The following is a 51,494-nucleotide window of genomic DNA, read 5'->3' on the forward strand; positions in this document are numbered from 1 at the left end:
ATATTTTTCTGAAGCATGATTGACAGATATCTGTCCATTCTGGACTTGATCGATGATCAAAAGCTTTAAGTCGAAACCTACTTTTTTGTAGGAAGTTTTTCGGCAGGGTTGTTTTTTGTCTTTCATTAGGTATAGTGCTAAAAGGTTTAATTTTTAGTCAACCTATTTCAGGAAAGTACGATTTCTCAAATTACACACAACGGTCTCGGCTATGATTTCGTTGTGGAATCAGCCGCAGGATTATTCCGCTGTGAAATCAGCCATTGATTAATACTTATTTTTTGGTGTGGTACTAAACCACAATGAATTATAGCCATTGTTAGCCTTTCGTTTTTATTTATTCAATTCAGATTCAATAAGCTTTATCGTCTCTTCCATATCTCTTTTTATCGGTTCATAACAAAAGTAATTAGCACCTACTGATGTGTTTTGAAAAAAGAACAAGCCATTAAAAAACCTTAATGATGTAAAGAGTTCTTTATTGTTTCTTTTTTCAAAGATTGATTCCCAATTAAATTCCCATCCCATACTTGATAAGTACCGTTTCAGATTTCCCTGATTCCTAAAATGCTCCATTATTTCGAGCCTGGAAATATTTATTTCATTTTCTTGATGCCTAATTTCATCTAAAGAGCTTTCAAATGTGGAAAACTTTCTCTTTAATATCTCATTTTGTATTAATTTTAAATTGCCAGAACTAATAATTTCTGTATGTACTCCTTTGCTCGGTTTGTAGTTTACTTCATCTGAAAATGTATTAAAGAAATATTTCATTACAGTTTTTTCAGAAATTGTATCCAGAACATTTTGTTGAAATACTTCAATCAATTTATTTGAACTTGCGATTATTCGATAGTTTAGGTCAATAGTTTCGTTCAACTTAGTTAAATTGATTTCGTATTCTGCTTTGAGTGCTTTCAGATAAGTTCTTTCAATCGACCTTTCATGTTTATAGATATTTTGATTATTGATTTGCAGTGCAATTAATATTCCAATTACAACAAGAACGATTTCACCAACAGCATAAAGTAAATATTTACTGAATTTACTTTCAGATAGTAATTTTTGTCGAATTTTTCGAAAGAATTTTATCATTGGCTTTGCTTTGTTCTAATGAAGGCTAACTCGTTATATACTAACCAAATGTTGGTTTATCAGGGTGTATTTTCACGGATAAACAAATGTTTGCATTTGGTTTATTAAGGCTAATATAACATTTTTTGTAATTAAATTCGTATTTAAATATTTTATATGGTGATGGGTTTTGGTGGTGGGTTTTTGCATAAAAATGTATACATTTGCATCCAAATGCAGCATGGCCTAAAGTATTCTTAAATGGCTGTAAGGCGTTGTAAACACTGTGTATAAAGACAAAAGGGGATGTAGCTCAGTTGGCTAGAGCGCTTGACTGGCAGTCAAGAGGTCGTCGGTTCGAGCCCGATCTTCTCCACATAAAAAAGCTTTCCTTCAATAAATAATTGTAACGGAAAGCTTTTTTATTTGATTGTGTTACCTCAATTAAAAATAAAAGGCAGGAATTTATTACATCTTCATTAACCAGGAACGCACATCTACTTCTTTTTTGATAATCTCTCTTAAATCATCAATATTAACTCGCTCTTGCTCCATAGTATCTCTATAGCGAATAGTAACTGTATTATCTTGTAAAGTATCATGATCTACAGTTATACAGAATGGTGTACCATTAGCATCCTGTCTTCTGTAACGTCTACCCACCGCATCCTTTTCATCATAAATCACATTAAAATCCCATTTCAATTCATCAACTATCTTTCTGGCTATTTCAGGTAATCCATCCTTTTTTACCAATGGTAATATAGCTGCCTTGACCGGAGCCAATACACTTGGTAATTTTAACACCGTCCTTGTAGTACCATTTTCTAATGCTTCTTCTTGTAATGAATTAGAGAACACAGCCAAAAACATTCTATCTAAACCAATTGATGTCTCTAGTACATAAGGCACATAACTTTTGTTTTCTTCAGGATCAAAATATTGCAGCTTTTTACCTGAGTATTTTTCGTGCTGGCTTAAATCGAAATCGGTTCTGGAATGAATCCCTTCTAGTTCTTTAAAACCGAATGGAAATTTAAACTCGATATCGGCTGCCGCATCTGCATAATGTGCTAATTTTTCATGATCATGGAAACGGTATAAATCTTCACCCATGCCTAATGACAAATGCCATTTTAATCGGGTTTCTTTCCAGTGTTCATACCATTCTTTTTGAGTACCTGGTTTAATAAAAAACTGCATTTCCATTTGTTCAAACTCACGCATTCTAAATATAAATTGTCTTGCAACAATTTCATTTCTAAAAGCTTTACCTGTTTGGGCAATCCCGAAAGGTATTTTTAATCGGCTTGTTTTTTGAACGTTTAAGAAGTTAACAAAAATACCTTGAGCGGTTTCCGGCCGTAAGTACAAGTCCATAGCACTATCGGCCGAAGCACCTAGTTTGGTATCGAACATTAAGTTGAATTGCTTTACGTCTGTCCAGTTTTTAGAACCAGTTAATGGGTCTGCAATTTCTAATTCTTCAATAAGAGCTTTAACATCGGCTAAATCTTCGTTCTCTAATGATTTTCCCATACGCGATAAGGTCTCGTCAATTTTCTTTTGATACCCTAAAACGCGTCCGTTAGTTGATATAAATTCCTCTTTATTGAAAGCATCCCCAAAGCGTTTCTCTGCCTTAGCTACTTCTTTATCTATTTTAGCTTCTATTTTAGCACAATAGTCTTCAATTAAAACATCTGCTCTATAACGCTTCTTAGAATCTTTATTATCAATTAAAGGATCGTTAAAAGCATCTACATGTCCGGACGCCTTCCAAGTGGTTGGGTGCATAAAAATAGCAGCATCAATACCTACTATATTTTCATGCATTTGCACCATGGCTTTCCACCAATAGTCACGTATATTTTTCTTTAACTCTGCGCCATTTTGCGCATAGTCATAAACTGCACTTAAACCATCATAAATTTCGCTACTTTGAAACACATATCCGTATTCCTTTGCATGCGAAATAACCTTCTTGAATTTATCGTCTTGATTTGCCATAGGTGCAAAAATATAAAACCCCCTGAAACTAAAAGCTGTATGCTATAAAAATTAAATCAAAATTCATATATTTTCATCTAAGTTTACCTTATCTATAATATCAAATATGTTCAAACCCTTAATAAATCTATTTTTCCCAAAAGTATGCTATGCTTGTCTGAATTTATTAAATGACAATGAGGATACTATTTGCGTTAGTTGTAGACATGATTTACCAGTAACCAATTTTCATTTTGATAATGACCAGAGTATAATAAAAGTACTTTACGGACGTGCCAATATTGAACAAGGAACTGCTCTTTTTAGGTTTGAAAAGCAGGGGCTAGTACAAAAACTAATTCACGGTTTAAAATATAAGGGTTATGAGCATATAGGCTTTACTCTTGGAAACTGGCTTGGAGGTGAATTGAGAAACATTGCAACTTATCAAAATATTGATGTGGTTATTCCTGTGCCTCTACATAAAAATAAATTACGCAAGCGCGGGTACAATCAAGTGGCTAAATTTGGCAAACAAATTGCGTTAGCTTTAAATGCAGACTATCTAGATAACGTTTTGGTTAAAATTACTAACACCAAATCTCAAACAAAAAAAACAAGATTAGCACGTTGGAAAGAAAGCAATGAACTCTTTGCTCTAAAAAACCTAGATATAATAGAAAACAAACACATTTTATTGGTTGATGATATAATAACAACAGGCGCAACCATGGAGGCTTGTGCATTGGTGCTAAACCAAGCAAATAACATTAAAATAAGTGTTGCTACTATGGCAATAGTGCCTTAAATTGCTCGTTATATTTCTAAATTTATGTAGGTTTGTGCAAAACTAAAATTGGTAATGGCTAAAAAGCTTTCAAAATCTATTTCAATACTTTTTTTATGTCTTGCATTTATTAATTGTGCAAACAAAGGTACTCCTGAAGGTGGACCAAAAGATGAAGATCCACCAGAAATTGTTAAAGAATTTCCAGAGAATTATTCCACTAATTTTAATGCTAAAGAAATTGAGATAAATTTTAACGAGTTTATAAAAATAAAAGACCTTCAAAAGCAGCTCATTATTTCTCCTCCTATGGAATACCAACCCGAAGTAAAGCCTGTAAGCGGAGCCAGTAAAAAGATTACCATTAAAATCATAGATACACTCCAACCAAACACAACTTACGCCTTTAATTTTGGGAATAGTATTACAGATAATAACGAAGGAAACCCATACCCATATTACAGGTATGTGTTTTCTACTGGGAGTTACATAGATTCTTTAACCGTAAAAGGAAATATTATAGACGCATACAACAAAAAACCTGAAACCTTTGTTAACGTGGCTTTGTATGAAGTAGATTCTACTTTTACAGATTCTGTAGTTTATAAAAAAGTTCCAAAATATATCACCAATACACTGGACAGTTTAACAACGTTTTCTATTGAAAACATAAAAGCTGGCAAGTATATGCTTATGGCTTTAAAAGATAACAATGGAGACAATAAATTTCAGCAAAAAACCGATCAAATAGCTTTTCATAAAGCGTTTATTACTGTTCCAACAGATTCGCTCTATACCTTAAAATTATTCCGAGAAGAGTTAGATTTCAAAGCGGTTAAACCTAAAATGGAATCGGGCGAAAAAATAACTTTTGGTTATGAAGGTGATTATAAAAATATGAAAATAGATGTTCTATCTGAAGTACCCGAAGATTTCGCCTACCGAATTATAAAAAATGAAACTACTGATACATTATATTATTGGTACAAGCCGAAGTTGGAAGTTGATTCATTAATTTTCAAAATATCAAATATTGGTTACGAAAAAGAATATACGGCTCGCATTAGACCTCAAGAAAGAGATTCATTGACTTTTAAAGCTATTAATTCTGGAAATATTGGGCTTCTAGAGTCGTTTAAAATAACAGCATCCACCCCAATAGTTTCGTTAGATACATCAAAGGTTACCCTAATGGATAGAGATTCTGCCAATGTTGAATTTAAAACTAAATTTGATACCATAAACAACACTTATGTTTTCGACTTTAAAAAAAGCTATGAAAACAAGTATGATTTTAACATAAAACCTGAAGCTTTTACTGACTTTTATGAGACTGTAAATACAGACACCCTTCAGTATTCTGTGAGGACTAAAAAAGAAGCTGATTATGGTTTTGCGCGTTTAACCCTAGTTGGAGCCAAGTACCCAGTAATTATCCAGTTAACAGACAGTAAAGGAGCGGTTAAATATGAAAAATATTCTTCTCAGCCAGAACAAATAGATTTTCTAGATTTAACCCCTGGTAAGTATGATATTAGAGTAATTCATGACGCCAATGGTAATAAAAAGTATGATACTGGAAATTATCTAAAGAAAATACAGCCCGAAAACGTTAGCCATTTTATTTTTGATAATGACGAGCAAGTACGCGCTAATTGGGGACTTATTCAAACGCTTAACTTTCTTTCAGAGTAAACTCATCTTGGTCTTCTAAAAACTTTAAAGCACTGCGGTATTTTTTTATATGTTGCTTGTGTAATATCACTGTTTCTGTTTGCTGCTTGTTTGGTTTTATTGTAGATATTTCCTGCCCTAGAACATCATAGACTGCCGAATGTCCTGAATATTCTATGTCCATACCATCCATACCAACTCGGTTCACACCTATACAGTAACTCATGTTTTCAATGGCACGTGCTTTCAAGAGAGCATCCCAAGCAGATACCCTAGGTTTTGGCCAGTTGGCAACATAAAGTAAAATATCATAATTATCAGTGTTTCTAGCCCAAACAGGAAATCGCAAATCATAACAAACTAAAGGGCAAATCTTCCAGCCTTTATAATCAACAATAACCCTTTCTGTACCGCTAGCATACACTTTGTGTTCACCAGCTAATGTAAACGTATGCCTTTTATCATAGTAACTTATACTACCTGATGAATCTATAAAAAACAATCTATTATAAAAATTTTGGTTTTCAGAAATCACAATACTGCCAACAACTGCCGTTTTGTATTTGAAAGCTATTTGCTTCATCCATTCAACAGTATCACCTTGCATAGTTTCAGCAACATTTTTAGCATTCATAGTGAAACCAGTAGTGAACATTTCAGGAAGTACAATTAAATCGACATTTTCTGAAATTGATTCTATTTTTTCATCAAAATTGATTCTATTTTGTTTTGGGTTCTCCCAAACCAAATCAGATTGTATTAAGGTTACCTTTAATTGTTCTTTCATGTTTAAATAGCATTTAAAATATCTGCTGCCCGCTTTAAAGTGTCATCTTTTTTAGCAAAGCAAAAACGAAGCACTTTATCATTAAAACCATCAGCATTAAAAACTGATAAAGGTATGGAGGCTATTTGCTTTTCAATGGTCCATCGTTTTGCCAAATCCACATCGTATTCATCAGTGATTTCAGAATAATCCAACAACTGAAAATAGGTGCCTTTGGCTGGAGTAAATTTAAATCTAGACTCTTTGATTAAATCCAAAAAGTAATCTCGTCTTTCCTGATAGAATTTTGACAACCCCATATAATGCTCTGGATTTTGCATATAATCTGCTATCCCTTTTTGGGTAGGATGATGAATTCCAAACACACTATACTGATGCACCTTCACAAACTCATTCATAAGATATTTAGGTGCACAACAATAGCCAATTCGCCAACCTGTATTATGAAACGTTTTGCAAAATGAAGCTACAACAAATGTTCTTAATTTTAAGTCTGGAAACAAACAGGCGCTTTGATGCCCCAATTCATCAAAAATCATATGTTCATAAACCTCATCACTCAACACAATAATATTTGTTCCTTGTGTAAGTGCTTCTAAATTCTGCATATCTTCTTTTGAGAAAACTGAACCTGTAGGGTTGTGTGGTGAATTAATGATAATCATCTTAGTTTTATCATTAATTTTAATATCAACGTCATTCCAATTCACCTTAAAATTATTAGAAGCTTTTAGTTGAACAGGAATTACTTTACCTCCGTTGAGTTCAACCATGGGTTGGTAACTATCATAAGCCGGCTGAAAAATAATGACTTCATCTCCTCTATTTATAAATGTTGTAATAGTGGTAGATATGGCTTGAGTTGCTCCTGCGGTTATGGTAATTTCATTCTCAGGATGATAGGTGGTTCCATATAGAGTGTCAAATTTTTTGGCAATGGTATCTTTTAATTCTAAAAGACCTCGCATAGGCGCATAGTGATTGTAACCCGAATTCATTGCCTTAATTACAAGATTAATCAACTTTTTATCACTTTCAAAATCTGGAAACCCTTGGGATAAATTAACGGCATTATGCTCTTTGGCCAAAGCACTCATGACCGTGAAAATGGTAGTCCCTACATGAGGTAATTTAGAATTGTACTGCATTAAGTAAAGATAAGATTAATCTGAAACACCTAATACTTTTAATAAATTTTGCTTGTAATAAGTAAGCCTTTTTCCGTTATAAAAAAATCCCAAGCAGTCTTGCTTGGGATTTTATTCAAAATTCTAAAAATCTATCAACTCTAGATTTAATATCTATAATGTTCTGGTTTAAAAGGTCCTTCAACAGTAACGCCAATGTATTTTGCTTGATCATCTCGTAATTCTGTTAGTTCAACACCAATTTTTTCTAAATGTAATTTCGCTACTTTTTCATCAAGGTGTTTTGGCAACATATAAACATTGTTTTCGTAAGCTTCAGAATTATTCCAAAGCTCAATTTGCGCCAAGGTTTGGTTAGTAAATGAGTTGCTCATTACAAAACTTGGATGACCTGTAGCACAACCTAAGTTTACCAAACGTCCTTCGGCAAGTATGATAATATCTTTACCATCAATAGTATATTTATCAACTTGGGGTTTGATGGTATTTTTGGTATGACCATGATTTTTGTTTAACCAAGCCATATCAATCTCATTATCAAAATGCCCAATATTACAAACTATAGTTTTGTCTTTCATAGCTTGGAAATGCTCAGCACGTACAATGTCTTTATTTCCTGTTGTTGTAATTACAATATCTGAATTACCTACTACGGTTTCCAGTTTTTTAACCTCAAAACCATCCATAGCAGCTTGTAATGCGCAAATAGGATCTATTTCGGTAACAGTTACAATACTACCAGCACCTTTAAAAGAAGCAGCCGTTCCTTTGCCAACATCGCCATAACCACATACTACTACGCGTTTTCCAGCTAACATGATATCGGTTGCACGACGTACTGCATCAACAGCACTTTCCTTACAGCCGTATTTATTATCGAATTTAGATTTTGTTACAGAGTCGTTTACATTAATGGCAGGCATTGGCAATGTACCATTTTTTACGCGCTCATACAATCTGTGAACACCAGTTGTGGTTTCTTCACTCAACCCTTTGATACCAGAAACCAACTCAGGGTATTTGTCTAAAACCATGTTGGTTAAATCTCCGCCATCATCAAGAATCATATTCAATGGTTTTCTGTCTTCACCAAAAAACAGGGTTTGTTCAATACACCAATCAAATTCCTGCTCATTCATATCTTTCCATGCATAAACGGCAGTTCCAGCAGCAGCAATTGCAGCAGCAGCTTGGTCTTGCGTAGAGAAAATGTTACAAGAACTCCAAGTAACTTCTGCTCCTAAAGCCTGTAGGGTTTCAATTAAAACAGCAGTTTGTATGGTCATGTGTAAACATCCTGCAATACGTGCTCCTTTTAGTGGTTGAGAATCTTTGTATTCTTCGCGTAAGCTCATAAGCCCGGGCATTTCAGCTTCAGCTAATTCAATTTCTTTTCTTCCCCAAGCAGCTAAAGAAATATCTTTAACCTTATTAGGAATGTAAGCAACTGTTTTTGTACTCATATTGTTATATTTGTGGGTCTTAAATTTTAGACTGCAAAGATAACCAATAACTTTCAGAAAAGTAAATGCCTCTTTATAAAACCATTACACCAAATTCACAAACTTGTGTTAAAATCTGGAAGATTTCTGAATCTTATAAAGACTTAATGAAACCACTTGCCCTAACTAAAGCTAGTTTGGAACGTGTTGAGGACATGAAAAGTGAAATACACCAACGTGGGTTTTTAAGTGTACGCCATTTACTTAGAGAGTTTGGTTATCAAGACGCCGATTTATATTATGATGATTTTGGCAAACCACATTTAAAGGATGGGAAGCATATTTCTATTACACATTCTTTTAACTTTTCGGCTGTCATTGTAAGTGATTTAATTGTAGGAATTGATATTGAAAAACAACGAGACAAAATCAAAATAATAGCTTATAAGTTTATTGATTATGAGAATGATTACTTAGATGAAGGTGCAACAGACTACATAAGAAAACTAACCATTCTTTGGTGCATAAAAGAATCGTTATACAAACTTTTTGTAACACCAGGGTTAAGTTTTAAAAATCATTGTTTTGCCATTCCCTTCAATATTGAAGACCAAGAAACCATAGCTTGGATAGATTATAAAAGTAAAAAGTGCCGTTATATTATCAAATTCTTAGAGTTTGAAGGCTTTTCATGTGCTTACGCTATTGCTTAAATGGGTGTTTATCAAAATATACTAACATCAATTTTAAAAGGCGAAAACCTGTTGGCTGTTTTAATTGACCCAGATAAAGCCATGCTTAAAAATATTGCCGGTTTTATGCTAAAGATAAACCAATCTAAAACTACACATATTTTTGTGGGTGGTAGCACCGTTAATGGTAATGCTACGGATGTTTTGGTGAAAGAAGTAAAAAAGCACACCAATCTTCCTATTATTATATTTCCAGGGGATGTAAATCAAATAACTGATGAAGCCGATGCGCTTTTATTTTTATCACTCATTTCTGGTAGAAATCCAGAGTATTTAATAGGTAAGCATGTTGACTCTATTTCAAAATTAAGGGAAACACAACTTGAAGTAATTTCAACAGGATATATATTGATAAATGGTGGAAAACAAACCGCTGTAGAGCGTGAGACAAATACCAAGCCTTTGTCTGTAAACCATATTCAAGAGGTTATAGATACTGCAAAAGCTGGTGAGCTTTTAGGAATGAAGCTAATGTATTTAGAAGCGGGCAGTGGTGCTGTAAACTCAGCTTCAAACAATATAATAAAGGCAATAAAAAATGAGTTAAACATCCCGCTAATTGTAGGAGGAGGCATGCGAACTATGGAACAAATTAGCAACGCATATAAAAGTGGTGCTAATATGGTGGTTATAGGAACCGTACTAGAGGAAGATGAAGCGTTTTTGGATAGTTTGCATAAATAAATTGTTAGGCTGGATTTATCTCAAAATCAAAATACTTAAACAGTAGTAATATGAAAATATCAGTTGAATTGACGTTAACACCATTACAGAATGACTTCGAACCTGCAATCATTCATTTTATAAAAAAGTTGAGAGCATCTAACATAAAAGTTTTAGAAAATCCTTTAAGCACACAGGTATATGGTGATTATGATGAAGTGATGGATATTCTAAACTCAGAGATTAAAGAAGTTTTTCAACTTATAGACAAAGGCTTACTATATATGAAGATTGTAAAATCTGACAGACAGGATTATGAACCCCATTTTTGATTTTTTATTCGGACAATACACCAGTTATGAAACCGTAGATATTATTTTAGAAATCACCGCAATTATTTTTGGGTTTTTGTCGGTTTGGTATTCAAAACAAAACATGGTATTAGTGTTCCCTACGGGTATGATAAGTACCGTTATCTTTGTTTATCTTCTTTTTAAATGGGAGTTGTTAGGTGATATGATGATAAATGGATACTACTTTATTATGAGTGCTTACGGGTGGTATATTTGGACTAGAAAAGTTGACGACACTCATGTTACACCTATTTCTAGTACAACCCAAAAAGAAAAGTTTGTAAGTGTTTTTATCTTATTAGGAACACTAGTATTCGTTTTTTTAGTCTACAATACATTTGATAAATGGACAGGTTGGGTGGCTTATATCGATACTGTAACTACGGCAATATTCTTTGTTGGTATGTGGCTCATGGCAAGAAGAAAAATTGAAAATTGGATATACTGGATTATTGGTGATATTATTTCGGTTCCATTATATTTTTATAAAGGCTTTACATTTACGAGCCTTCAGTATTTGGGCTTTACAATTATAGCTATATTTGGATATTTAGCATGGAAAAAAACCTTAAACAACAACCTGCAAACTGTATAAAAGTAGTTTTGTTTGGTCCAGAATCTACTGGAAAAACAACATTATCTAGACAATTGGCTAGACATTACAATTCGGTTTGGGTGCCAGAATATGCTAGGGAGTATCTTCAAAACAAATGGAATAACCAACGTAAAACTTGTGAACCAGATGATTTACTACCAATTGCTGAAGGGCAAATGCATCTTGAAAATGAGTTAGCCCAAAAAACGGATACTGTTTTGATATGCGATACAGATTTGTTAGAAACCAAAGTATATTCGGAAACTTACTATGTGGGAAGTTGTGATCCAACTTTAGAAAAATATGCTATAGAAAATACTTACGATTTATATTTTTTAACCTATATTGACGTGCCTTGGAAAGCTGATGACTTAAGGGATAAACCAACCGAAAGAGAAATGATGTTTGAAGCCTTTAAAAATGAATTAATTAAACAAAAAAGGCCTTTTGTTTTGCTAAAAGGAAATAAAAAAGAACGCTTACAGAAAGCTGTAATACATATTGACGAGTTATTAAAAAGTAAAAAATAATGTTCTCGGAAAAAGACATTGATCAAATACACAACAAAGGTATTACTGTTGACCAAGTAAATTTGCAAGTTCAGCGTTTAAAAAACGGGGTTTCATATTCTAAATTATTGGCTGCAGCTACAATTGGTAAGGGTATAGAAAGATTTACCGAAAAAGAAATTGAAGATTATATTCAGTTTTATGAGGGTAAGCAAGATAGTTCGTCTATAGTAAAGTTTGTTCCAGCTTCAGGTGCTGCTACTAGAATGTTTAAATTCTTATTTCAGTTTTTAAAAAAGTTTAATCCAGAGAAAGAAACTATAAATCAGTTTACAGATAGACAAAGCAATGATTTGGTAAAAACTTTTTTTTCAAATTTAGAAGCATTTCCATTTTATTCAGAGGTTATTAGGGCATTACAAAAGCATGAGCCTAATTTTGATTATATGTCGCATGATGAGACCTGTAAGGTATTTGTAAAGGCCATGTTAGATGACAATGCTTTAAATTATAGTTTTTTCCCAAAGGGGCTGCTCCCATTTCATAAATATGATGATGAAGTGGTTTCTGCTTTTAGAGAGCATTTGTTAGAAGCTACCATATATGCTAGTTCTAAAAACACAGCAAACCTTCATTTTACAGTTTCGGGCAATCATCACAAATATTTTGAGTCTGAGTTTGAAAGTGTAAATAAAGGATTAACAGAAGAAACGGGAGTTCAATTTAAAGTATCTTATTCATATCAGAAAGAAGCAACTGAAACCGTTGCGCTTAACTCTGATAATACAATCTATAGAAAAGAAGATGGGTCCATTCTATTTAGGCCCGCAGGACATGGTGCGCTTTTAGAGAATTTAAACGATTTAGATCATGATTTAATCTTTATTAAAAATATAGATAATATAGCAGTTGCTCATAAAAATATTGCTATTTCTGAATATAAAAAACTCCTTGCGGGAGTGCTACTAAATATTCAAGAAAAGGTATTTGCATATTTGAATAAGCTAGATAAGAATGACTGTGATGATGAGGATTATAAGATAATGGCTCTGTTTTTAATTCATAGGCTTAATGTTGTTGTAACACCAGAATTTGATGATTTTAGTTCTGAAAAAAAAGCAGCCTATCTGAAGAAAATACTTAATAGACCTATTAGGGTTTGTGGGATGGTTAAAAACGAAGGACAACCTGGTGGTGGTCCATTTTGGGTGAAAGGAAAAGATGGTAATATTTCACTTCAAATAGTTGAGTTTGCTCAAATAAACTTCAGTAACAAAGAGCAACAAGGTATTGTTTATAAAGCTACCCACTTTAACCCAACAGATTTGGTTTGTGCTGTTAAGAATTATAAAGGTAAAAAGTTTAATCTTAAAAACTACGTGGATTATGATGCGGCCTTTATTACTACAAAAACTCAAAATGGGGTCAATATAAAGGCATTAGAACTGCCGGGTCTTTGGAATGGTAGTATGGCTGGTTGGATTTCGGTATTTGTAGAGGTGCCATTAGAAACTTTTAATCCAGTAAAAACAGTCAATGATTTACTGTTGCCTGCGCACCAAGTAGACTAATGTTTAACAAAGAAGCCTTATTAAACGAAGTATCTCTTAAAGCTATAAAAAGTTCTGGTAGCGGTGGTCAACACGTTAATAAAGTAGCCACAAAAGTTGAATTAAGTTTTAGTATAAATGAAACTTCAGTGCTTTCTGAAGAACAAAAGCAAAAACTTTTACAAAAGCTAAAAAAAAGACTAACAAAGGAAGGCGTGCTTATTCTTCAATGCGGTGAAACCAGAAGTCAACTTACAAACAAAACCTTAGTGATTAATCGTTTTTTAGAAATAATTAAAAACGCTTTAATAGTTAAGAAAAAACGTATACCTACCAAAACTCCTAAGGCTATCATAAGAAAGCGTTTAAAGGAAAAACAAAAACAAGCTAAAAAAAAGGCTAACAGGAGAAAACCAGATATAGATTAAAAAAATTGTAATTATTACGCTTAATTTATAATTCTAGTGTACATTTGCACTGTTCTCAAAAAGGGGTGCCTAAAAGTGGCTGAGATCATACCCATTGAACCTAGAACAGGTAATGCTGTTTAGGAAATCATAATACTGTAATGCTTAACGTATTTTAGCATCACATTATTTAAAATCAATTTATTAATTTAAAGAATAATTACCTCTTTTTATTCGATTATAACTTTTTAATCGACATGAAAAATTTATTTCTTTTTTTAACACTTTTAGTGTTATCAGTCAGTGCCAATGCGCAACAAAATCAAATCAAACAAGATTCAACTTCACGAGAAAAACTTGATGAAGTTTTGGTAAAAGCCGTTAGGGTTGATGCCGATTCACCAATTACACACTCTAATGTAGATAAGGAAGAGTTAGCAAAGCGTAATTTAGGTCAAGATATTCCTATTTTACTAAATTATTTACCATCTGTTGTAACAACTAGTGATGCTGGGGCAGGAATTGGTTACACAGGAATAAGAGTTAGAGGTATTAGTGGTGCATCAACCAACGTAACTATTAATGGAATTCCTTATAACGATGCCGAAAGTTTAGGTACGTTTTGGGTGAATTTACAAGACTTTTCATCGTCTGTAGAAAATTTACAAGTACAGCGAGGTGTTGGTTCAACTACTAATGGTGCTGGTGCTTTTGGTGCCAGCGTAAATATTTTAACCGATGCCGTTTCAAAAGAAAGTTCTGGAGAAACCTCTCATAGTTTTGGTAGTTTTAACACACGGCGTCATAACGTAAAGTTTAGTACGGGTTTATTAAATGACACGTTTGAATTAGCTGGTCGTCTATCTCAAATAAAATCAGATGGATATATTGACAGAGCTACCTCCAACTTAAAAAGTTACTTCGTTCAAGGAAGCTATGTAAACAATGGTACTCTCATTAAAGCTGTAGTTTTTGGGGGACATGAAATAACCTATCAATCTTGGTATGGTTTTAATCCTGTAGATGTAGCTGCTGTTGGAGCAAATCCTGATATAGATGAAAACAGAAGATTTAATATTAGTGGTATTCAACTTGATGATAATGGTAACTTTGAAGGGTTTTATGACAATCAAGTGGATGACTATAAACAAGATCATTACCAATTACATTGGAATCAAAGATGGGATAATAATTGGTCTACCAATCTTGGTTTAAATTATACTAATGGTCGCGGTTTTTTTGAAGAATATGTAGATAACTATTACTATTCTAATGTATTTTTTGCCTCTGATGCTAGTTTTGACTTTATAGGAAAAGAGCCTATTACAGTGAATGGAGCAACTGTAGATTCTCAGGATTACGTAAGAAGACGTTGGTTAGATAACGATTTTTATGTAGCAAACGCCAATGTTAATTATAAAAATGAGCGCGTAAATTTTATTTCTGGTATTTCTTATAGTTCTTACCATGGTGATCATTTTGGAGAATTAATTTGGGAACAATATGCTGCCAATAATAATTTTGGAGATCGCTATTATGAAGGAGATGGAGATAAGTACGATTTTAGCGCCTTCTCTAAAATCACGTATAGACTAAATGATAAATTAAGTCTTTATGGTGATGTACAATACCGAGGTATTAATTATGATACCAGCGGTATTAATTCAGATTTGGATCTTTTTGAAATAGATAAAAGTTACAGTTTCTTTAATCCTAAAGTTGGATTTAATTATAGTTTAAATACTAATAGTAACTTGTATTTCTCATATGCCAGAGCAAATAGAGAACCAAGTAGAGGAGATTTTGAAAATAACCCAGATGTAAGACCAGAAAAACTCAACGACTTTGAATTAGGTTGGCGTTATAAAAATAAAAACATTGGTTTTAATGCCAATGCATACTACATGGCTTATAATGAGCAGTTAGTAGCAACTGGAGAGTTAGATAATTCTGGAGCACAAATTAGAGATAACACTGGTGAAAGTTACAGGTTAGGTTTAGAATTAGAAGCAACACTAACCTTCAATAAGTTTACTGTTCAACCCAATTTTACGTTAAGCTCTAACAAAAATAAAGAAACATTCTTTAAGCGAGATGGTGTTTTACAAAACCTTGGAGAAACTAATATTGCATTTTCACCAGATTTTGTTGCAGGAAATGCTTTAACATTTAATGCGTCAACAAATTTTCAAATTACTTTATTAAGCAAATATGTTGGAGAACAATATATGGGTAATATCGATGCAGAAGGGTCTAAATTAGATAGCTATTTCGTAAACGATTTAAATTTTGTTTACGAAATTAAACCTAAAAACATTTTCAAATCTATAGTCTTTACAGCACTTATAAATAATATTCTTAGTGAAGACTATATTTCTAACGGCTTCTTTTTTACGTATGATGACGATTTTTCTAATCCAGGGACTATTAGCACAATTGAAGGTGCTGGGTTTTATCCACAGGCCACAAGAAACTTTTTAGTAGGAGCTACTTTTAAGTTTTAATTAAAAAAGTTAAATAGGTCTTTCAAAAGGTAGTGTATTACTTTTTGAAAGACCTCATTTAATTAAAGATGGTGAGATTATTACCATTTTTTTCAACACGATAAAACTTAAGGGAGCAGCGCAAAGACGAATTCTCAAGAGGCGCTCCAGTTATAAGGCTATATTTATTTTGATCTGGGCAACCACAAGTGGCTTCTACTCCTGAGGGTACTAAAGCAGAACACGTACTTGGTACATGGTTAGGATCACTAGCATCCCAAGCAAAAAAATCAAATCCAGTGCTAACAACAATAACCCCTGCGTTTCCCGCATTAGGTATATAAACCGAATTTGCAGGAAACTGTAACTGGCTATATTGTGGTAAACTTAAATTTATAGTTTCATTAACAGCCACATTTAATAAAAACTTACAGTTTTCATCTTCTTCAGAATTTCCACTGCAAGTACTCAATAAACACAAACAAATAATACAGTAAATAAATCTCATATAATTAAAAAACAACTGGCAATTTACAACAAAAAGTAAACCCACTTAAATATTTTGTATATTTGTGATACAATCTTATGAAACCAATATTTTATTTAGATGCTGAACATGTTCAGCATCTTTTTAATTAAATAAACCTCACTTAGTGAGTAAACGATGACGTTATGAGTAAAGTATCTTACTACACAGCAGAAGGATTAAAAAAATTAAGAGATGAGTTAAATCAACTAAAGGATGTTGAGCGTCCAAAAGCATCGCAAGCCATTGCAGAAGCCAGAGATAAAGGTGATTTAAGTGAAAATGCAGAGTATGATGCTGCCAAGGAGGCCCAAGGACTGTTAGAAATGAAAATTTCTAAATTAGAAGAAACCCTATCCAATGCAAGACTGATAGATGAATCCCAACTTGATACTTCAAAAGTATTGGTTTTGTCTACAGTTAAAATAAAGAACCAAACCAACGGTATGGAAATGAGTTATACATTAGTAGCCGAGAGTGAAGCCGATTTAAAAAGTGGGAAAATTTCAGTAAATTCACCTATAGGTAAGGGTTTGCTTGGAAAATCTGTTGGTGATGTAGCAGAAATACAAGTACCTAATGGTGTTATGAAGTTTGATATTATTGAAATAACTAGATAATAATATAGGTTGATGGCATCTATTTTTACAAAAATTATTAATGGCGATATTCCTTGTTATAAAATTGCTGAAACTGAGGATTTTTTTGCCTTTCTTGATATTAATCCTAATAGTAAAGGGCACACACTTTGTATTCCTAAAAAGGAAGTTGATAAAATTTTTGATTTAGATGAAACTACTTATATCGGTTTAATGAGTTTCTCTAGAACCATTGCGAAAGCTATTGAAAAAGCCATTCCTTGTAAACGCGTTGGTGTATCGGTTATTGGTTTAGAAGTACCACACGTACATGTTCATTTAATTCCTTTACATTCCATGGAAGATGCTAGATTTATTCAAAAAGCCAAAGTATCTTCAGATGAATTTGTAGAAATTGCAGATGCAATAAAATCATATTTATAAACTAGGGTAGATTGCCAAAAAAGTGATTATCACCATAAGAAGTATAAACAATAAAATGGCAACCCATGATGCTTTTTTTAAGTATTTTGAAGTCTTTTTAGGCTCTATTGTTTTTTGTTGATATTCAAAAACACGTTCTATATCATCAGTCCATTGTACAGGATATATAGTTGTATTACAAACAAGACATTTTAGAGAATGATTGACGTTTGAAGTAATAGACTTATAAAACTTAGTCTCTACTATTTTTTGATGAAAAGAAAGCTGTAACCCATTATTGTTGTAACATTCTGGGCAGTTATTCTTTAAAGAAACTTGCTTTAAAATGACAAACGACTCTTTCATAAATTAAGCAGTTTTCATACTGATTTGTATAGTTGTGCCTTTATCTTTTTCAGAATGAAGTATCTTTATTTTTCCATTATGAAAATCTTCTATAATACGCCTAGTCAGAGATAAACCTAGTCCCCAGCCTCTTTTTTTAGTGGTAAAACCTGGCTCAAAAATTTTATTAAAGTGTTTTTTAGAGATACCTTTACCTGTATCAGTTACTTTTACTTTTACATTGTCTTCTAATTGGGCTATTTCTATAGTTATTTTTCCACGCCCTTTCATAGCATCAATAGCATTTTTAACCAAATTTTCAATAGTCCAACTATAAAGCTGTTTGTTCATTTCTACTAGAATTGCATTATTTGGGGCAATAAGATTAAATTCTATTGAATTAGAGGCTCTAGCCTTTAAATAATCATATGAATTAATGGTTTCCTCAACAATATTAGCAATTTCTAAAGTAGGTATAGACCCTATTTTACTAAAGCGTTCAGTAATTATTTTCAACCTGTCAACGTCCTTTTCCATTTCGGCAATGTAATCGGGATTTACATTTTCACTTTTTAAAATTTCGGTCCATCCTATTAATGATGATAAAGGGGTACCAATTTGATGAGCTGTTTCCTTTGCCATACCAGACCACAATTTGTTTTGAGTAGCGTTTTTGTTGCTGCTATAAAAAAAGAATATAACAGCTCCAAAAAGTACTACAATAAGTATTAAGGCTAAGGGATAATATTTAAGTTTATTTAGTAAAGGAGAATTGCCATAGTAAATAGTACTATAAAGCTTTCCATCAAACCTAACCTCAATTGGTTTGTTTTCATTTTTAAACCTTACAATGAGATTATTTATATATGCTGTATCCTGAATCTTTTTAGGGTTTAAGTTATTGTGGTCTATAGAGCCATCTCTATTAACCATAATCATTGGGGTGGTTTTATTACTTGTAATAACCTGTAGAGGTAAATCCCCCATGTTTTCGTTTAGATTATTGGTTTTTACCAAGTCTGATTGAGCAAATGACCAATTTTCCATTTTAACCCTTTCTTCATGCTTAAAATGTTGAAAAAACTCATAGGTTTTCCATAAAATAACAGAAACAATAATAAAAGACACAACCACAATGGCCCAACGAAACGTGTTTTGATATTTAGTTAAAATCATTAAAACCTAATTTAACATGTAATATAATGCAAATCTGTTAATATTATTGTACCGGTTGTTAGTAAATTGGTTTTTAGTTGCCCTTGATATTGGTTACATTTGTTGAAACTAAAAGCGTTTCATGGCGTCATTTGAACCAAAAGAATTGACAACTGGTAAATTGCATAGTTATTTACTAAGTGCTATTGCACCCAGACCAATAGCTTTTGCAAGTACAGTTGATGAAAAAGGAGTCCCAAATTTATCGCCTTTTAGTTTTTTTAATGTTTTTAGCTCCAATCCTCCAGTGATGATTTTTTCACCGGCAAGACGGGTTAGAAACAACACTACAAAACACACTTTAGAGAATGTTAAGGCAACTAAAGAAGTGGTAATAAATGTGGTGAATTTTAACATAGTGCATCAAATGTCATTAAGTAGTTCAGAGTACCCAAAAGGTGTCAATGAATTTGATAAAGCAGGTTTAACCATGCTACCGTCTGATTTGGTAAAACCATTTAGAGTGGCAGAATCACCAGTTCAGTTTGAATGTAAAGTAAATAGTGTGGTGGCTTTGGCAGAAAAAGGAGGTGCAGGGAATTTGGTAATTTGTGAGGTGCTTAAGTTTCATATTGATGATGATGTTTTAAATGATGATGAAACTATTGATCAAATCAAATTAGATTTGGTGGCACGAGCAGGTGGAAATTTTTATAGCAGAGCAAAACAAGGTTTTTTTGAAATACCGAAACCCATATCTGCTTTAGGAATAGGTGTAGATAATATGCCAGAGCATATAAAAAACAGCATGGTTTTAACGGGAAATGATCTGGGTATGTTAGGCAATGTTGAGGTGTTACCTACCGATTTAGAGGTAGAAAAGTTTATGAACGAATTAACAAAAAATCATAATACTAAAAAAATAGCCTCACAAAGAGAAAAACACAAGTTAGCGCGTAATTATTTAAGCTTTGGTGATGTAGATAGCGCTTGGAAAATATTATTAAGTAAATAAGTGTAAATAGATATAAATAGAAATTAATGGAAGTTCAAGGAAGAATTAAAGTTATTGGAGAAACTCAAACCTTTGGGGGTAATGGGTTTAGAAAGCGTGAAATAGTTGTAACCACAGAGGAGCAATATCCGCAACATATTATGGTGGAATTTGTTCAAGACAAGACCGATTTATTGAACAACTATCAAGTAGGTCAACAAGTAAAAATTAACATCAATTTGCGAGGTAGAGAATGGGTGAATCCTCAAGGAGAAACTAAGTATTTTAATTCTATTCAAGGCTGGCGTATTGAAGCCTTACAACAGGAACCTGCCTCTGGCAATGTACCTCCTGTACCTCCTATGGATGCCTTTGAGCCTGCTGGAGAATTAAATGAAGATGAGCACGACGATTTACCGTTCTAAAAGCATCTTTTAAACGTCTCTTTTAAAAATAAAGATAACTTTTCGGTTTTAAAATTTAAAGCGTGAAGGATTAGTTAAACCTCAACAAAATTTTGTTGAGGTTTATTATTTTTGCACAATTATAAGTTTGATTTTTTTTTTGAAAAGTATCTAAAAGCAATCTTACAATGTATTTCCTAAAAGAGGATTTATGGTTTCCAAATGTAAATGAGGCAACTCCAGAGGGGCTACTGGCAGTAGGAGGAGATTTATCTGTAGAGCGTTTGTTACTAGCTTATAAGTCTGGTATTTTTCCTTGGTTTGAGTCTGAAGAACCTTTACTTTGGTGGAGCCCAGACCCTAGGTTTGTATTATTCCCAGAAAAATTGAAGGTATCAAAAAGTATGAAGCAAGTATTGAGAAACTCTGATTTTGAAGTTACTGTTAATAAAGCTTTTAAAGATGTGATAAAGGAATGCTCTAAAATAAAACGAGCTGGTCAATTGGGAACTTGGATTACCAATAATATGATTGAAGCGTATACTAAATTGCATGAATTAGGCTATGCAAAGTCTATTGAAGTTTGGAAAAATAGTGAATTAGTAGGAGGCCTTTACGGAGTAGATGTGAATAATGGTGTATTTTATGGAGAAAGTATGTTTTCTAAGTTGAGTAATGCTAGTAAGGTTGGTTTTATTAGCTTTATTCAAAATACCAATTACAGACTAATAGATTGTCAGATTTATACAAATCATTTGGGTAGTCTAGGAGCTCAAGAAATTTCAAGAGCCGAGTTTTTATCGTATTTAAAAGTTTGATTTTGTATTTAGAAACTTCTAGAGTTTACAAATAGCTCCAGATAAAACAAACAAATCATTTCTAGAAATAACATTATAGCCTTCTAACCTGTATTCTAAACCTGTTTGCAGTTTTAATTTTTCACTTATCTGCCAACCAATTTGTGTTGTAATCCTTTGGTCAAAAAGAGGTTTCGTTAATTTACTAATACTTAACAAAGATTCTGTACTACAAACCAAATAAGGTTCTCCTATGTTTAGTTTTTCACCATTTAAAGGAAAATCTACAGCAAAACGATAACGTTGCCTAAATGAAGTAAAGTTGTCAAAAATTCGCTGCTCTAGCCTAAATCTGTGTCCGTAACGTACGCCTAATTGTTGTTTGGTATAATTAAATTGTTGGGTAAAGCGCCATTCATCACTACCAGTTTCAAACCAATCTCTGTTTCTATAATATATACCAAAACTAAGATTGTGAATATAATTTAACTTGAACGTTGAAAAATGATAAAAGTCTAATTGTTGCTGTTTATATGTAAAGGTATCCTCATATAGAAAATATCTACTTCTTAAAGCAAAATTCACACTGTAATTTTTAGATACGTTATAGTTTAAAGCTACTGATGATTCTCCCAAAACATTGAAATTATCTTGAGAAAATACAGTAAAATTCACTAAAAAAATGACTAGATATAGCGTTGACTTAATATAATGCATGCTCATAAGAAGCAGAGGTTACTATTCTTGATTTTTCAAAGGTTCCATCTTTATCAAATGTTAATTCACGTAACTGATGATGTTCTTTTGTTTTAATCTCAGCTATAATTTCAAAATGAGTATGTTTATTATTTGGTTTTTTTAAAATGTAGTCTAAAAATTGCTTATCAGTTTTTGGAGTAGTATTTATAAATTGTTTTTGAATTTTTATAAACCTAGCCTTTTCAAATTTATCATCGAAATGCTTTGAAATATTCATTAAAACGGTTTTTGGAATATCCTTTTTTCTAATTACAATTTCTATATCTTCAAGATTACCAATAGTGTCAAATTCCACGCTATAATGTTGTTTATTATATTTAAATTTAGCTTCAAAACTTTTTTTAGTGCCATCTGTTTCTCTATAGAACTTTAAATACTTTACATTGCTCGAAATAGTATTAAAATAGTCAAGAGGTATTTCTGGAAATTCATAAGCTTTTATGCGTTCTTCTTTTTCGTTTTTAGTTTGCGAAAAAGAAAAAGAAACAAACACTAAAAAAAATATAATACTATACTTCATTATATCTAAAACAATTAATTGTATGATCATTTACCATACCTGTAGCTTGCATGTGCGCGTAAACAACTGTGGTACCCACAAATTTAAACCCACGTTTTTTTAAATCTTCACTAATTGTATCACTTAAAGGAGTATTGGCAGGTATATCACTTAAAAGCCTAAACTTGTTTTTAATGGGTTTTCCATTAACAAAACCCCATATATACTTCGCGAAACTACCAAATTCTTTCTGTATTTCAATAAAAGCCTTGGCATTGGTAATGGTTGCGTTTATTTTTAATTTGTTTCTAATGATTCCAGAGTCTTGTAATAAAGCATCTATTTTATATTGGTTATAAGAGGCTATTTTCTTGTAATTAAAATCATCAAATGCTTTTCTGAAATTCTCGCGTTTACGTAAAACAGTAATCCAACTTAAACCAGCTTGAAAAGTTTCAAGAATTAAAAATTCAAATAATCTATTATCGTCGTATACTGGAATACCCCATTCTTCATCATGATACTTTTCATAAAGTGAATCACCTTTACACCAAGTACATCTATGTTTTTCGCACATATGTAAGTTTTATTATTGCAGTATGACAAATATCATCTTATAGGGAAACCCAAGATACTAAATTTGTACCGTTATCAAAAGTTAAAACCATGAATACAATTATAAAAAAAGCCTTAGAAAACAGTATGTCATATGAGTCCTATCGTAACTTAATGATTCATTTAGTAGAACATGGAGAAACCACTGGTGATGAAAAAAGCAATACACGTATTGATTTTACTAAGTTAAATAATAGACGCATGAAGCGTTGGGATAGAACTTTAAAGGTTAGCGAACAGGCTAAAAAACGTTTAATGACTTTTGAAACAGATGTTACATGGTTAGTTATTACAGAAAGCTGGTGTGGTGACGCTGCTCACGTACTTCCTGCTTTGAATAAAATAGCAGAGTTGAATCCCAAAATAGCAATGCACATAGTTATTAGAGATGATAACAAGGAACTTATGAATATGTTTTTAACCGATGGAAACCAAGCAATTCCTAAACTAATAATGATTGATAACGAAAGTAACGCGGTACTAGACACCTATGGTCCTAGACCAAGTGAAGCAACAGGTTATGTGAACAGGTTTAAAGCAGCAAATGGAACTTTAACACCACAGTTTAAGGAAGATTTACAACACTGGTACAATAATGATAGAGGTTTAACTATAGTTGAAGATGTTATCGAAATGTTGTGCAGATTTCAACCTAGTTTTTGCCAATAAAATTAAATGTGATAGATCCAATTTGGGTAGCTTTTGAAGCATCGGCACTAAAAACAGATTCTTTAGCATACTCAATTGCGTGCTCAATTAAACATTCATTCTCAGAATTTGAAGAGGTATTAACATAGGCATCAATTACACTGCCATTGGCATTTACAGTAATATTAACTACAATTTTACCACTATTTTCACAGAGGTAAACTGGTATTGGTATGTGTATTTTGGTTCGTCCTTTTAAAGAAAAACCAATGGTACTTTTGGCATTATTACCTTCTTCCAGCTGCTTCTTTAAAACATCGTTGGCCTTATCAAATTTAGACAAAACCTCATTGTCTAATTCATCTTTATGCTCGTTTTTATATTTTTCTTTTAGGCTATTTAATGTTTCATCGCTATTAAAATCGCTAGTTTTTGGCACATAATCTTCAGGAGGTGCGATGGTTTTATAAGCTTCAGCAAATTTATTAGCACTTTTATTTTGATTAAAAGCCGTATTAGTTTCTGCTTTAGAATTATTAAGTTTTTCTAAAGCTTCTATAACTTTTAGTTCTTCTTCGGTCAGTTCCTCTTCTGGTTCAATTTCATAATAGCTTTCTGCAATGCCTTTTTGCTTTTGTTTTAGGCTTAAACTAAAAACAGACATTAATACAGTTCCCGCTATCAGAAACGTTATAAGTAGGGCTTTATGTTGATCTGAGAGATGCAATTTTTGGTAAATGTTTACCCAATATACGCAAATTTATGAATTTTGGTCTTTTAGGGAATCAATGAAACCTTGAATAGACACCGCATTTTCAACGTTAAAATCTCCAATTTTTGTTCGTCTTAATGCAGATAAATGAGCGCCTGAATTTAGTGCTTTCCCAAAATCACTAGCTAAAGAACGTATGTAAGTCCCTTTGCTGCAAACTATTCGAAAATCAATATCATGACCCAAAATTTTGGTGATTTCAAATTCTGAAATACGAACCGTCCTTGACTTTATCTCTACATGTTTCCCTTCTCTGGCAAATTCGTATAAACGTTTACCATCTTTTTTTAAAGCTGAAAAAATGGGAGGAAATTGCTCAATATCGCCAATAAACTGTTTAGTAGCATCATGAATTAAATCTTCAGTAATATGCTCGGTTGGGAAATACTGATTAATTTCGGTTTCTAAATCATATGAAGGGGTGGTGCTACCTAAAACAAAAGTGCCCGTATATTCTTTGGTTTGGTTTTGATAAATGTTAATCTCTTTAGTTTTTTTCCCTGTACAAATTATTAACAACCCAGTCGCCAAAGGGTCAAGAGTTCCTGCATGACCAACTTTGATTTTTTTAATATTGAAAGTTTGTCTAATCTCCCAACGTAACTTATTTACTGCTTGAAAAGAGGTCCATTCAAGAGGTTTATCAATTAACAATACGTGTCCTAATAAAAAGTCTTCAGCCTTCATATTCTAATTTGAAAATGAAACCACAACAGCAATAACACCCACAATAACACAGTAAATAGCAAAATAAGACAACTTACTTTTTTTAACCAGAGTAATCATCCAAGTACAGGCAAATAAGCCCGAAATAAAAGCCGCAATAAAACCAACAGATAACGCTGTGAAATTCTGGCTTTCCGTAGATATTTCTCCACTAAAAATATCTTTAGCTATTTTTCCAAAAATTAATGGTACAACCATTAAAAATGAAAATCGAGCTGCTTTGGTTTTATCGTTACCCAAAAGTACAGATGTCGAAATAGTAGCTCCAGAACGCGAAATACCTGGCAACATAGCAATAGCTTGAGAAAGTCCTATAAGAAAAGCGTTGTTAAAGCTTACTTTTTTATTAGTGTTTTTTGCTTTGTCTGCTAAATATAGCAACACCGCAGTTATAATGAGCATAAAACCAACAAGCATGATGTTCCCATCAAAAAGAGATTCTAGTTGTTCCTCAAAAAAAACACCGATGATAACTGCAGGTATCATGGATACTACAATTTTTGAAACAAACTGCAAATCTTCATTCCACTTAAATTTTAGGCAACCTTTTATAATGTCTAATACGTCCTTTCTAAATACTAAAATAGTACTTAGTGCGGTTGCAAAATGAAGTACCACTGTGAAGAGTAATCCACCTTCACCAACATTTTCATTTTGAAGAATGACTTTCCCTAATTCCAAATGACCGCTGGAAGAAACAGGTAAAAATTCCGTAAGTCCCTGAATAATACCTAAAATTATTGCGTCTATAATATCCATGGCGCAAAAATATTAAAATAGGAATATAATTGTGTATCATAATAGTATTAATGATTAATTAATAATTTTGAAACTATGAAAATAGTATTGGCTCCAGATAAGTTCAAAAATTCATTAACAGGATTAGAGTTTTGTTATGCTGTTGAAGAAGGATTAAAATCTGTGCTTCCTGAAGCCGAAATAATAAAACTACCATTAGCCGATGGAGGTGATGGCACTATTGAAGTAGTGAATTACTATTTGAATGGTAAAGAAATTCAATTATCTGTAAATAGTCCTTTTTTTCAACCTATTCAGGCTACTTATTTGTTCTCAGAAAAATCTAAAACGGCTTTTGTTGAAATGGCCGAAGCTTCTGGGGTAAAGTTGCTAAGGCAAGAACAATTTGATTGCAAAAATGCCACTACATTTGGCACGGGAGAGATGATTGTAGATGCCATTAAAAATGGCGCATCTAAAATAATCTTGGGTATTGGTGGTAGTGCCACTAATGATTGTGGCATTGGTATGGCCACCGGTTTAGGTTATAGATTTCTAGATGGAGACGGTAAAGAAGTAAAGCCTATTGGAGCCAATCTTTCTAAAATAGAATCTATAGATATTTCTAATGTACATCCCCAACTGTATGAGATAGACTTTCAAGTAGCTTGTGATGTCACCAATACGTTATATGGAGCGCATGGTGCTGCCTACGTGTACGGGGCTCAAAAGGGAGCTACCAAGGAGGATATAAAAATGTTAGATAAAGGATTAACCGATTTTTCTAAAATAATAGAAGAAGTCTTTCATATAAACCCACAATCTCTAAAAGGAGCTGGAGCAGCAGGAGGTATGGGTATAGCTTCAAAAGTATTTCTAAAGGGCCATTTAAAATCAGGAATAGAATTAATTAAAAACTTGGCCCAATTTGATGAAAAAATTAAGGGTGCTGGTTGGATTATCACTGGAGAAGGCAAATTAGATTCTCAAACATTATCTGGAAAAACCATTCAAGGGATTTTAGGTTCTGCGAAAGCGCAAGATGTTAAGGTAGCGGCATTTTGTGGGGCTTTAGATATCTCTAAAGAAGAATTAATTAGTATGGGTATAAATTATTCGGCTTCAGTTATAGAAAAAGCTAAGTCTTTAGAAGATGCTATGGGGAACGGTTATAATTATGTAATGCAAATTGCTGAAGAGTTTGCCGCAAAAATAAAATGATATTGGCAATTGGCTGATTTAGAAGTATGAGAAATTGTATCGAGAACTACTTCTTATCAGGATTCAACAGAATAGCATAAATCTGAATGCCAAAACCAATTAGTACCAATGCAGGGGCTAATCGGATGCGTCTCCAATGGAAAATTTCAGGATTAAAAACATTAGGATCATCGCTACCGCCACCAGCCATCAAAATAAAACCAAGAGCAATACAACCCAAACCAATAAACATCCACTTGTAGTTTTTCTTGCCAAAGATGAATGTTGGTTTAGCGTTTTCTTTTCGTTTTTTTTCTCCCATATTGTCTTGTAGAATTAATGCAAATTAAAGCATTTATTTAAAACTAGAGTGTTAATGCTCTTGTAAATTAAAACTAATAATAAAGTTCGTCGGTTTTTAAATTTAAAAAGCGCTGTGTAGCAAAATGAGTACTTATCCAAGTAATGACAATACCAAGCGTAAAAACCACAACAAATAAAAGGATAACTAAAATAATATTCGCCATTAATTCCAATTCAGGGAAGGTCTGGTTTAAATAGTAAAATACAACTGCCATTCCAATTAAAGCTAGGGTAGCCCCAATGATTCCTAAACGAATACTTTTCCAAATAAAGGGTCTGCGTATAAATTGTTTAGTGGCGCCAACCATTTGCATAGTTTTAATAGTGAAGCGCTTAGAGTAAACCGATAATCTTAACGAGCTATTTATTAATAAAACTGCAATTACGGTAAACAGAGCGCTAATGACTAAAACCCAAAAACTTATTTTTTTAACATTATCATTCATAAGATTAACTAGGTCGTTGTCATAACTTACTTCCTCAACAAATTTTTTGTTCATAGCTTCCGTAGTTACTTTTTCAAGGTGTTCCGTAGTAACATAGTCTGCCTTTAAGTGTACATCAATAGAGTTTTGTAATGGGTTATAGCCTACAAAATCCATAAAATCCTCTCCAGTTTCGGCCTTCATAAATTCGGCCGCTTGTTCTTTAGAAACAAATTCGGTAGATTTTACATAATCGCTCATAGCTAAACTCTTTTCAAGTTGTTTAACCTCTACTTCCTTTGCCCTTTCTTTAAGGTAAATGGTAACCACTACTTGTTCCTTAAAATGGTCAGAGACTTTTTTTGCATTTAAGAGTAACATACCCAACAAGCCCAATAAAAACAATACCAAAGCAATACTTAAAACAACAGAAAAATAAGAAGAAATAAGTCGGCGTTTTTGCTGTTTTTCGTAATAAGAACTCATAAATAACAATTAATGTTGTAAAAATAATAAAGTATATGACAAGTCTATTTATATAAACTAAAACATTTTAAAATTGTTGTTTTCACGCTTATAGTTTTAACCGCCCTTTGGTTTTTTACTGATAAGGTATACCCCAATAATGACCAAAAAGCAACTAATGATTTTTACCAAATCAATATCTTTATTATAAATGTTATTATGGAATACCAATGAAAGTATTAGAACAATAATGAAACTTACCGCAGGTTGAACATAGCTATAACTCCCAGCCACCGAAGGAGATACTTGCCGCAACCCATAAATATTAAATAAGAAAGTAAAAAAGGTTGTAAATACAATAATATAGGCAATAGCCAAATTTGTATTCATATCAAAAGCACTATAATCTGTATTATAAATAGCCTCTTTTAAGCCAAACGGAATTACAAATAATAATCCAAACAGAAAAACCCAACTTATGATAGTAATAAAATGATAGGTACGCATAAGTGGTTTCACAATGACTTGATACAACGAATAAAATAGTACGTTAATAAAAATAAAAAGGTTCCCTAAAAAGGAACTATTGTTCTCAGATATTTGTCCATACCAAATTAAGCTAATAGCACCCAAGGCACCAATACTGAGACCCAATAGTTTAGCTCCTGTAATCCGTTCTTTTAAAACTACAACACTCATAATAAAGACAACTGTGGGGGCAGAAGTCATGATTATTGAGGTGTCAATAGGCGATGTTAAATTAAGCCCATGAAAAAAAGATAACTGATTCATGGAGGCTCCAAATAAACCACACAAAGCCAGTTTTAAAAAGTCCTTTTTTGCTACTTTTTCTTTTATAAAAAACTTGATGACCCAAAAAAGGATGCCAGCACCAACCACCCTAAATATAACCAGTGCATTTGGGTTCACTTTTTCGGGCATGATGTCTTTTGCAATAAAATGATTTACTGCATAAATAACATGACCAGCAAATAGCGCCAAATGTGCTTTTATAATATTACTTCGCAATGCCTTAGTTTTTATCTAAAAGAATTTAAAACTCAAAAGTAAACCTATTATTTTACAAATATTTAGTTGCTCCATTTTTTAAGGATTAAACACACTTATTTCTATTTAAAGCTTAAATTTGCACCCTGTAAAAAAGACTGATGATGAAATATAATTTCAACGAGATAGAAGCCAAATGGCAAAAATATTGGGCTGAAAACCAAACCTTTAAAGCAGAGAACAATAGTAACAAACCAAAGTATTATGTGTTAGATATGTTTCCTTACCCAAGTGGAGCAGGATTACATGTGGGGCATCCGCTAGGGTATATTGCGTCTGATATTTATGCGCGTTATAAGCGTCATAAGGGCTTTAATGTTTTGCATCCACAAGGGTATGATTCCTTTGGTTTACCAGCAGAACAATACGCTATTCAAACAGGGCAACATCCGGCTGTCACCACCGCTGAAAACATAAAAACGTATCGTAGACAATTAGACCAAATTGGATTTTCTTTCGATTGGTCTCGTGAAGTTAGAACATCAGATCCTAAATATTATAAATGGACCCAATGGATTTTCATACAATTGTTTGAATCGTGGTTTAATTACAACACTAATAAGGCCGAAGATATTTCAGAGTTAATCAAAATATTTGAAACCGAAGGTAATGCAAACATAAATGCTGCTTGTGATGATGGTGTTGAGGTATTTACTGCCAAAGATTGGGATGGGTTTTCTTCTGAAAAACAACAAAAAATACTGCTTCAATACCGCTTAACTTATTTGGCTGAAACCGAAGTAAACTGGTGTCCGGCTTTAGGAACGGTGTTGGCAAACGATGAAATTGTAAATGGTGTTTCAGAACGCGGTGGCCATCCGGTGGTTAGAAAAAAAATGACGCAATGGAGTATGCGTATTTCGGCGTATGCCGAACGTTTGCTTCAAGGCTTGGATACGATTGATTGGACAGATTCATTAAAAGAAAGTCAACGCAACTGGATTGGAAAATCGGTTGGTGCATCAGCTATTTTTAATGTGAAAGGACATGATGAAACCATCGAGGTTTTTACAACACGCCCCGATACTATTTTCGGCGTGAGTTTTATGACCCTAGCTCCAGAACATGACTTGGTGTCTAAAATCACTACAACAGAACAAAAAGCAGACGTAGAGGCCTACATTGAAGCCACGTCTAAACGTAGCGAACGTGATAGAATGTCTGATGTAAAGACTATTTCTGGTGTGTTTACAGGGGCTTATGCAGAACATCCGTTTACCAAAGAACCCATCCCCATCTGGATTGGAGACTACGTTTTGGCAAGCTATGGAACAGGGGCGGTTATGGCAGTACCTTGTGGAGACCAACGTGACTATGATTTTGCAAAACATTTTGGTATAGATATCCCCAATATTTTTGAGGGTGTTGATATCTCTGAAGAAGCATTTGCAGATAAAGAAAAAACCGTTATTGCCAATAGTGATTTCATTAATGGCATGAACTATAAAAAAGCAACCAAACGTGTAATTTATGAGTTAGAGCAAATTGGGCAAGGTGAAGGAAAAACCAATTACCGTTTGCGTGATGCGGTGTTTAGTCGTCAGCGTTATTGGGGAGAGCCATTCCCTGTGTATTATGTAAATGGCTTGCCACAAATGATTGAAACGGAACATTTACCAATTGAATTGCCTGAAGTTGAAAAATATTTACCAACCGAAACTGGTGAACCACCATTAGGAAATGCTACAAAATGGGCGTGGGATACAACTAAGAATGAAGTTGTTTATAACGACTTGATTGATAATGAAACTGTGTTTCCTTTAGAATTAAATACCATGCCAGGGTGGGCAGGCAGTAGCCAATATTTTAACCGTTATATGGACCCGCATAATGATGAGGCTATCTTTTCAAAAGAGGCTATTGATTATTGGCAACAGGTAGATTTATATATTGGTGGGAGCGAGCATGCTACAGGCCACCTATTATACTCCCGTTTTTGGCAAAAATTTATGTTTGACAAAGGTTATGTGGGGCATGATGAGTACGCTAAAAAACTGATTAACCAAGGAATGATTTTGGGGACGAGTGCTTTTGTTAAACAAATAGCTCCAATTGTCGAAATTAAGAAGTTGAATTATAGCACTAGTGAGTTTTCCCATAAATTTCGATTTATTTTTGTTTCAGCAAAACATTATGAACAAAAAAACTGGTCAATTTTGAGTGAAAAAATAAACAAGCATCTTCTCAGACCAATTTTTGCAGATATTTTTGAAGATTTAAAAAAGGGAGTAAGAGAATATACTGATGAAGAGTTTGTATTAGAAGATATAAGTTTATTGGTATTTGATAATTCTCATGTAGATGTTTCTTGTGTTAATTCTTCGGATGAATTGGATATCAAGGCATTTGAAAAATGGAGAGACCATTATGCGAATTCAATCTTTATAGGTGAAAATGGAGAAATAATTAAAGATGGTAATGATGTTTTTAAAGTTCGTCGCGATGTAGAAAAAATGTCCAAATCAAAATACAACGTCGTTAATCCAGACGATATTGTCGCAGATTATGGTGCAGATAGCTTACGTCTTTACGAAATGTTTTTAGGGCCATTAGAGCAATATAAGCCTTGGAATACCGCTGGTATTACAGGAGTGCATTCCTTCTTGAAAAAACTTTGGAAATTGTATTTTGATGATAACGGACTTAAAGTAACCAATGCAGAACCAACAAAAGATAGCTTAAAAACACTTCATAAAACCATTAAAAAGGTTGAAGAAGATATTGAGAATTTCTCGTTTAATACATCGGTGTCTACGTTTATGATTGCAGTTAACGAGTTAACGGCTCAAAAATGTGCTTCAAAAGAAATTTTAGAACCATTACTAGTATTAGTGTCTCCTTACGCGCCACACATTGCAGAAGAATTGTGGAGTGCTTTAGGTAATACAGAGTCTATTTCAATAGCACCTTTCCCAGTATTTGATGCAAGTCATTTGGTAGAGAGCAGTAAGAATTACCCAATATCTTTTAACGGTAAAATGCGTTTTACTATGGAATTACCATTAGACATGAGTAAAGAGGATATTGAAAAGGCAGTTCTAGACTTTGAAAAAACCAAAGATCAATTACAAGGGCGCACCCCTAAAAAAGTAATTGTAGTGCCTGGGAAAATTGTGAATATAGTAGGATAACGTTACTTCGAGTAATTCCGATAGAATCAGAATTGCATCGAGAAGTTTGTCTTAAAAAGGTTCTCGATACATCACGCTTTGGCGTGACACTCGAACTTACAATTGGTTGTCATTCCTGCGAAGACAAGAATCCACATTAATTAAACTTATATGGAAGGCTTTAAAATAGACTACATTGAAATCATAGGTTTAATAGCTGCAGTTTTAACCACCACTGCCTTTTTGCCACAGGTATATAAAACCTGGAAAACTAAAGATGTAGAATCTTTTTCACTGCCTATGTTTCTTATCTTTTTTATCGGGATTCTTTTTTGGCTCATCTATGGTGTTTTGGTAAAAAGTATTGCCATGATTTTAGCAAATTCCATAACCGTCATTTCTTCGTTTTTACTGCTCTACTTCAAGATAAAATACGGCAAACGATAAGAATTTGCTTAAAATTTAATCGTCTACCCAATCTTATTTTCTATAAAATAAAGCGCAATAGACCTACCGTAAATGGGTCTGTTTAATCATATCTAAACGAAACGTTAAATTTGATATTAAATATTAAAATATTTGATTTTTATTAAATTGATTACAAAACTTTTATTATAAATTTGAAACTGTTTTTAAAAAATGACTTTAAAATTATAACAATATGAAAATTGGTGTTCCTATTGAAATCAAAAATAACGAGAATCGTGTTGGTATGACACCTTCAGGCGTGTTTGAATTAACTAAAAGAAACCATACTGTTTTTGTGCAAAAGGATGCCGGTTTTGGTAGCGGTTTTTTTAATCAGGATTATATAAAAGCAGGCGCAACCATACTTGATACTATTGAGGATGTATATGCTGCTGCCGAAATGATTATTAAAGTTAAGGAACCCATTGAAAAGGAATACACTTTAATAAAATCACACCATACAGTATTTACTTACTTTCATTTTGCTTCAAGCGAAGCTTTAACGAAGGCTATGATTAAAAGTAAAGCAGTTTGTATTGCATATGAAACTGTAGAGGCTGAAGATGGATCTTTACCCTTGTTAATTCCAATGTCTGAAGTAGCTGGAAGGATGTCTATTCAACAAGGGGCTAAATACTTAGAAAAACCCATAAAGGGTCGGGGTATTCTTTTAGGCGGCGTGCCTGGGGTGCCACCGGCAAAAGTCTTGGTTTTAGGAGCTGGCGTTGTTGGATATCAAGCAGCTAAAATGGCTGCTGGTTTAGGTGCTTATGTTATTATAATGGACATTAATATGAAGGCTTTGCGCTATGTAAGTGACTCCATGCCCAATAATGTTATCAGTGAATTTTCTAGTGAGTATAATATAAGAAAGCATATAAAAGATGCCGATTTAATTATAGGTGGTGTATTGATTAAGGGAGCCAAAGCCCCTAAATTAATAACTAAGGACATGCTAAAAGAGATGCGACCAGGAACAGTTATTGTTGATGTAGCTGTTGACCAAGGAGGGTGTTTTGAAACTACGCGACCAACAACCCATCAAGAGCCAACCTATATTATTGATGATGTGGTACATTACTCTGTTGCCAATATGCCAGGGGCTGTTCCTTACACCTCTACTATGGCTTTAACTAACGTAACATTACCATATGTTATAAAATTGGCTAATGAAGGATGGGAAAAAGCTTGCGAAAACAATGCGCCTCTAGGAAGAGGCTTAAATATTGTAAAAGGAAAAATTGTATATAAAGAAATTGCCGAAGCCTTCGATTTGGAATTTGAAATGGCTTAGGTAGTAGTTGAGTAGATTAATAGCTAAAAGACTCTGGTAATTTATTTATCAGAGTCTTTTTTTGTTATAAGAAATTGGGGCTGTCTGGACAAACGGGGGTCGAGACCTAAATTATGATATCTAATTTTGAAAACCTCTCGACTAAGTTCGAGGTGACAGCGCAGGATAAACTTCACAAGTTAAAATTTGTTAAATGATTATTTTTTTAATCTGACAAAGTTTCAAAAGTTATAACATGGTGCAATTATTGCTATATTTACTTTGTAATTAAAAATTGAAAGTATGATTGGATATTATATACTAATTGGAGGTATAGCCATAGTAAGTTGGGCGGTGAGTAATACATTAAAACGAAAGTTTGATAAGTATTCAAAAACACCATTACGAAATGGTATGAGTGGTGCAGAAATAGCACAAAAAATGCTAACGGACCATGGAATTTATGATGTAGAGGTTATTTCAACCCCCGGAAAATTAACAGACCACTATAACCCAAAGAATAAAACAGTTAACTTAAGTGAAGCTGTGTATCATCAACGTAATGCTGCAGCGGCAGCAGTAGCTGCACATGAGTGTGGTCATGCTGTGCAACATGCACAAGCTTATAGTTGGTTACAAATGCGTTCTACCTTAGTTCCTGTGGTGAGCGTAAGCTCAGGAATGTCACAGTGGTTAATTATTGGAGGTCTAGTTCTAGGTGGAGCTGCCGGATTAGGTTTAGGCTGGTGGGTTGCCGTAGCTGGATTGGTTATGATGGGGTTTGCAACATTGTTCAGCTTTATCACCCTCCCAGTTGAGTATGATGCTAGTAACAGAGCATTGGCTTGGTTAAAAAACAAAAACATGGTGTCTCAAGAAGAATATAAAGGTTCTGAAGAGGCACTTAAATGGGCTGCTAGAACGTATTTAGTAGCTGCCATTGGGGCACTAGCAAACTTGTTATATTGGGCGCTTCAAGTTTTTGGAAGAGATTAATTTTTACAAATGATATTACCTAAAAAGCTCTGAAGTTTCAGGGCTTTTTTGTTTATTTAGGCAACATTTTCATTTTATGAATAATCCATTAGAATATTATAAAAAACACCTTGAAGAGTATCAAGATAAGGCTAAAACTTGTCTTAGAAGAATGACAACTTTAAGCTTGTTACGCTTGTTGGTTTTTGGATTAACAGTTTTTGGTATTTATCTAAGCTTCAACATTTGGCAGCTCGCAGTAGCCATAGCAATTGTTGGTGCTGTAGTGTTTGTGAGGTTACTGTCTAGATATACCGATATTAAACAAAAAAAAGCCTTTAACGAGGCACTTGTTAAAATAAATGAAGACGAACTAAAAATAGTTACTGGTGATTTTCATGATAGAGATAAAGGCTTACAGTTTCAAGACCCTAATCATTTTTACAGTTTAGATATTGATTTGTTTGGAAGAGGTTCCTTTTTTCAATTTATAAACCGAACCAATATAAAGGAAGGCTCAGAAACATTAGCTAATCTTTTAAAAGCCAATAATATTGAAGATATCCCCAGAAGGCAAAAAGCTATAAAAGAACTTTCTGGTAAACCTAAATGGCGCCAACATTATTTAGCTACGGCTAGTTTGGTTCAGATAGAGACACCTGCCAAAGAGATTGTAAGTTGGTTGAAAAATTACCAAATATTTTTACCAAAAATGATGCAATGGTTGCCTATTGCTTTTACCATTGCCACTATTATTTTACTTGGGTTAATTTTAACCAATTTTATAGATATCTCCTTTATTGGATATTGGTTGTTAGTCGGATTAGTCATTACAGGGCGCTATGTTAAAAAGATAAATTTATTGTCTATTCATACTGATAAGGTTAAGGATACTTTTAGGCAATATGCCCAATTATTAAAGTTGATTGAAGAAGAGAATTTCTCGTCAGCACTTTTAATAGAAAAACAGTGTCAAATTAAATCTGAAACTAAAGAAGCTTCCACTATTTTTAAAGAACTTTCTAGAGCCTTAGATGCACTCGATAACAGAAATAATATCATAGGTGCTATTTTTGGCAATGGTTATTTTTTAACTGACATTAAAAACAGCTATTGGATAGAGAAATGGATTGAGAATTATGCCGATAAAGTAGAGGATTGGTTTGAAGTAGTGTCGTTTTTCGATGCTTATAATTCATTAGCAAACTATGCCTATAATCATCCAGAATTTATTTATCCTGAAATTTTGGATAACGATTCAGTTATCAATGCTAAAAATTTAGGACATCCACTATTAGATAAAACCAAACGTATAGACAGCGATTTAAAAATTGACAACGAACAATTCTTTATAGTTACCGGCGCTAATATGGCAGGTAAAAGTACTTTTTTAAGAACGGTGTCTCTACATATTGTAATGGCCAATGTAGGGCTGCCAATTTGTACCAAAGAAAGTCAATATTCTCCCGTTAAACTAATAACAAGTATGCGAACTACAGATTCTTTAACCGATGATAGTTCGTATTTTTTTTCAGAATTAACACGCCTGAAATTTATAGTAGATACCATTGCTAAAGAACCTTATTTTATTGTCTTAGATGAAATTTTAAAAGGCACTAATAGCACAGATAAAGCTATAGGTTCTAAGAAATTTGTTGAGAAGCTAGTAGCATCAAATGCTACAGGTATTATAGCTACGCATGATTTGAGTTTGTGTGAGATTGAAGATGAATTAGAAGATGTAAAGAACTATTATTTTGATGCTGAAATTATTAATGACGAACTCCATTTTGATTATAGATTGAAAAAAGGGATTTGCCAAAATATGAATGCATCCTTTCTACTTAAAAAGATGGATATTGTTTAGTTAATATTGTAAATTTCTTATTTTGAAAGAGCAAAAGGTATATAATGTTACAATCGTTGGCGGAGGCATTGTTGGTGTTGCTTCGGCATATAAACTGCAGTTAAAATATCCATCCTTAAAAATATTGCTTATTGAAAAAGAAAATGAGTTAGCGGCACACCAAACAGGCAATAATTCTGGAGTCATTCATTCAGGGTTGTACTATAAACCGGGTTCTGCCAAAGCTAAGAATTGTGTAGACGGTAGACATCAACTGGTGGCCTTTGCAAAAAAACATAAAGTAAAACATGATGTTTGTGGTAAAGTGGTGGCTGCAGTTGATAAAAGCGAATTGCTTTTTTTAGATAAAATTTTTAATAACGGCTTAGCTAATAATACAGAAGGCATTGAAAAAATAAATGGCAACCAATTAAAAGACATTGAGCCCTCTGTTGAAAGTATTGCTGGTATTTGGGTACCTTGTACAGGAATCATAGATTTTAAAGGCGCCACTAATACTATGGCAGATTTGTTAAAAGCCAAACAACCAGAGAGTGATATTATTTTAGGTGAAGAAGTTATAGCTTACAAACATGATGGTGAGACAACCAAAGTCATGACTTCTAAAAATACATATACTACAAAACACATGATTTTTTGCGGTGGCTTACAAGCAGACCGATTAGCAAAAAAAGATAATGTTAGTTTAAAAGAACGGGTTGTAAGCTTTAGGGGAGATTATTATAATTTAACTGATGACGCTAAATCTAAGGTAAGAAACTTGATTTACCCTGTACCTAATCCAGCGTTTCCTTTTTTAGGGGTGCATTTTACTAGAATGGTAAATGGCGATGTAGAATGTGGGCCAAATGCTGTCTTAACTTTTAAGCGGGAAGGTTACGGTAAAACCGATTTTAATTTTAAAGATACGCTAAATGCTTTATCTTACTCAGGAACCTGGAACTTACTCAAAAATCACACAAGTTTTGCTATTAATGAATACCGAAGAGCCTTTTCAAAAAGGAGGTTTTTAAAAACCTTACAAAGACTAATTCCGTCTTTAACCATGAATGATATAGAACCCGGAAGAGCAGGTGTTAGAGCCATGTTGTTAAAAGAAGATGGTTCTATGCAAGACGATTTTAGAATAGAATATAAAGATAAAAGTATTCACGTGCTTAATGCCCCCTCTCCTGCTGCAACTGCTTGTTTAGCTATTGGAGATAGGATTTGCGAAATGGCTACAAATTATTTTGGTTTAGAGTAAAAATTAACTCTATAGTGATATAAAAATCTATACCTTTTTAATCACATTGGTAACAATACCCCAAATAACAAAGCTGTTTTCTGATGTTACTTTAATTACAGGATAATCTGGGTTTTCTGGCTGTAGCCAAACTTCATTGTTTTGAACTTTTAGTCTTTTTACGGTAAACTCACCATCTAAAAAGCATACAGCAATTTTATTGTTTTCAGGTTCAAGGCTTCTATCTATTACCAACAAATCATGATCATCCAACCCTGCTCCAATCATAGATTGTCCACTTACACGAGCAAAAAATGTAGCTTCTTTATTTTTAATAAGTTCTCTGTCTAATGACAACCGCTGTTCTTTAAAATCTTCGGCAGGAGACGGGAATCCTGCTGAAATTCCGGCATCGAAAAATAAAGCTCCAAGTGAGTCGTTTGCGTCCTCGGGCGTAAAAAATGTTAAGTTTTCAGATTTGTGTAGTATCATTTTACTTTAATAATATCATTAATGTTTGTAGTATATCTGGGTGATAAGCGTTCTTGTCGCATTTTCCAGGTGCGTTCTAGGTCTTGATTGGCTATTTTAATTTTATAATCGCCATATTTAGTGTTTAGTTTATCGATAGATTTCATTAAAGGTTGGTGTTTGGGGTTTTCTTTTTCGAATATATTAAGCTGAAAATTGTCAGTTGGCACCAAACCAGACACTACAACACCTGCTCTTTTATATTTAATGCCCTTTTTGAAAATAGAACTTACTGCTTTAATAGCCTCATTACCAATAACCAACGATGAATTAGTAGGATATGGTAAATTAACTACGGTACTACCACGGTGTTGTTCTAAATCTTTTTTATGCCTATCACTGCTTAGCATCACATAAATAACATAACAGCTTGAGCCTTGTTTGCGTAATTTTTCAGCGCAATTTGAAGCAAAAGTTGAAATGCGTTCTTTTATATAATTTAAATCATCATAGGTATAATCAAAACTACGCGTGGTGGCAATAGCCCGTTTGGTTTTTATTTCGTCTAGCTTTAATGTTGGAATACCTTCCAAATCTTTTTTTAGTTTAAAACCTGTTGTACCAAAGCTTTTTCGTACCCAGGTGTCCGATAGGTTTACAAAATCAATGGCCTTCACGCACCCCCTAGCTTTTAAACGTTTTTGTAATCCTCTGCCAATACCCCAAACATCTTCCAATTTAATCCATTGTAAAGCTTTCAGGCGCTTTTCTTCAGAATCAATCACATAAACCCCTTTTGTTTCTTTCGGAAATTTACGTGCTATTTTATTGGCTACTTTACTAAGCGCTTTAGTAGGAGCAATACCAACACAGGTAGGTATCCCAGTCCATTTTAAAATACGTTGTCGCATTAGGATTCCGTAGTCATCAAAATTAAGATAATCAAGGCCTTTAAATGCAACAAAAGCTTCATCAATACTATACACTTCAACGTCAGGTGTGAATTGTTCTAGTATTTTCATCACCCGATTGCTCATATCTCCGTAGAGCGGGTAATTAGAAGAAAGCACATAAATATTGTTTGCCTTACAGAAACTGTCCCATTTAAAAATAGGTGCTCCCATAGGTAAATTTAGTGCTTTAGCTTCGTCACTTCGTGAGATAACACAGCCGTCGTTATTTGAAAGAATAGCGACAGGTTTTCCTTGTAAATTAGGGTTAAATACACGTTCGCAAGAAGCATAGAAATTATTACAATCTACTAGTGCAAACATACCTTGTAAAGATACAAGAAAATGATGTGAAAACGAATAGGTTTTCTATTTCATAAAACAACAAACAGATTCTATTAACTAAAACAAACGATGTTTAAAGAAGTTCTGTTAGATTCTAGATTACTGATTAAATTGATACATAAACTTTTAAAAAGTAACCCCTTCAATAGTTTTAAAATTTAAAATGGCTTTACTATCAGAAAGTAAAGACACGTAATGACAAACTGCCAATAATCGGTTGTATAAACTTTCATTATTAAAATCAATCGTTTTTGGCAATCGCTCTAAAATCAGCACATCATAATTAGAAGCTTTTCCTTCAAAACTATTATTTACGGCATTGGTGTAAACTCCTAACAGTTTATTAATAATTTGGTAGCCTGCAATTTCTTTATCAATGACTTCTTCTGATTGATAAATTTTATCAATGCTAATTTTTATAATGTCTTTAATTTGAGCCTCATATTTACTTTTATCTAACAGCGCACAATCAAAAGTACCGTTTAAAATAGCTTCTTCATTTGTCATAAAAATATCTACAGATTCATCAATAAGAGTTCCAATAGCTAGGGCTCTCAAATAGCCAATGCGTTCTTGTTTGCTGGATAAATTGTAATAATTTTTAGGAATAATGGTGTTACGTATAATTTTAGATAAATACTCTAGAGCAAACTCCTCTTCAATAAGTCCGAGGTTAATACCGTCTTCGAAATCTATGATGGTATAGCAGATATCATCAGCCGCCTCTACCAAAAAAGTTAAAGGGTGACGTGAATAACTAATATTTGATTTGCTTCGCTGTAAAAGCCCTAAATCTTTGGCTACATTGTTAAATAAGTCTTTTTCAGATTGAAAAAAACCGTATTTCTTATCGGCAATATGAGACGATGGTTTTTTAGGTAGTGATTCTTTAGGGTACTTCATGAAAGCACCTAAAGTAGCATAACTTAATCTAAGATTCTTTTGGGTTATAATTTTAAATCCGTTAGCGTTACCCTCAAAATCACATAAATCCTGATACTCTTTATCTGTTAATTGATTTTTGTATTTAGAACCTCCTCCTGTTTTAAAAAATTCGCCAATAGCCTTTTCTCCAGAATGACCAAATGGTGGGTTTCCTATATCATGAGCTAAAGCTGCTGCGGCCACAATAGCTCCAAAATCGTTTACTTGATATCCATGCACTTCTTTTAAGTGCGGATATTTTTCTAGTAATTTCTTCCCTACTTTTCGGCCTAAAGAGCGCCCTACAACACTCACCTCTAAACTATGCGTTAAACGCGTATGCACAAAATCTGTTTGAGAAAGTGGGATGACTTGGGTTTTATCCTGTAGGCTTCTAAACTCTGTTGAAAAAATAATTCTATCATAATCAACTTCAAAACCTACTCGAGTTTCATCTTGCTCTTTTCGTAACCGTTTATTGGTATCGCCAGAGCGTTTTAAGGAGAGTAATTGTTCCCAATTCATAGTTGTAATTTAAAGCCTTGGCAAGATAAATAAATTCAATAAAACGAAAACCAAAATTCTCTTAACATTAAAGTAACCTAAAAATGAAATAGCATTAACAATTTAGTAACATTAAAAACTGGATTATATCGGTTCTTTGCAGAAATAATTATCCGTTTTAAAATGAAACAACTAATAGTATTATTTTTCATCCTTTTTTCAGCAAGCTTGTTTGCCCAAAATACAGGTTTAGTTGTTGGAAAGATATTGGATAAAGAAATGGATAACACTCCTTTAGCATTTGCAAATGTTTCTGTTAAAGGAAGCTCATTAAAAGCTACTTCTGACTTCTCGGGCATGTTTCTTCTAGAAAACTTACAAGACGGAGAATATACCTTGGTTTGTAATTTTCCAGGGTATGAACCTAAGGAGATTAATATTGTAGTTGATTCTGCTGAACCCACCGAAATTAAGTTAGCTTTAGGTGCTTTTATGTTACCATCTCAAATGGAAACTGCCTCAATTGAGAGCCCTTCTGAAAAGAAAGCGCTTAAGCAAACCACTACTTCCCTAAATTAAGTTTAGTTTTTCCTAAATCAAATCATAGCACTTTTTGGCAGTAACTAGCCAAAAAGTTTCTATCCTCTAACTAGATGTTAAAAATTATTCGTTTTAAGAATATTTTTAATGTTAAGAAATTGTTTAGAACAGATTACATGAACTCTCATTTCGTAACGTTAACATAACCCTTTTATTACTGTACTTTAATCTCTAGATAACACGGTATTTACATAATGTGCATTTCTTTGCAGCATAAAATTGAAAAAAGAATTATCTAAAATTTAATACAATGAAAAAAATATTTTTAACACTTTTAGTTGCATCTACTTTAGTATTTACAGGATGTTTTAAAGATGATGACACACCTATTATAATAGAAGAAATTACTATTATAAATGAAGGAGGAGGAAACACTCCAACAGGCACACCTGTGGTTGTAAAAGCAGGAGGTATTGCCTTAGATGAAACTTGGACAAGTGATAATATTTACGAATTAGACAGAAGAGTTGTAGTACAAGATGGTGTTACTTTAACCATAGAGGCTGGTACTATAATTAAAGGTAGAGCTGGAACTGGATCTTTAGCATCTGCATTGATTGTTGCAAGAGGCGGAAAAATAAATGCTGTTGGTACAGCGGCAGCTCCAATTATTTTCACTTCTACAAGTGATAATATTGATGCTGGAGAAACTGCAGGTACTAACCTAAACCAAGATAACAGAGGTCTTTGGGGCGGTTTAATCATTCTTGGTAATGCGCCTTGTTCTTTAAAAGGAGATTTAGAAGAAGCTCAAATAGAAGGAATACCTGCTGATGACACTTTCGGTTTATATGGAGGTAACGATGCTGCTGATAATTCTGGTAGATTAGAATATGTTTCTATTCGTCATGGAGGTGCTTTAATTGGTGAAGGTAACGAAATCAATGGTTTAACACTGGGTGGAGTTGGTTCTGGCACCGTTATAAACAACGTTGAAGTTGTTGCCAACGTAGATGATGGTATCGAGTTTTTTGGTGGAACTGTTAATGCTTCTAACTTATTAGTTTGGGCACAAGGAGATGATGCTATCGATATCGATCAAGCTTACTCTGGTACCATTGATAACGCTGTGGTTGTTTTAGGCTCAGCTTCAGACCATGCTTTTGAAATTGATGGTCCAGAAGGAAGTACTCCAAACGGAAGTGAAGGTTCATTTACATTAACTAATGCTACTATTATTGGTAATGCCGACACAAGTAACGGTGAGTATGCTGACTACAGAAGTAAAGCAAGAGGTACTACTACCAATATTTTTGCCAAAGGTTTTCCAGCAGGTAAAGATGTAGAGTTAGATAATAATGGTGTATCTCAAAACTTCCTTGATGGATTAATAACTTTTGCTAACTGGCAAATTGTAGGTTTTGATAACAGCATTTTTGTTGAAAAAGTAGGTTGTGCTCAAAACTGTGATGATACAGATGAAGGTAATGATATTGATGAAGAGAAAATTATCTTAAACCCAGACTTTACTACAAGAGCAGCAGCATGGGCTACTCAAGTAAACGACGGTGCACAAACTGTGGGTGCAAATACCACAAACCTTAGCTGGACATATGCTAATGCCGCTGGAGGTTTAGGCTTCTAATTCAAACAAAAAGAATTTCAATTCAAAAAAGTACTTCTGCCTTTTTATTTGGCAGAAGTACATAAATAATTTATATGAAAAATATTTATGTACTTCTCTTACTATTATTTGGTTCTGTTTTAGCAGCGTCCTCTCAAACTGGAACCCTTGCTGGAAATATCCTTGATGGCGAGTACAACAACGAGCCCATGGCCTTTGCCAACGTAATAGTAAAAGGAACAACTATTGGTACAACATCAGATTTTGATGGAAAGTACCAATTAGATTTAGATGCTGGTACTTACACCATTATTTTCTCATTTGTAGGTTATCAAACCAAAGAAATTAGTGGGGTAGTTATAAAAAATGGTCAGGTTATAGATTTAGATGTTACCTTAACATCAAACTCATTAGATGAAGTTGTTATTACAACCAGCATTAAACGAAACACTGAAAGTGCTGTACTAGACATTCAAAAGAAGTCTGCTACACTTTTAGATGGGTTATCTGCTCAAAGCATAAAGTCCAGTGGAGCCAGTAATTTAGCTAGTGCTGTAAAAAGCGTTCCCGGAGTTTCTGTTGTTGGTGGCAAATATGTGTACGTTAGAGGTTTAGGAGACCGCTATACAAAATCTACCTTAAACGGTGTGGATATTCCAGGTTTAGACCCTGATAGAAATACCATACAGATGGATATTTTCCCTACTAATATTTTAGATAATATTATAGTGGTAAAATCGGCAGCAGCTGAGTATCCAGCAGATTTTACGGGAGGTGTTGTAGATATTGTTACTAAAGATTTTCCAACAAAATTTGAGGCTTCAATTTCCCTAGGAACGGGCTACAACCCCGATATGCATTTTAATGATAACTTTCTTATTGGAACTGGAAGCGATACTGATTTTTGGGGATATGATGATGGTACCAGAAACTTACAAATAAATAGATATCAGCCTGTACCTGGAAGATTTGAAAACCGTGGACTTTTAACCTCTTTAACCGGACGTTTTGATGGCGAGCTAAGAGCTAAACAGCAAACAAGTAATCCTAATTTTGATTTCGGATTTACGCTAGGTAATCAATTTGAAGTTGGCGATGATAAGTTTGGTTATCAAGCTTCATTCTCCTACAAAAACTCAACGACTTTTTACGAAAACCGCGTTGATGGCGCGTTCTCTATAGATGCTAATAATCCGTCTAATACAGAACTTGTAATAGACAGAATTTCTGAAGGTAGTGAAGGTATTAATAACATATTGCTTAACGGTCTTGTTGGTTTAACCTATAAAAGCCAAAAATCAAAATACAAGGTTAATGTTTTACACATTCAAAATGGTGAGTCTGCAGGTGGCTTCTTTGACCAACTTATAGCTCAAGGAGGTTCTGGTTCTGGTTCTGGTTTTGAGCCCTTAACAAAAGATGCTATTACCTATACCGAACGTTCTGTTTCTAATATTTTAGTAAGTGGAAATCATTCTTTTGGAGCTCAAAACGACTGGGATTTTGATTGGAAATTTTCGCCAACATTTGCTAAAGTTTATGATAAAGACCACAGAGTAACGCCTTTACAAGAGGCTGATAACGGTGAGTTTTTTATATCACCTTCGGCTGCAACCTTCCCTATTCGTATTTGGAGATGGTTACAAGAAGAAAACTGGGCATCTAAGTTTGATTTTAGTAAAAAGTATGAATTAGGAGGCAGGCCTGCAAAAGTTAAATTTGGTGGTGGTTATACCTATAAGTTTAGAGACTTTAGTATAGACGATTATACCTTTAACAATAATGGTGCAGAAGTAGTAGATGGTAACCCAAACAATTTACTTGCACCAGAAAATATTTGGAGTAGAGATAATAGTGTTAATGGTACATTCTTAATTTCTGGAGATATTTTTAACCCAGGTGATGCCTATGAAGGCGAACAAAATATTGCAGCCACTTATATCTCAAACGAGTTTAATGTTAGCGAAAAACTAAAAGCTATTTTAGGGTTGCGTGCAGAGGTATTCACATCCTACTATACAGGAAGAAACAATACAACAGGAGATGATTTTCTGAGATTTAAAGTTCTTGATCAGCATGATTTATTTCCATCAGCCAACCTTATTTATGCTATAGGAGAAGAATCAAACATAAGAACATCTTACTACAAAACAACCGCACGTCCTTCGTTTAAAGAAGCATCGTTTGTACAGATATTTGACCCTATTACAGATAGATTGTTTATTGGAAACATTAACTTGAATCCTACCTATGTTGATAATTTCGATTTAAGGTTTGAGCGCTTTGGTGAAGCAGGACAAATGTTTGCTATTAGTGGTTTTTATAAAAAGTTTGAAGACCCAATTGAAAAATCTTTCTTCGCATCAGCGCCTACACAACTTACAGTAGCTAACTTAGGAAGTGCTGATGTGTACGGTGCAGAAATTGAGTTTAGACAAAATCTTGGTTTCATTACTGATGGCTTAAGAAACCTAAAGTTCTCATTAAATGCCTCTGTAACAGAGTCTGAGTTAACCATGTCTGAAGGAGAGTTTTTCTCAAGATCTCAAAATGCCAGAACGGGAGAAACTATAGAAAGAAAACGTAACCTACAAGGACAATCGCCTTTCTTAATCAATACAAGCTTAAACTACACAAATTCTGACCTTGGATTACAAACAGGTTTATTCTTTAACATGCAAGGTAAAACTTTGGAAGTTGTTGGTTTAGGTGGTGTTCCAGATGTATTTACCTTACCTTTTGAAAGTTTAAACTTTACATTAAACAAGGCTTTTGGAGAAAACAAAAAATCTTCAATAGATATTAAAATATCAAATATTTTGGGTGCCGAGGTAGAAAGTGTTTATCAATCCTTTCAAGCAGAGGATAGAATTTTTTCTTTAAGACAACCTGGAACAGAATTCTCTATAGGTTACTCTTATAAGTTCTAATACTACTAAATTTTAGATAACAAAAAAGCTCCCATTTGGGAGCTTTTTTGTTATTAAATAAATTTTTAGCTATATGGTGTTCTCTTTATTAGCTTTAGTGACTTTGGTCATTTTAGAATCTACATAATCAACCTCATTGGCTTCACCGTCAACCCAAAACGTCCATTTTCCAACTTTCTTACCATTGTCATAGTTTCCTACTGCTAACTTATTTCCTTCCTTATCAAAACTAGTCCAAGTACCATGTAATTTACCTGCTTTATTAAAAGTGCCTTGTTGCTGAATAGCGCCATCGGCATAAAAATAAGTAGTTTCTATAAGGTCACCTTTTTGCTCATGTGTAACGTTTTTATTTTCTTGAGCAAAAGCCATTAATCCTATAAATAAAATTGCGAGTGTTAAGATATATTTTTTCATAACTGTGGGGTTTTAGTAATTATATATCAAATATACAAATTGCTTAACCTTAAAACAACACTACCTTAACATTAACTTAACACTAAAAATGTAATAACTTGATTTTTAATTACTTATAACTATAAAAAACCTAAAAACTTAACATTGGAAATATTAATAATTAATTAATATTCACGTTACGTTAAGATTAACTGCAACCTTGATATTTGCCATGTCTATTATAGACACCTATCGGTATTTCATATAATTTATTAGTTTTTGTCGACTACATTATCATGATTTCTGATGAGGCTGCCTTTTTAAAGGCAGTCTTTTTTCTTTATAACTTAATCATTTGGAAACATTAAGTTAACATTGGTTTATGTTCTTTGCAGCGACAAAAAACTAATAAATACAATGAAACTTAAAATTACGCTTGTAGCAGTTGCTTTATTTGCTATTACCTTTACATTTGGTCAAGAAATTAGTGATACTTCTTTCGGAAAAGGTCTCATAAACTTTACAGCTAAAGACAGTTCTTTTAGCATAAAATTCGCGCCTAGATTTCAAATGCGCTATATCTCCTCTTGGGACCATGATGGCGATCAATATGGTTCTCCAGAGCATAATTTTATCATAAGACGAGCTCGATTGAAATTTGATGGTTTTGCTTATAGTCCTAAATTAAAATACAAAATAGAGTTGGGGCTTTCTAATAGAGACCTTTCAGGTGGAAATCAATTTACTCGTAACACCCCTCGATATATCTTAGATGCTGTATTAATGTGGCATTTTGCAAAAAATTGGGAATTATGGGCGGGACAGACTAAATTACCTGGAAACGTAGAACGTGTTATATCTTCAGGTGACCTTCAATTGGTAGATCGATCTTTACTTAATAGTCGTTTTACTTTAGATCGGGATATAGGACTTCAACTACGTCATAAGTTTTATTTAGGTAGTGATTTTTTAGTTCGTGAAAAATTGGCTCTTTCGCAAGGTGAAGGTAGAAACGTAACCGAAGGTAATGAAGGAGGTTTGCAATATACGGCACGTTTGGAATTATTACCATTCGGGGCATTTCAATCTAAAGGTGATTATAAGGGATCTGACTTAAAAAGAGAAGAAAAGCCAAAATTATCATTAACATTTACGTATAACTTTAACGAAAATGCCGTTAGAGAAAGAGGGTTTGCTGGAAATTATATGTTTAATAATGATGGTAACTCCTTATACGAAACAGACCAAACTACCATTTTCGCAGATGCGATGTTCAAATATAATGGGTTCTCATTTATGGGAGAATATGCAAAAAGAACAGCAGACCAAGAAGTAGCTACAAACACAGATGGAACTTTAGCAACTGATGAAGATGGAAACCCAACTGGAGATATTGTCTTAACAGGTAATGCTTTGAACTTACAAGCAGGATATTTATTTAAAAACAATATTGAAATAGCAGCTAGATATACGGGTTTAGATTATGAAGCCGTTACAAATGCGCTTCCGGTAAAACAGTATACTTTAGGTTTAAATAAGTTCATACACGGACACAAGCTAAAAGTGCAGAGTGATATCAGTTACACATCTGTAGATGGAAACGACGATAATATTAGGTTTAGATTAGGATTTGATTTCCATTTCTAAAAAATAACGATAACATAACAATATAATCAAGAATAGTCATGATATTTGCAGATATACTACAATTAAACACAATGGATAATATTTATTTGTACATGTTAATTGCCCTAACAATTTTGGCAGTTGCAGATATTGTTGTTGGCGTTAGTAATGATGCCATTAACTTCTTAAACTCGGCTATTGGTTCTAAAGCACTTTCCTTAAGAACCATCATGATTGTTGCTAGTTTGGGTATTTTTATTGGAGCCGTTTATTCAAGTGGACTCATGGAGGTAGCTAGAAAGGGGATTTTTGTTCCAGCACAATTTAGCTTTCATGAAATCATGCTCATTTTTATGACGGTGATGATTACAGATATTCTTCTCTTAGATTTCTTTAACACACTAGGCCTACCAACCTCTACAACAGTTTCTATTGTATTTAACCTCTTAGGAGCTGCCGTAATAATGGCTATTATTAAAGTAGGCGCATCAGACACACAAACCTTTGCTGATTTAGGTACTTATATAAATACTAAAAAGGCTATAGAAATTATAAGTGGTATACTACTCTCTGTAGTTATAGCCTTTAGTATTGGTGCTATTGTGCAGTGGTTTTCTCGTTTAATTTTTACATTTCATTATAATGAAAAAATCAAAAATTTTGGAGGCGTTTTTGGTGGTTTAGCACTTACAGCAATCCTTTATTTCATTTTCATGAAAGGACTTAAAGGAACACCGTATTATAGTGATATGAAAGGAATAATTGAAGGAAATGAATTATATATCATACTCGGAGGTTTTGCTATTTTCACTTTACTATCTTTTGTTTTTCAAAAAATAACTCAAAAAAGTATTTTACTAATAGTTATTGCTGTTGGAACTTTTGGTTTAGCCTTGGCTTTTTCTGGGAATGATTTAGTAAATTTTATTGGAGTACCTATGGCTGCATACCATTCTTATGAAGCTTGGTCTGTTTCTGGTATTGCCGCTACAGAGTTCACTATGGGCGTTCTTGACAAAAAAATGCCAGCAGAACCATTTTTGTTGTTTATTGCAGGAGGAATTATGGTTATTACTTTATGGTTCTCGAAAAAAGCAAAAACTGTTGCCGAAACAGAAATTAGTTTATCCCGTCAGAGTGAAACCCACGAAAAGTTTAAACCAAACCTACTCTCAAGAAGTATTGTTAAAGGGACCACGGCATTGTCAAATGCATTAACTGCAATCATCCCTAAATCAACTCAAGAAAAAGTAAACGCTAGTTTCCAGAAGCCAGATTCTACTATAATTACCAAAGATCAAAGTATAGATGCACCTGCTTTTGATATGATTAGAGCATCTGTAAACTTAATGGTTGCTGGAGTTCTAATTTCTATTGCAACCACTATGAAGTTACCATTGTCAACGACTTATGTAACTTTTATGGTGGCTATGGGAACTTCATTAGCGGATAGGGCTTGGGGTGCTGAAAGTGCTGTGTACAGAGTTGCCGGTGTACTAAACGTTATAGGAGGATGGTTTTTAACAGCGCTTGGTGCCTTTACTGGAGCAGGTATAGTTGTATTCTTAATCAATTGGCATCCAGCTGTAATGACTCCCATATTGTTGTTGCTCACAGTTATTTTATTAGTAAGAAATTATCTTTCCCACAAAAGAAAGTCTTCTCTTTCTAAAGGCGAGGATAGTCTTAAAAGCGCTGAAAGCAGCTCCGTTCAGGGTGTTATCCATGAGAGTGCAACTAATATAGCTAATGTTGTTAAACGTGGAAATAAAATTTACTCTAATGCTATTAATGGTTTAGCAAAACAAGACTTATCGTCACTTAAAAAGAACCAAAAACAAATCACAAAATTATCTCTTGAAGTTGATGAATTAAGAGATAATATCTTCTACTTTATTAAAAATTTAGACGAATCTAGTATTGGCGCAAGTAATTTCTATATTAATATTTTAGGATACTTGCAGGACATGACACAATCATTGGAGTATATCTCCAAGACAAGTCATAAGCACGTAAATAATAACCATAAAAAACTAAAATTCAACCAAATTAAAGAATTAAAAGAGGTTGATGAGGCTATTGAACAATTATTTTTTGACATTAAAAATGCTTTTGATTCACGTTCGTTTGAACAAATAGGAAATATAATTAGCAGAGAGGAAAATGTAGCATCTATTGTATCGGATAAAATTCAAAAACAAGTAGAACGTACACGTAAAGAGGAATCAAGTCCTAAGAATACTACGCTTTATTTTGGACTGCTTTTAGAAACTAAAGATTTATTAAAGGCCACCATGAATCTGTTAGAAGAGTATCACAATGCTCATGATGCGTCTGTTGAACCAGCCAAAATACCGGATAACACCATTATTTCAACTGAATTATTGGAAGAGGAATGATAATTAATAACCTCATGAGTCGTCCTAAAATAGGTTGACCGATTATTGAATAAAATTAGTATTAATATTTGAACCATCAAAAGCTAGCTTTTGATGGTTTTTCTTTGTCCATTTTTTAAGTTTTATGTTCTGCTGTTTATGTGCTTGACTAGGA

The 51,494-nt window shown here is 33.4% G+C and carries 49 protein-coding genes and 1 tRNA gene; 29 read left to right on the forward strand and 21 right to left on the reverse strand.

Translation table 11 applies throughout. The features are described from left to right. Nucleotides 1-333 precede the first annotated feature (333 nt). On the reverse strand, nucleotides 334-1,095 hold the full coding sequence (locus E1J38_RS13840) for a DUF6090 family protein (RefSeq protein WP_133357481.1): 762 nt from the start codon (nucleotides 1,093-1,095) through the stop codon (nucleotides 334-336). Nucleotides 1,096-1,376: 281 nt separating this feature from the next. On the opposite strand from E1J38_RS13840, the gene E1J38_RS13845 reads away from it, so the two are divergent. Further along, a tRNA-Ala gene (locus E1J38_RS13845) sits at nucleotides 1,377-1,450 on the forward strand. A 92-nt stretch (nucleotides 1,451-1,542) separates the two neighbouring features. Here the strand turns inward: E1J38_RS13845 and E1J38_RS13850 are convergent. After that, nucleotides 1,543-3,084: a glycine--tRNA ligase gene (locus E1J38_RS13850; RefSeq protein WP_133357480.1), complete on the reverse strand. Its 1,542-nt coding sequence runs from the start codon at nucleotides 3,082-3,084 to the stop codon at nucleotides 1,543-1,545. A gap of 106 nt (nucleotides 3,085-3,190) precedes the next feature. On the opposite strand from E1J38_RS13850, the gene E1J38_RS13855 reads away from it, so the two are divergent. After that, on the forward strand, nucleotides 3,191-3,871 hold the full coding sequence (locus E1J38_RS13855) for a ComF family protein (protein ID WP_133357479.1): 681 nt from the start codon (nucleotides 3,191-3,193) through the stop codon (nucleotides 3,869-3,871). A gap of 54 nt (nucleotides 3,872-3,925) precedes the next feature. After that, the gene (locus tag E1J38_RS13860; RefSeq protein ID WP_133357478.1) at nucleotides 3,926-5,545 is read left to right on the forward strand and encodes an Ig-like domain-containing domain; all 1,620 of its coding nucleotides are present in this window, start codon (nucleotides 3,926-3,928) and stop codon (nucleotides 5,543-5,545) included. Here E1J38_RS13860 and E1J38_RS13865 read toward each other — a convergent pair. The 3 genes from E1J38_RS13865 to ahcY all read right to left on the reverse strand — a co-directional run bounded on the left by E1J38_RS13865 (nucleotide 5,526) and on the right by ahcY (nucleotide 8,922). Beyond that, nucleotides 5,526-6,311 carry an amidohydrolase gene (locus tag E1J38_RS13865; protein ID WP_133357477.1) on the reverse strand — a complete coding sequence of 262 codons (786 nt, stop codon included), beginning with the start codon at nucleotides 6,309-6,311 and terminating at the stop codon, nucleotides 5,526-5,528. The genes E1J38_RS13860 and E1J38_RS13865 overlap by 20 nt on opposite strands. 2 nt (nucleotides 6,312-6,313) lie before the next feature. Continuing rightward, a complete protein-coding gene (locus tag E1J38_RS13870; protein WP_133357476.1) occupies nucleotides 6,314-7,459 on the reverse strand; it encodes a methionine aminotransferase in 1,146 nt (381 codons plus the stop codon). 146 nt (nucleotides 7,460-7,605) lie between these two features. Further along, on the reverse strand, nucleotides 7,606-8,922 hold the full coding sequence (gene ahcY / locus E1J38_RS13875; RefSeq protein WP_133357475.1) for an adenosylhomocysteinase: 1,317 nt from the start codon (nucleotides 8,920-8,922) through the stop codon (nucleotides 7,606-7,608). 65 nt (nucleotides 8,923-8,987) lie between these two features. Here ahcY and E1J38_RS13880 point away from each other — a divergent pair, with 65 nt between their 5' ends. From E1J38_RS13880 to E1J38_RS13915, 8 genes are all read left to right on the forward strand, one after another. Continuing rightward, nucleotides 8,988-9,614 (forward strand): 4'-phosphopantetheinyl transferase family protein, encoded by a 627-nt coding sequence (locus E1J38_RS13880; RefSeq protein ID WP_133357474.1) that lies wholly within the window; start codon nucleotides 8,988-8,990, stop codon nucleotides 9,612-9,614. Further along, nucleotides 9,615-10,337, forward strand: coding sequence for a geranylgeranylglyceryl/heptaprenylglyceryl phosphate synthase (locus tag E1J38_RS13885; RefSeq protein WP_133357473.1), 723 nt, complete (start codon nucleotides 9,615-9,617; stop codon nucleotides 10,335-10,337). It abuts the gene before it with no gap. Between the two features lie 50 nt (nucleotides 10,338-10,387). Further along, the gene (locus E1J38_RS13890; RefSeq protein ID WP_133357472.1) at nucleotides 10,388-10,648 is read left to right on the forward strand and encodes a thiamine-binding protein; all 261 of its coding nucleotides are present in this window, start codon (nucleotides 10,388-10,390) and stop codon (nucleotides 10,646-10,648) included. After that, entirely contained in the window at nucleotides 10,632-11,264 is a 633-nt protein-coding gene (pnuC, locus tag E1J38_RS13895; protein ID WP_133357471.1) for a nicotinamide riboside transporter PnuC, read from the forward strand. The genes E1J38_RS13890 and pnuC overlap by 17 nt, the downstream gene beginning before the upstream one ends. Then, nucleotides 11,225-11,794 (forward strand): AAA family ATPase, encoded by a 570-nt coding sequence (locus E1J38_RS13900; protein WP_133357470.1) that lies wholly within the window; start codon nucleotides 11,225-11,227, stop codon nucleotides 11,792-11,794. Before pnuC ends, E1J38_RS13900 begins: the two co-directional genes overlap by 40 nt. Beyond that, nucleotides 11,794-13,344 carry a DUF4301 family protein gene (locus E1J38_RS13905; RefSeq protein WP_133357469.1) on the forward strand — a complete coding sequence of 517 codons (1,551 nt, stop codon included), beginning with the start codon at nucleotides 11,794-11,796 and terminating at the stop codon, nucleotides 13,342-13,344. The genes E1J38_RS13900 and E1J38_RS13905 overlap by 1 nt, the downstream gene beginning before the upstream one ends. Beyond that, the gene (gene arfB, locus E1J38_RS13910) at nucleotides 13,344-13,751 is read left to right on the forward strand and encodes an alternative ribosome rescue aminoacyl-tRNA hydrolase ArfB (RefSeq protein ID WP_133357468.1); all 408 of its coding nucleotides are present in this window, start codon (nucleotides 13,344-13,346) and stop codon (nucleotides 13,749-13,751) included. Before E1J38_RS13905 ends, arfB begins: the two co-directional genes overlap by 1 nt. Before the next feature lie 236 nt (nucleotides 13,752-13,987). Further along, nucleotides 13,988-16,234 carry a TonB-dependent receptor gene (locus E1J38_RS13915; protein WP_133357467.1) on the forward strand — a complete coding sequence of 749 codons (2,247 nt, stop codon included), beginning with the start codon at nucleotides 13,988-13,990 and terminating at the stop codon, nucleotides 16,232-16,234. A gap of 58 nt (nucleotides 16,235-16,292) precedes the next feature. Here the strand turns inward: E1J38_RS13915 and E1J38_RS13920 are convergent, their stop codons facing one another. Further along, nucleotides 16,293-16,721 carry a hypothetical protein gene (locus tag E1J38_RS13920; protein WP_133357466.1) on the reverse strand — a complete coding sequence of 143 codons (429 nt, stop codon included), beginning with the start codon at nucleotides 16,719-16,721 and terminating at the stop codon, nucleotides 16,293-16,295. A 164-nt stretch (nucleotides 16,722-16,885) separates the two neighbouring features. Between E1J38_RS13920 and greA the strand changes: the two genes are divergently transcribed. Together greA and E1J38_RS13930 are read left to right on the forward strand one after the other, a co-directional pair. Further along, entirely contained in the window at nucleotides 16,886-17,359 is a 474-nt protein-coding gene (gene greA, locus E1J38_RS13925) for a transcription elongation factor GreA (protein ID WP_133357465.1), read from the forward strand. Nucleotides 17,360-17,371: 12 nt separating this feature from the next. Continuing rightward, nucleotides 17,372-17,761, forward strand: a complete 390-nt coding sequence (locus E1J38_RS13930) for an HIT family protein (protein ID WP_133357464.1) — start codon at nucleotides 17,372-17,374, stop codon at nucleotides 17,759-17,761. Here the strand turns inward: E1J38_RS13930 and E1J38_RS13935 are convergent. Together E1J38_RS13935 and E1J38_RS13940 are read right to left on the reverse strand one after the other, a co-directional pair. Then, nucleotides 17,756-18,106, reverse strand: a complete 351-nt coding sequence (locus E1J38_RS13935) for a hypothetical protein (RefSeq protein ID WP_133357463.1) — start codon at nucleotides 18,104-18,106, stop codon at nucleotides 17,756-17,758. The two genes, E1J38_RS13930 and E1J38_RS13935, sit on opposite strands and share 6 nt — an antisense overlap. Nucleotides 18,107-18,109: 3 nt before the next feature. Continuing rightward, nucleotides 18,110-19,261 (reverse strand): sensor histidine kinase, encoded by a 1,152-nt coding sequence (locus tag E1J38_RS13940; RefSeq protein ID WP_133357462.1) that lies wholly within the window; start codon nucleotides 19,259-19,261, stop codon nucleotides 18,110-18,112. Nucleotides 19,262-19,382: 121 nt separating this feature from the next. Between E1J38_RS13940 and E1J38_RS13945 the strand changes: the two genes are divergently transcribed. The 3 genes from E1J38_RS13945 to aat all read left to right on the forward strand — a co-directional run bounded on the left by E1J38_RS13945 (nucleotide 19,383) and on the right by aat (nucleotide 21,456). Next, entirely contained in the window at nucleotides 19,383-20,255 is an 873-nt protein-coding gene (locus tag E1J38_RS13945; protein WP_133357461.1) for a flavin reductase family protein, read from the forward strand. Between the two features lie 26 nt (nucleotides 20,256-20,281). Then, a complete protein-coding gene (locus E1J38_RS13950) occupies nucleotides 20,282-20,659 on the forward strand; it encodes a DUF3127 domain-containing protein (RefSeq protein WP_133357460.1) in 378 nt (125 codons plus the stop codon). A gap of 167 nt (nucleotides 20,660-20,826) precedes the next feature. Further along, nucleotides 20,827-21,456, forward strand: coding sequence for a leucyl/phenylalanyl-tRNA--protein transferase (aat, locus tag E1J38_RS13955; RefSeq protein WP_133357459.1), 630 nt, complete (start codon nucleotides 20,827-20,829; stop codon nucleotides 21,454-21,456). A gap of 18 nt (nucleotides 21,457-21,474) precedes the next feature. Here the strand turns inward: aat and E1J38_RS13960 are convergent, their stop codons facing one another. Genes E1J38_RS13960 through E1J38_RS13970 form a run of 3 tightly spaced genes read right to left on the reverse strand, consistent with a single transcriptional unit; the run spans nucleotide 21,475 to nucleotide 23,270 of the window. Next, complete coding sequence (locus tag E1J38_RS13960) at nucleotides 21,475-22,158, reverse strand: DUF2490 domain-containing protein (protein ID WP_133357458.1); 684 nt, start codon at nucleotides 22,156-22,158, stop codon at nucleotides 21,475-21,477. After that, nucleotides 22,139-22,714 (reverse strand): hypothetical protein, encoded by a 576-nt coding sequence (locus tag E1J38_RS13965; protein WP_133357457.1) that lies wholly within the window; start codon nucleotides 22,712-22,714, stop codon nucleotides 22,139-22,141. The genes E1J38_RS13960 and E1J38_RS13965 overlap by 20 nt, the downstream gene beginning before the upstream one ends. Then, the gene (locus E1J38_RS13970) at nucleotides 22,704-23,270 is read right to left on the reverse strand and encodes a DNA-3-methyladenine glycosylase I (RefSeq protein ID WP_133357456.1); all 567 of its coding nucleotides are present in this window, start codon (nucleotides 23,268-23,270) and stop codon (nucleotides 22,704-22,706) included. Before E1J38_RS13970 ends, E1J38_RS13965 begins: the two co-directional genes overlap by 11 nt. A gap of 89 nt (nucleotides 23,271-23,359) precedes the next feature. Here E1J38_RS13970 and E1J38_RS13975 point away from each other — a divergent pair, with 89 nt between their 5' ends. Beyond that, nucleotides 23,360-23,977, forward strand: a complete 618-nt coding sequence (locus tag E1J38_RS13975; RefSeq protein ID WP_133357455.1) for a thioredoxin family protein — start codon at nucleotides 23,360-23,362, stop codon at nucleotides 23,975-23,977. Here the strand turns inward: E1J38_RS13975 and E1J38_RS13980 are convergent. The 3 genes from E1J38_RS13980 to E1J38_RS13990 all read right to left on the reverse strand — a co-directional run bounded on the left by E1J38_RS13980 (nucleotide 23,961) and on the right by E1J38_RS13990 (nucleotide 26,213). Continuing rightward, complete coding sequence (locus E1J38_RS13980) at nucleotides 23,961-24,620, reverse strand: hypothetical protein (protein ID WP_255449907.1); 660 nt, start codon at nucleotides 24,618-24,620, stop codon at nucleotides 23,961-23,963. The two genes, E1J38_RS13975 and E1J38_RS13980, sit on opposite strands and share 17 nt — an antisense overlap. 96 nt (nucleotides 24,621-24,716) lie before the next feature. Then, the gene (gene truB / locus E1J38_RS13985; RefSeq protein WP_133357454.1) at nucleotides 24,717-25,415 is read right to left on the reverse strand and encodes a tRNA pseudouridine(55) synthase TruB; all 699 of its coding nucleotides are present in this window, start codon (nucleotides 25,413-25,415) and stop codon (nucleotides 24,717-24,719) included. 3 nt (nucleotides 25,416-25,418) lie between these two features. Further along, nucleotides 25,419-26,213: an undecaprenyl-diphosphate phosphatase gene (locus E1J38_RS13990; protein ID WP_133357453.1), complete on the reverse strand. Its 795-nt coding sequence runs from the start codon at nucleotides 26,211-26,213 to the stop codon at nucleotides 25,419-25,421. A gap of 75 nt (nucleotides 26,214-26,288) precedes the next feature. Here E1J38_RS13990 and E1J38_RS13995 point away from each other — a divergent pair, with 75 nt between their 5' ends. Next, nucleotides 26,289-27,413 carry a glycerate kinase gene (locus E1J38_RS13995; RefSeq protein ID WP_133357452.1) on the forward strand — a complete coding sequence of 375 codons (1,125 nt, stop codon included), beginning with the start codon at nucleotides 26,289-26,291 and terminating at the stop codon, nucleotides 27,411-27,413. A 46-nt stretch (nucleotides 27,414-27,459) separates the two neighbouring features. Here E1J38_RS13995 and E1J38_RS14000 read toward each other — a convergent pair whose 3' ends face one another. From E1J38_RS14000 to E1J38_RS14010, 3 genes are all read right to left on the reverse strand, one after another. Further along, on the reverse strand, nucleotides 27,460-27,714 hold the full coding sequence (locus E1J38_RS14000; RefSeq protein ID WP_133357451.1) for a DUF3098 domain-containing protein: 255 nt from the start codon (nucleotides 27,712-27,714) through the stop codon (nucleotides 27,460-27,462). 73 nt (nucleotides 27,715-27,787) lie between these two features. Then, complete coding sequence (locus E1J38_RS14005; RefSeq protein ID WP_133357450.1) at nucleotides 27,788-28,666, reverse strand: cell division protein FtsX; 879 nt, start codon at nucleotides 28,664-28,666, stop codon at nucleotides 27,788-27,790. Nucleotides 28,667-28,762: 96 nt separating this feature from the next. Further along, on the reverse strand, nucleotides 28,763-29,674 hold the full coding sequence (locus E1J38_RS14010; protein WP_133357449.1) for a DMT family transporter: 912 nt from the start codon (nucleotides 29,672-29,674) through the stop codon (nucleotides 28,763-28,765). A gap of 143 nt (nucleotides 29,675-29,817) precedes the next feature. Here E1J38_RS14010 and E1J38_RS14015 point away from each other — a divergent pair, with 143 nt between their 5' ends. The 6 genes from E1J38_RS14015 to lhgD all read left to right on the forward strand — a co-directional run bounded on the left by E1J38_RS14015 (nucleotide 29,818) and on the right by lhgD (nucleotide 38,652). After that, on the forward strand, nucleotides 29,818-32,844 hold the full coding sequence (locus E1J38_RS14015; protein WP_133357483.1) for a leucine--tRNA ligase: 3,027 nt from the start codon (nucleotides 29,818-29,820) through the stop codon (nucleotides 32,842-32,844). Between the two features lie 150 nt (nucleotides 32,845-32,994). Beyond that, the gene (locus tag E1J38_RS14020) at nucleotides 32,995-33,270 is read left to right on the forward strand and encodes a SemiSWEET family sugar transporter (protein ID WP_186525877.1); all 276 of its coding nucleotides are present in this window, start codon (nucleotides 32,995-32,997) and stop codon (nucleotides 33,268-33,270) included. A gap of 214 nt (nucleotides 33,271-33,484) precedes the next feature. Beyond that, nucleotides 33,485-34,585 (forward strand): alanine dehydrogenase, encoded by a 1,101-nt coding sequence (gene ald, locus E1J38_RS14025; RefSeq protein ID WP_133357448.1) that lies wholly within the window; start codon nucleotides 33,485-33,487, stop codon nucleotides 34,583-34,585. A 282-nt stretch (nucleotides 34,586-34,867) separates the two neighbouring features. Then, nucleotides 34,868-35,560 carry a zinc metallopeptidase gene (locus tag E1J38_RS14030; RefSeq protein WP_133357447.1) on the forward strand — a complete coding sequence of 231 codons (693 nt, stop codon included), beginning with the start codon at nucleotides 34,868-34,870 and terminating at the stop codon, nucleotides 35,558-35,560. Nucleotides 35,561-35,636: 76 nt separating this feature from the next. Further along, nucleotides 35,637-37,406, forward strand: coding sequence for a MutS-related protein (locus E1J38_RS14035; protein ID WP_133357446.1), 1,770 nt, complete (start codon nucleotides 35,637-35,639; stop codon nucleotides 37,404-37,406). A gap of 22 nt (nucleotides 37,407-37,428) precedes the next feature. Next, nucleotides 37,429-38,652 carry an L-2-hydroxyglutarate dehydrogenase gene (lhgD, locus tag E1J38_RS14040; protein WP_133357445.1) on the forward strand — a complete coding sequence of 408 codons (1,224 nt, stop codon included), beginning with the start codon at nucleotides 37,429-37,431 and terminating at the stop codon, nucleotides 38,650-38,652. Between the two features lie 27 nt (nucleotides 38,653-38,679). Here lhgD and E1J38_RS14045 read toward each other — a convergent pair whose 3' ends face one another. From E1J38_RS14045 to dgt, 3 genes are all read right to left on the reverse strand, one after another. Beyond that, nucleotides 38,680-39,123: a LexA family protein gene (locus E1J38_RS14045; RefSeq protein WP_133357444.1), complete on the reverse strand. Its 444-nt coding sequence runs from the start codon at nucleotides 39,121-39,123 to the stop codon at nucleotides 38,680-38,682. Further along, entirely contained in the window at nucleotides 39,120-40,376 is a 1,257-nt protein-coding gene (locus tag E1J38_RS14050; RefSeq protein ID WP_133357443.1) for a Y-family DNA polymerase, read from the reverse strand. Before E1J38_RS14050 ends, E1J38_RS14045 begins: the two co-directional genes overlap by 4 nt. A 147-nt stretch (nucleotides 40,377-40,523) precedes the next feature. Next, a complete protein-coding gene (gene dgt, locus E1J38_RS14055; RefSeq protein WP_133357442.1) occupies nucleotides 40,524-41,846 on the reverse strand; it encodes a dGTP triphosphohydrolase in 1,323 nt (440 codons plus the stop codon). 162 nt (nucleotides 41,847-42,008) lie between these two features. Here dgt and E1J38_RS14060 point away from each other — a divergent pair, with 162 nt between their 5' ends. From E1J38_RS14060 to E1J38_RS14070, 3 genes are all read left to right on the forward strand, one after another. Beyond that, nucleotides 42,009-42,404 carry a carboxypeptidase-like regulatory domain-containing protein gene (locus tag E1J38_RS14060; RefSeq protein ID WP_133357441.1) on the forward strand — a complete coding sequence of 132 codons (396 nt, stop codon included), beginning with the start codon at nucleotides 42,009-42,011 and terminating at the stop codon, nucleotides 42,402-42,404. A 271-nt stretch (nucleotides 42,405-42,675) separates the two neighbouring features. Beyond that, a complete protein-coding gene (locus E1J38_RS14065; protein WP_133357440.1) occupies nucleotides 42,676-44,010 on the forward strand; it encodes a beta-helix domain-containing protein in 1,335 nt (444 codons plus the stop codon). A 74-nt stretch (nucleotides 44,011-44,084) separates the two neighbouring features. Next, nucleotides 44,085-46,919, forward strand: a complete 2,835-nt coding sequence (locus E1J38_RS14070; protein ID WP_133357439.1) for a TonB-dependent receptor — start codon at nucleotides 44,085-44,087, stop codon at nucleotides 46,917-46,919. Nucleotides 46,920-46,988: 69 nt separating this feature from the next. On the opposite strand, the gene E1J38_RS14075 is transcribed toward E1J38_RS14070, so the two are convergent. Beyond that, nucleotides 46,989-47,336 carry a toxin-antitoxin system YwqK family antitoxin gene (locus E1J38_RS14075; RefSeq protein ID WP_133357438.1) on the reverse strand — a complete coding sequence of 116 codons (348 nt, stop codon included), beginning with the start codon at nucleotides 47,334-47,336 and terminating at the stop codon, nucleotides 46,989-46,991. A 396-nt stretch (nucleotides 47,337-47,732) separates the two neighbouring features. On the opposite strand from E1J38_RS14075, the gene E1J38_RS14080 reads away from it, so the two are divergent. Continuing rightward, entirely contained in the window at nucleotides 47,733-48,962 is a 1,230-nt protein-coding gene (locus E1J38_RS14080; protein ID WP_133357437.1) for a porin, read from the forward strand. 71 nt (nucleotides 48,963-49,033) lie between these two features. Continuing rightward, nucleotides 49,034-51,340, forward strand: coding sequence for an inorganic phosphate transporter (locus tag E1J38_RS14085; protein ID WP_133357436.1), 2,307 nt, complete (start codon nucleotides 49,034-49,036; stop codon nucleotides 51,338-51,340). Nucleotides 51,341-51,494: the final 154 nt, after the last annotated feature.

Origin of the sequence: Seonamhaeicola sediminis, from assembly GCF_004358095.2 — a bacterium.
Taxonomy (GTDB): Bacteria; Bacteroidota; Bacteroidia; order Flavobacteriales; family Flavobacteriaceae; genus Seonamhaeicola; species Seonamhaeicola sediminis.

What these genes read in the sequence shown, in the direction of transcription:
- E1J38_RS13840 (WP_133357481.1), bottom strand. Translation starts at nt 1,095, where the DNA reads ATGATAAAATTCTTTCGAAAAATTCGACAAAAATTACTATCTGAAAGT.
- E1J38_RS13850 (WP_133357480.1), bottom strand. Translation starts at nt 3,084, where the DNA reads ATGGCAAATCAAGACGATAAATTCAAGAAGGTTATTTCGCATGCAAAG.
- E1J38_RS13855 (WP_133357479.1), top strand. Translation starts at nt 3,191, where the DNA reads ATGTTCAAACCCTTAATAAATCTATTTTTCCCAAAAGTATGCTATGCT.
- E1J38_RS13860 (WP_133357478.1), top strand. Translation starts at nt 3,926, where the DNA reads ATGGCTAAAAAGCTTTCAAAATCTATTTCAATACTTTTTTTATGTCTT.
- E1J38_RS13865 (WP_133357477.1), bottom strand. Translation starts at nt 6,311, where the DNA reads ATGAAAGAACAATTAAAGGTAACCTTAATACAATCTGATTTGGTTTGG.
- E1J38_RS13870 (WP_133357476.1), bottom strand. Translation starts at nt 7,459, where the DNA reads ATGCAGTACAATTCTAAATTACCTCATGTAGGGACTACCATTTTCACG.
- ahcY (WP_133357475.1), bottom strand. Translation starts at nt 8,922, where the DNA reads ATGAGTACAAAAACAGTTGCTTACATTCCTAATAAGGTTAAAGATATT.
- E1J38_RS13880 (WP_133357474.1), top strand. Translation starts at nt 8,988, where the DNA reads ATGCCTCTTTATAAAACCATTACACCAAATTCACAAACTTGTGTTAAA.
- E1J38_RS13885 (WP_133357473.1), top strand. Translation starts at nt 9,615, where the DNA reads ATGGGTGTTTATCAAAATATACTAACATCAATTTTAAAAGGCGAAAAC.
- E1J38_RS13890 (WP_133357472.1), top strand. Translation starts at nt 10,388, where the DNA reads ATGAAAATATCAGTTGAATTGACGTTAACACCATTACAGAATGACTTC.
- pnuC (WP_133357471.1), top strand. Translation starts at nt 10,632, where the DNA reads ATGAACCCCATTTTTGATTTTTTATTCGGACAATACACCAGTTATGAA.
- E1J38_RS13900 (WP_133357470.1), top strand. Translation starts at nt 11,225, where the DNA reads ATGGAAAAAAACCTTAAACAACAACCTGCAAACTGTATAAAAGTAGTT.
- E1J38_RS13905 (WP_133357469.1), top strand. Translation starts at nt 11,794, where the DNA reads ATGTTCTCGGAAAAAGACATTGATCAAATACACAACAAAGGTATTACT.
- arfB (WP_133357468.1), top strand. Translation starts at nt 13,344, where the DNA reads ATGTTTAACAAAGAAGCCTTATTAAACGAAGTATCTCTTAAAGCTATA.
- E1J38_RS13915 (WP_133357467.1), top strand. Translation starts at nt 13,988, where the DNA reads ATGAAAAATTTATTTCTTTTTTTAACACTTTTAGTGTTATCAGTCAGT.
- E1J38_RS13920 (WP_133357466.1), bottom strand. Translation starts at nt 16,721, where the DNA reads ATGAGATTTATTTACTGTATTATTTGTTTGTGTTTATTGAGTACTTGC.
- greA (WP_133357465.1), top strand. Translation starts at nt 16,886, where the DNA reads ATGAGTAAAGTATCTTACTACACAGCAGAAGGATTAAAAAAATTAAGA.
- E1J38_RS13930 (WP_133357464.1), top strand. Translation starts at nt 17,372, where the DNA reads ATGGCATCTATTTTTACAAAAATTATTAATGGCGATATTCCTTGTTAT.
- E1J38_RS13935 (WP_133357463.1), bottom strand. Translation starts at nt 18,106, where the DNA reads ATGAAAGAGTCGTTTGTCATTTTAAAGCAAGTTTCTTTAAAGAATAAC.
- E1J38_RS13940 (WP_133357462.1), bottom strand. Translation starts at nt 19,261, where the DNA reads ATGATTTTAACTAAATATCAAAACACGTTTCGTTGGGCCATTGTGGTT.
- E1J38_RS13945 (WP_133357461.1), top strand. Translation starts at nt 19,383, where the DNA reads ATGGCGTCATTTGAACCAAAAGAATTGACAACTGGTAAATTGCATAGT.
- E1J38_RS13950 (WP_133357460.1), top strand. Translation starts at nt 20,282, where the DNA reads ATGGAAGTTCAAGGAAGAATTAAAGTTATTGGAGAAACTCAAACCTTT.
- aat (WP_133357459.1), top strand. Translation starts at nt 20,827, where the DNA reads ATGTATTTCCTAAAAGAGGATTTATGGTTTCCAAATGTAAATGAGGCA.
- E1J38_RS13960 (WP_133357458.1), bottom strand. Translation starts at nt 22,158, where the DNA reads ATGAGCATGCATTATATTAAGTCAACGCTATATCTAGTCATTTTTTTA.
- E1J38_RS13965 (WP_133357457.1), bottom strand. Translation starts at nt 22,714, where the DNA reads ATGAAGTATAGTATTATATTTTTTTTAGTGTTTGTTTCTTTTTCTTTT.
- E1J38_RS13970 (WP_133357456.1), bottom strand. Translation starts at nt 23,270, where the DNA reads ATGTGCGAAAAACATAGATGTACTTGGTGTAAAGGTGATTCACTTTAT.
- E1J38_RS13975 (WP_133357455.1), top strand. Translation starts at nt 23,360, where the DNA reads ATGAATACAATTATAAAAAAAGCCTTAGAAAACAGTATGTCATATGAG.
- E1J38_RS13980 (WP_255449907.1), bottom strand. Translation starts at nt 24,620, where the DNA reads ATGTCTGTTTTTAGTTTAAGCCTAAAACAAAAGCAAAAAGGCATTGCA.
- truB (WP_133357454.1), bottom strand. Translation starts at nt 25,415, where the DNA reads ATGAAGGCTGAAGACTTTTTATTAGGACACGTATTGTTAATTGATAAA.
- E1J38_RS13990 (WP_133357453.1), bottom strand. Translation starts at nt 26,213, where the DNA reads ATGGATATTATAGACGCAATAATTTTAGGTATTATTCAGGGACTTACG.
- E1J38_RS13995 (WP_133357452.1), top strand. Translation starts at nt 26,289, where the DNA reads ATGAAAATAGTATTGGCTCCAGATAAGTTCAAAAATTCATTAACAGGA.
- E1J38_RS14000 (WP_133357451.1), bottom strand. Translation starts at nt 27,714, where the DNA reads ATGGGAGAAAAAAAACGAAAAGAAAACGCTAAACCAACATTCATCTTT.
- E1J38_RS14005 (WP_133357450.1), bottom strand. Translation starts at nt 28,666, where the DNA reads ATGAGTTCTTATTACGAAAAACAGCAAAAACGCCGACTTATTTCTTCT.
- E1J38_RS14015 (WP_133357483.1), top strand. Translation starts at nt 29,818, where the DNA reads ATGAAATATAATTTCAACGAGATAGAAGCCAAATGGCAAAAATATTGG.
- E1J38_RS14020 (WP_186525877.1), top strand. Translation starts at nt 32,995, where the DNA reads ATGGAAGGCTTTAAAATAGACTACATTGAAATCATAGGTTTAATAGCT.
- ald (WP_133357448.1), top strand. Translation starts at nt 33,485, where the DNA reads ATGAAAATTGGTGTTCCTATTGAAATCAAAAATAACGAGAATCGTGTT.
- E1J38_RS14030 (WP_133357447.1), top strand. Translation starts at nt 34,868, where the DNA reads ATGATTGGATATTATATACTAATTGGAGGTATAGCCATAGTAAGTTGG.
- E1J38_RS14035 (WP_133357446.1), top strand. Translation starts at nt 35,637, where the DNA reads ATGAATAATCCATTAGAATATTATAAAAAACACCTTGAAGAGTATCAA.
- E1J38_RS14045 (WP_133357444.1), bottom strand. Translation starts at nt 39,123, where the DNA reads ATGATACTACACAAATCTGAAAACTTAACATTTTTTACGCCCGAGGAC.
- E1J38_RS14050 (WP_133357443.1), bottom strand. Translation starts at nt 40,376, where the DNA reads ATGTTTGCACTAGTAGATTGTAATAATTTCTATGCTTCTTGCGAACGT.
- dgt (WP_133357442.1), bottom strand. Translation starts at nt 41,846, where the DNA reads ATGAATTGGGAACAATTACTCTCCTTAAAACGCTCTGGCGATACCAAT.
- E1J38_RS14060 (WP_133357441.1), top strand. Translation starts at nt 42,009, where the DNA reads ATGAAACAACTAATAGTATTATTTTTCATCCTTTTTTCAGCAAGCTTG.
- E1J38_RS14065 (WP_133357440.1), top strand. Translation starts at nt 42,676, where the DNA reads ATGAAAAAAATATTTTTAACACTTTTAGTTGCATCTACTTTAGTATTT.
- E1J38_RS14070 (WP_133357439.1), top strand. Translation starts at nt 44,085, where the DNA reads ATGAAAAATATTTATGTACTTCTCTTACTATTATTTGGTTCTGTTTTA.
- E1J38_RS14075 (WP_133357438.1), bottom strand. Translation starts at nt 47,336, where the DNA reads ATGAAAAAATATATCTTAACACTCGCAATTTTATTTATAGGATTAATG.
- E1J38_RS14080 (WP_133357437.1), top strand. Translation starts at nt 47,733, where the DNA reads ATGAAACTTAAAATTACGCTTGTAGCAGTTGCTTTATTTGCTATTACC.
- E1J38_RS14085 (WP_133357436.1), top strand. Translation starts at nt 49,034, where the DNA reads ATGGATAATATTTATTTGTACATGTTAATTGCCCTAACAATTTTGGCA.